The sequence below is a fragment of the Paraburkholderia sp. USG1 genome, from assembly GCF_031570135.1.
Classification (GTDB): domain Bacteria; phylum Pseudomonadota; class Gammaproteobacteria; order Burkholderiales; family Burkholderiaceae; genus Paraburkholderia; species Paraburkholderia dioscoreae.
The window spans coordinates 57,672-113,918 of record NZ_JAMWXW010000001.1; the positions used below are offsets into that span (position 1 = coordinate 57,672).

The 56,247-nt window shown below is 61.4% G+C and carries 52 protein-coding genes, 4 pseudogenes and 18 riboswitches (2 of these 74 running past the window's edge); of the genes and pseudogenes, 17 read left to right on the top strand and 39 right to left on the bottom strand.

What is annotated here, in order from left to right; translation table 11 throughout:
- The 12 genes from cyoA to NE850_RS00325 form a co-directional block, all read right to left on the bottom strand.
- On the bottom strand, positions 1-44 hold the beginning of the coding sequence (gene cyoA / locus NE850_RS00270; RefSeq protein WP_310698188.1) for a ubiquinol oxidase subunit II. 853 nt of this gene lie to the left of the window's left edge; only the first 44 of its 897 coding nucleotides appear in the window; its start codon is at positions 42-44; its stop codon lies off the left edge, out of view.
- A 635-nt stretch (positions 45-679) separates the two neighbouring features.
- A riboswitch (Fluoride riboswitch) is annotated at positions 680-746 on the bottom strand.
- Positions 747-842: 96 nt separating this feature from the next.
- Positions 843-1,460 carry a histidine phosphatase family protein gene (locus NE850_RS00275; protein WP_310698189.1) on the bottom strand — a complete coding sequence of 206 codons (618 nt, stop codon included), beginning with the start codon at positions 1,458-1,460 and terminating at the stop codon, positions 843-845.
- Between the two features lie 50 nt (positions 1,461-1,510).
- A complete protein-coding gene (locus NE850_RS00280; RefSeq protein WP_310698190.1) occupies positions 1,511-2,338 on the bottom strand; it encodes a 1-acyl-sn-glycerol-3-phosphate acyltransferase in 828 nt (275 codons plus the stop codon).
- A gap of 7 nt (positions 2,339-2,345) precedes the next feature.
- Positions 2,346-3,113: a 2,3-bisphosphoglycerate-dependent phosphoglycerate mutase gene (locus NE850_RS00285; protein WP_310698191.1), complete on the bottom strand. Its 768-nt coding sequence runs from the start codon at positions 3,111-3,113 to the stop codon at positions 2,346-2,348.
- A gap of 292 nt (positions 3,114-3,405) precedes the next feature.
- Positions 3,406-3,472, bottom strand: a riboswitch (Fluoride riboswitch).
- Between the two features lie 71 nt (positions 3,473-3,543).
- Positions 3,544-4,923, bottom strand: coding sequence for a class II fumarate hydratase (gene fumC, locus NE850_RS00290; RefSeq protein ID WP_310698397.1), 1,380 nt, complete (start codon positions 4,921-4,923; stop codon positions 3,544-3,546).
- Between the two features lie 56 nt (positions 4,924-4,979).
- The gene (locus NE850_RS00295) at positions 4,980-5,423 is read right to left on the bottom strand and encodes a DUF3331 domain-containing protein (protein WP_310698192.1); all 444 of its coding nucleotides are present in this window, start codon (positions 5,421-5,423) and stop codon (positions 4,980-4,982) included.
- Positions 5,424-5,456: 33 nt separating this feature from the next.
- Positions 5,457-6,761, bottom strand: a complete 1,305-nt coding sequence (gene gltA, locus NE850_RS00300; RefSeq protein WP_310698193.1) for a citrate synthase — start codon at positions 6,759-6,761, stop codon at positions 5,457-5,459.
- A 170-nt stretch (positions 6,762-6,931) separates the two neighbouring features.
- Positions 6,932-7,006: riboswitch (Fluoride riboswitch) on the bottom strand.
- A gap of 280 nt (positions 7,007-7,286) precedes the next feature.
- Positions 7,287-7,760 (bottom strand): hypothetical protein, encoded by a 474-nt coding sequence (locus NE850_RS00305; protein WP_310698194.1) that lies wholly within the window; start codon positions 7,758-7,760, stop codon positions 7,287-7,289.
- 338 nt (positions 7,761-8,098) lie between these two features.
- A riboswitch (Fluoride riboswitch) is annotated at positions 8,099-8,160 on the bottom strand.
- Positions 8,161-8,193: 33 nt separating this feature from the next.
- On the bottom strand, positions 8,194-9,078 hold the full coding sequence (locus NE850_RS00310; RefSeq protein WP_310698195.1) for a prenyltransferase/squalene oxidase repeat-containing protein: 885 nt from the start codon (positions 9,076-9,078) through the stop codon (positions 8,194-8,196).
- 67 nt (positions 9,079-9,145) lie between these two features.
- Positions 9,146-9,433: a DUF211 domain-containing protein gene (locus tag NE850_RS00315; protein WP_310698196.1), complete on the bottom strand. Its 288-nt coding sequence runs from the start codon at positions 9,431-9,433 to the stop codon at positions 9,146-9,148.
- Positions 9,434-9,441: 8 nt separating this feature from the next.
- On the bottom strand, positions 9,442-10,587 hold the full coding sequence (gene zapE / locus NE850_RS00320) for a cell division protein ZapE (RefSeq protein WP_310698197.1): 1,146 nt from the start codon (positions 10,585-10,587) through the stop codon (positions 9,442-9,444).
- A gap of 172 nt (positions 10,588-10,759) precedes the next feature.
- A riboswitch (Fluoride riboswitch) is annotated at positions 10,760-10,821 on the bottom strand.
- A 59-nt stretch (positions 10,822-10,880) separates the two neighbouring features.
- Positions 10,881-11,174, bottom strand: a complete 294-nt coding sequence (locus NE850_RS00325) for a hypothetical protein (RefSeq protein WP_310698198.1) — start codon at positions 11,172-11,174, stop codon at positions 10,881-10,883.
- 299 nt (positions 11,175-11,473) lie between these two features.
- A riboswitch (Fluoride riboswitch) is annotated at positions 11,474-11,538 on the bottom strand.
- Between the two features lie 270 nt (positions 11,539-11,808).
- Positions 11,809-11,871, top strand: a riboswitch (Fluoride riboswitch).
- A gap of 60 nt (positions 11,872-11,931) precedes the next feature.
- Here NE850_RS00325 and crcB point away from each other — a divergent pair.
- From crcB to cfa, 3 genes are all read left to right on the top strand, one after another.
- A complete protein-coding gene (crcB, locus tag NE850_RS00330; RefSeq protein ID WP_310698398.1) occupies positions 11,932-12,324 on the top strand; it encodes a fluoride efflux transporter CrcB in 393 nt (130 codons plus the stop codon).
- A 66-nt stretch (positions 12,325-12,390) separates the two neighbouring features.
- Positions 12,391-12,455: riboswitch (Fluoride riboswitch) on the top strand.
- A 176-nt stretch (positions 12,456-12,631) separates the two neighbouring features.
- Positions 12,632-14,248, top strand: coding sequence for a cytochrome c oxidase subunit I (gene ctaD, locus NE850_RS00335; protein WP_405044781.1), 1,617 nt, complete (start codon positions 12,632-12,634; stop codon positions 14,246-14,248).
- A 70-nt stretch (positions 14,249-14,318) separates the two neighbouring features.
- Positions 14,319-14,385, top strand: a riboswitch (Fluoride riboswitch).
- Positions 14,386-14,721: 336 nt separating this feature from the next.
- The gene (cfa, locus tag NE850_RS00340; protein WP_310698199.1) at positions 14,722-15,915 is read left to right on the top strand and encodes a cyclopropane fatty acyl phospholipid synthase; all 1,194 of its coding nucleotides are present in this window, start codon (positions 14,722-14,724) and stop codon (positions 15,913-15,915) included.
- A 22-nt stretch (positions 15,916-15,937) separates the two neighbouring features.
- On the opposite strand, the gene NE850_RS00345 is transcribed toward cfa, so the two are convergent.
- The 3 genes from NE850_RS00345 to NE850_RS00355 form a co-directional block, all read right to left on the bottom strand.
- The gene (locus NE850_RS00345; RefSeq protein ID WP_310698200.1) at positions 15,938-16,282 is read right to left on the bottom strand and encodes a hypothetical protein; all 345 of its coding nucleotides are present in this window, start codon (positions 16,280-16,282) and stop codon (positions 15,938-15,940) included.
- A 277-nt stretch (positions 16,283-16,559) separates the two neighbouring features.
- A riboswitch (Fluoride riboswitch) is annotated at positions 16,560-16,622 on the bottom strand.
- Between the two features lie 75 nt (positions 16,623-16,697).
- On the bottom strand, positions 16,698-18,371 hold the full coding sequence (locus NE850_RS00350; protein WP_310698201.1) for a dynamin family protein: 1,674 nt from the start codon (positions 18,369-18,371) through the stop codon (positions 16,698-16,700).
- A gap of 41 nt (positions 18,372-18,412) precedes the next feature.
- Positions 18,413-18,835, bottom strand: coding sequence for an amino acid-binding protein (locus NE850_RS00355; protein ID WP_310698202.1), 423 nt, complete (start codon positions 18,833-18,835; stop codon positions 18,413-18,415).
- 194 nt (positions 18,836-19,029) lie between these two features.
- Positions 19,030-19,097, bottom strand: a riboswitch (Fluoride riboswitch).
- Between the two features lie 121 nt (positions 19,098-19,218).
- Positions 19,219-19,288, top strand: a riboswitch (Fluoride riboswitch).
- A 229-nt stretch (positions 19,289-19,517) separates the two neighbouring features.
- Between NE850_RS00355 and NE850_RS00360 the strand changes: the two genes are divergently transcribed.
- Positions 19,518-20,624, top strand: coding sequence for a hypothetical protein (locus tag NE850_RS00360; RefSeq protein ID WP_310698203.1), 1,107 nt, complete (start codon positions 19,518-19,520; stop codon positions 20,622-20,624).
- 58 nt (positions 20,625-20,682) lie between these two features.
- On the opposite strand, the gene NE850_RS00365 is transcribed toward NE850_RS00360, so the two are convergent.
- From NE850_RS00365 to NE850_RS00430, 14 genes are all read right to left on the bottom strand, one after another.
- Positions 20,683-21,876, bottom strand: coding sequence for an MFS transporter (locus NE850_RS00365; protein ID WP_310698204.1), 1,194 nt, complete (start codon positions 21,874-21,876; stop codon positions 20,683-20,685).
- Between the two features lie 39 nt (positions 21,877-21,915).
- Complete coding sequence (locus NE850_RS00370) at positions 21,916-22,332, bottom strand: hypothetical protein (protein WP_310698205.1); 417 nt, start codon at positions 22,330-22,332, stop codon at positions 21,916-21,918.
- 254 nt (positions 22,333-22,586) lie between these two features.
- Positions 22,587-24,581 carry a proton-conducting transporter membrane subunit gene (locus tag NE850_RS00375; RefSeq protein ID WP_310698206.1) on the bottom strand — a complete coding sequence of 665 codons (1,995 nt, stop codon included), beginning with the start codon at positions 24,579-24,581 and terminating at the stop codon, positions 22,587-22,589.
- Complete coding sequence (gene nuoB, locus NE850_RS00380) at positions 24,571-25,383, bottom strand: NADH-quinone oxidoreductase subunit NuoB (protein WP_310698207.1); 813 nt, start codon at positions 25,381-25,383, stop codon at positions 24,571-24,573. The genes NE850_RS00375 and nuoB overlap by 11 nt, the downstream gene beginning before the upstream one ends.
- 33 nt (positions 25,384-25,416) lie before the next feature.
- Complete coding sequence (locus NE850_RS00385) at positions 25,417-26,904, bottom strand: NADH-quinone oxidoreductase subunit C (RefSeq protein ID WP_310698208.1); 1,488 nt, start codon at positions 26,902-26,904, stop codon at positions 25,417-25,419.
- Positions 26,901-28,379 (bottom strand): proton-conducting transporter membrane subunit, encoded by a 1,479-nt coding sequence (locus tag NE850_RS00390; protein WP_310698209.1) that lies wholly within the window; start codon positions 28,377-28,379, stop codon positions 26,901-26,903. Before NE850_RS00390 ends, NE850_RS00385 begins: the two co-directional genes overlap by 4 nt.
- Positions 28,380-28,381: 2 nt before the next feature.
- Positions 28,382-29,062: a hydrogenase gene (locus NE850_RS00395; RefSeq protein ID WP_310698211.1), complete on the bottom strand. Its 681-nt coding sequence runs from the start codon at positions 29,060-29,062 to the stop codon at positions 28,382-28,384.
- A gap of 4 nt (positions 29,063-29,066) precedes the next feature.
- Positions 29,067-30,014, bottom strand: coding sequence for an NADH-quinone oxidoreductase subunit H (locus tag NE850_RS00400; RefSeq protein WP_310698212.1), 948 nt, complete (start codon positions 30,012-30,014; stop codon positions 29,067-29,069).
- A 231-nt stretch (positions 30,015-30,245) separates the two neighbouring features.
- Positions 30,246-30,317: riboswitch (Fluoride riboswitch) on the bottom strand.
- Positions 30,318-30,367: 50 nt separating this feature from the next.
- Positions 30,368-30,736 (bottom strand): DUF190 domain-containing protein, encoded by a 369-nt coding sequence (locus tag NE850_RS00405; RefSeq protein ID WP_310698213.1) that lies wholly within the window; start codon positions 30,734-30,736, stop codon positions 30,368-30,370.
- A gap of 148 nt (positions 30,737-30,884) precedes the next feature.
- Positions 30,885-31,238, bottom strand: coding sequence for a hypothetical protein (locus NE850_RS00410; RefSeq protein ID WP_310698214.1), 354 nt, complete (start codon positions 31,236-31,238; stop codon positions 30,885-30,887).
- 59 nt (positions 31,239-31,297) lie between these two features.
- Positions 31,298-32,590 carry a phosphopyruvate hydratase gene (eno, locus tag NE850_RS00415; protein ID WP_310698215.1) on the bottom strand — a complete coding sequence of 431 codons (1,293 nt, stop codon included), beginning with the start codon at positions 32,588-32,590 and terminating at the stop codon, positions 31,298-31,300.
- A 32-nt stretch (positions 32,591-32,622) separates the two neighbouring features.
- A complete protein-coding gene (gene eno / locus NE850_RS00420) occupies positions 32,623-33,924 on the bottom strand; it encodes a phosphopyruvate hydratase (protein WP_310698216.1) in 1,302 nt (433 codons plus the stop codon).
- A gap of 25 nt (positions 33,925-33,949) precedes the next feature.
- Positions 33,950-34,486: an inorganic diphosphatase gene (gene ppa / locus NE850_RS00425; protein WP_310698217.1), complete on the bottom strand. Its 537-nt coding sequence runs from the start codon at positions 34,484-34,486 to the stop codon at positions 33,950-33,952.
- A complete protein-coding gene (locus NE850_RS00430) occupies positions 34,486-34,815 on the bottom strand; it encodes a DUF190 domain-containing protein (RefSeq protein WP_310698218.1) in 330 nt (109 codons plus the stop codon). The genes ppa and NE850_RS00430 overlap by 1 nt, the downstream gene beginning before the upstream one ends.
- A gap of 172 nt (positions 34,816-34,987) precedes the next feature.
- A riboswitch (Fluoride riboswitch) is annotated at positions 34,988-35,052 on the bottom strand.
- Positions 35,053-35,176: 124 nt separating this feature from the next.
- A riboswitch (Fluoride riboswitch) is annotated at positions 35,177-35,243 on the top strand.
- An 89-nt stretch (positions 35,244-35,332) separates the two neighbouring features.
- Here NE850_RS00430 and NE850_RS00435 point away from each other — a divergent pair.
- From NE850_RS00435 to NE850_RS00450, 4 genes are all read left to right on the top strand, one after another.
- Complete coding sequence (locus NE850_RS00435) at positions 35,333-35,803, top strand: hypothetical protein (protein WP_310698219.1); 471 nt, start codon at positions 35,333-35,335, stop codon at positions 35,801-35,803.
- A 13-nt stretch (positions 35,804-35,816) separates the two neighbouring features.
- On the top strand, positions 35,817-36,362 hold the full coding sequence (locus tag NE850_RS00440) for an inorganic diphosphatase (RefSeq protein ID WP_310698220.1): 546 nt from the start codon (positions 35,817-35,819) through the stop codon (positions 36,360-36,362).
- A gap of 80 nt (positions 36,363-36,442) precedes the next feature.
- Positions 36,443-36,513, top strand: a riboswitch (Fluoride riboswitch).
- A 64-nt stretch (positions 36,514-36,577) separates the two neighbouring features.
- The gene (locus NE850_RS00445; RefSeq protein WP_310698221.1) at positions 36,578-37,306 is read left to right on the top strand and encodes a hypothetical protein; all 729 of its coding nucleotides are present in this window, start codon (positions 36,578-36,580) and stop codon (positions 37,304-37,306) included.
- Between the two features lie 14 nt (positions 37,307-37,320).
- Complete coding sequence (locus tag NE850_RS00450) at positions 37,321-39,399, top strand: dynamin family protein (RefSeq protein ID WP_310698223.1); 2,079 nt, start codon at positions 37,321-37,323, stop codon at positions 39,397-39,399.
- Between the two features lie 93 nt (positions 39,400-39,492).
- On the opposite strand, the gene NE850_RS00455 is transcribed toward NE850_RS00450, so the two are convergent.
- The 3 genes from NE850_RS00455 to NE850_RS00465 all read right to left on the bottom strand — a co-directional run bounded on the left by NE850_RS00455 (position 39,493) and on the right by NE850_RS00465 (position 43,748).
- Positions 39,493-41,100, bottom strand: a complete 1,608-nt coding sequence (locus tag NE850_RS00455) for a MutS-related protein (protein ID WP_310698224.1) — start codon at positions 41,098-41,100, stop codon at positions 39,493-39,495.
- The gene (locus tag NE850_RS00460; protein WP_310698225.1) at positions 41,097-42,653 is read right to left on the bottom strand and encodes a MutS-related protein; all 1,557 of its coding nucleotides are present in this window, start codon (positions 42,651-42,653) and stop codon (positions 41,097-41,099) included. The genes NE850_RS00455 and NE850_RS00460 overlap by 4 nt, the downstream gene beginning before the upstream one ends.
- 147 nt (positions 42,654-42,800) lie before the next feature.
- A riboswitch (Fluoride riboswitch) is annotated at positions 42,801-42,863 on the bottom strand.
- Positions 42,864-42,968: 105 nt separating this feature from the next.
- Positions 42,969-43,748, bottom strand: a complete 780-nt coding sequence (locus tag NE850_RS00465; RefSeq protein WP_310698226.1) for a universal stress protein — start codon at positions 43,746-43,748, stop codon at positions 42,969-42,971.
- 200 nt (positions 43,749-43,948) lie between these two features.
- A riboswitch (Fluoride riboswitch) is annotated at positions 43,949-44,016 on the top strand.
- A gap of 263 nt (positions 44,017-44,279) precedes the next feature.
- Here NE850_RS00465 and NE850_RS00470 point away from each other — a divergent pair.
- The 7 genes and pseudogenes from NE850_RS00470 to NE850_RS00500 all read left to right on the top strand — a co-directional run.
- Positions 44,280-44,756, top strand: a pseudogene (locus NE850_RS00470) (RNA pyrophosphohydrolase); the annotation flags it as partial.
- A gap of 145 nt (positions 44,757-44,901) precedes the next feature.
- Positions 44,902-45,141 (top strand): hypothetical protein, encoded by a 240-nt coding sequence (locus NE850_RS00475; RefSeq protein ID WP_310698227.1) that lies wholly within the window; start codon positions 44,902-44,904, stop codon positions 45,139-45,141.
- 111 nt (positions 45,142-45,252) lie between these two features.
- Positions 45,253-45,597 (top strand): annotated as a pseudogene (locus NE850_RS00480) (cation transporter); the annotation flags it as partial.
- Positions 45,598-46,168: 571 nt separating this feature from the next.
- Complete coding sequence (locus tag NE850_RS00485; protein ID WP_310698228.1) at positions 46,169-47,002, top strand: DUF932 domain-containing protein; 834 nt, start codon at positions 46,169-46,171, stop codon at positions 47,000-47,002.
- Positions 47,003-47,127: 125 nt separating this feature from the next.
- Entirely contained in the window at positions 47,128-49,431 is a 2,304-nt protein-coding gene (locus NE850_RS00490) for a ParB/Srx family N-terminal domain-containing protein (protein WP_310698229.1), read from the top strand.
- 109 nt (positions 49,432-49,540) lie between these two features.
- On the top strand, positions 49,541-49,786 hold the full coding sequence (locus NE850_RS00495; protein WP_310698230.1) for a hypothetical protein: 246 nt from the start codon (positions 49,541-49,543) through the stop codon (positions 49,784-49,786).
- Between the two features lie 188 nt (positions 49,787-49,974).
- The gene (locus tag NE850_RS00500; RefSeq protein ID WP_405044782.1) at positions 49,975-50,172 is read left to right on the top strand and encodes a DUF6900 domain-containing protein; all 198 of its coding nucleotides are present in this window, start codon (positions 49,975-49,977) and stop codon (positions 50,170-50,172) included.
- A gap of 80 nt (positions 50,173-50,252) precedes the next feature.
- On the opposite strand, the gene NE850_RS00505 is transcribed toward NE850_RS00500, so the two are convergent.
- Genes NE850_RS00505 through NE850_RS00515 form a run of 3 tightly spaced genes read right to left on the bottom strand, consistent with a single transcriptional unit; the run spans position 50,253 to position 52,104 of the window.
- Positions 50,253-50,951: a hypothetical protein gene (locus NE850_RS00505; RefSeq protein WP_310698231.1), complete on the bottom strand. Its 699-nt coding sequence runs from the start codon at positions 50,949-50,951 to the stop codon at positions 50,253-50,255.
- Complete coding sequence (locus NE850_RS00510; protein WP_111484456.1) at positions 50,944-51,648, bottom strand: P-loop NTPase; 705 nt, start codon at positions 51,646-51,648, stop codon at positions 50,944-50,946. Before NE850_RS00510 ends, NE850_RS00505 begins: the two co-directional genes overlap by 8 nt.
- 9 nt (positions 51,649-51,657) lie before the next feature.
- Positions 51,658-52,104, bottom strand: coding sequence for a hypothetical protein (locus tag NE850_RS00515; RefSeq protein WP_310698233.1), 447 nt, complete (start codon positions 52,102-52,104; stop codon positions 51,658-51,660).
- 871 nt (positions 52,105-52,975) lie between these two features.
- On the opposite strand from NE850_RS00515, the gene NE850_RS00520 reads away from it, so the two are divergent.
- Positions 52,976-53,608 carry a class I SAM-dependent methyltransferase gene (locus NE850_RS00520; protein ID WP_310698234.1) on the top strand — a complete coding sequence of 211 codons (633 nt, stop codon included), beginning with the start codon at positions 52,976-52,978 and terminating at the stop codon, positions 53,606-53,608.
- Between the two features lie 161 nt (positions 53,609-53,769).
- On the opposite strand, the pseudogene NE850_RS00525 reads toward NE850_RS00520, so the two are convergent.
- Positions 53,770-53,985: pseudogene (locus NE850_RS00525) on the bottom strand (transposase); the annotation flags it as partial.
- Between NE850_RS00525 and NE850_RS00530 the strand changes: the two are divergent.
- Positions 53,977-54,306: pseudogene (locus tag NE850_RS00530) on the top strand (transposase); the annotation flags it as partial. The pseudogenes NE850_RS00525 and NE850_RS00530 sit on opposite strands and share 9 nt — an antisense overlap.
- Positions 54,307-54,526: 220 nt before the next feature.
- On the opposite strand, the gene NE850_RS00535 reads toward NE850_RS00530, so the two are convergent.
- From NE850_RS00535 to NE850_RS00545, 3 genes are all read right to left on the bottom strand, one after another.
- Entirely contained in the window at positions 54,527-55,468 is a 942-nt protein-coding gene (locus tag NE850_RS00535) for a CopD family protein (RefSeq protein WP_310698235.1), read from the bottom strand.
- On the bottom strand, positions 55,468-55,842 hold the full coding sequence (gene copC / locus NE850_RS00540) for a copper homeostasis periplasmic binding protein CopC (RefSeq protein ID WP_310698236.1): 375 nt from the start codon (positions 55,840-55,842) through the stop codon (positions 55,468-55,470). The genes NE850_RS00535 and copC overlap by 1 nt, the downstream gene beginning before the upstream one ends.
- Before the next feature lie 77 nt (positions 55,843-55,919).
- On the bottom strand, positions 55,920-56,247 hold the 3' portion of the coding sequence (locus NE850_RS00545; protein WP_310698400.1) for a copper-binding protein. 23 nt of this gene lie beyond the right edge of the window; 328 of the gene's 351 nt are visible here — the last part of the coding sequence; the start codon falls outside the window, past its right edge; its stop codon occupies positions 55,920-55,922.

Sequence of the window (56,247 nt, forward strand, 5' to 3'; positions counted from 1 at the left end):
GCTACACCGCAAGGCCACAACCTTTTCCACATACCTGTCTTCATCAACGCTTCCCCTCCTGTCAACGATTCATGCCCTTAACCGGCAACCGCAGAACGAACGAAGCCATGAACGTCGGTCTGACATCCATAATTCACCTTTGATCGAAACCGTTGTTGCACGACCGATATTTAGTTAGTTATACTTATTTCGTAGCGAAACACCCCCTCTTGCCATACGGTTTCGCTACACGGGGCTCGCGCGGCTGGCGCTTTGCGAGCCCCACCTTTTCCAGCCTCGCTTCATAGCGGCGCCCGACATCCTTCACGACAGCTGTGAGGTCGACGCCTTTATTCCCCGAGATTCGATCTACCTGTGACTGCGCCTCGTGCCGCCATCCGAGACAGCATGACAACGGCAATAATGCGCATCGTTGTGCGAAGGCTTCACTGATGCGCGAAGTCACCGGCCGCGCCGGAGACTTACGGTGTCGTTGCAGACACAGCTTGTATTCCCGTGCAACTGCCGCTTGTACAGGAAGCGATGTGAGCCGGTTCTGAATAAGCGCACGCAACGCCCAGGCGCTCTCGCGGGCGCCGGCAATAAGAGTTAGAACTTTCATTGATAACAGGTCTGAAGGACTCAAACCTGGGACGGCAGAATGCCGCAGGAAACAATGCCTGCATCTTCCCTTTCCCAGGAATTAGCAGGCATCATCAGCTGGCGTAGCCAGCGTTTATCGGAGGTATGCCATCTCCGTAGTAAAAGTCTAACCGAACGCAATGTGCGGCGCAACAAACTTTGCTTCTGAACAGGGAGAGCCGGTCGTCAATATGCTTTCCGTAAGGCGAGACGACCACCGGTCACCGCAGCCCATCGAGATGTGCGGTTTCGTTAATCTGACGGACACACACTCTCCCGTCTTTCGCAATATCAAGCACGTTGATGCAACACGGCGCCTGTTCCAGTCGCCAGTAGGCCGACAATGGCAGTTCAAGTGCCTGCGTGAGGATGACCCGGTTGACGCTGTCGTGCGCGACAAGCGCCACCGTCTCACCCGCATGCGATCCAAGCAGTTCCCTTATGACGTCGGCTGTGCGCAAGGCCAGCGCCTGCAACGATTCGCCGCCGGGAAATCGCATCCATTGCGGCGCGGACTTCCACAGCGCAAACTGGGCCGGAAACTGGGCACGCGCGACATCGTAGGTCTTCCATTGCCATTCGCCATAATCGAGGTCGTCAAGGCCGGGTTCTACGCGCGATTCGATCGAGCAGGCGGATGCTATCGTGTTACCCGTGTCCCGGCATCGCTGAAGCGGACTCGTGTAAATGATCGTCGGCGCATACCGCGCGCTAACCGCGCTGGCCAGGGCCTGCGCCTGGCGCTGGCCCAATGCTGTTAACGCCAGCTGGGCACGTCCGCGGAACCTCGGCGGATCAATTCCCTCTACCTGCCCATGTCGGGTCAAGATGATACGCATGAGTGTCCTCCCTGATTTACTCTTCGAAATGCAACGCGTTGCCGGTTGCTCTAGTCATGCGCGGCTTCATAAGGCACGTCCTGAAGCGCTGCGCCGGCGGTATCGATCGTCATCGCACCTTCCGCTGCGCCTTGCGTCGGACCACAATGGTATGCGGCTGCGTCAGCCACCGATATGGCGATGGGCGGCCACCACTGCGCACCGCACTTTGCAAACAGCCGGCTTTTCTCGGCACCCCGGATCTGTAATTGCACTACGGTCGCACCAGTACGCGCCCGCAGCCATGTCACGCCCGGACGGATGGTCGCGCCGGGCACGATGGTGCCAGTCGGAAAAATCATCACGGCGTGCTGCTGCCTGAGTGCCTGCAGAAGCCGTCTCAACCCAAATGGCGCATTCGCCCCAAGCGGCACAACCCGGCACAATCCCAGGCGCTCGCCCAGCGCAAGGCCCACCCTGCCGTACCAGGCATCCCGTGAATAGCTTGTGTCAATCGCATACGTCATCAGCACCGGGCTCGCCATTGCGACGATCAGTCCGTCGAGATGAGAAACGTGATTGGCACAAACGATGACGTTTCCGCTGCGGATCTGATCCCATGTCGCTGGATCGATGTGTACCGATACGCGAAACAGTCTGAGCACAATCACGCGCAACGCCCGCGCCAGTAGCAGCCTTACCTTCCGCATTTCGTCAGGCCGTAATCGGCGCACGCAGTCAACGCGCGGTGACAGGTCAACCGCATCGCCACGTTGGGTGTCCGAGCCACGTCCTGCGCTGATCGCTGCCGTCCTTGCCAACAGCAGACATTGCCTGTGTTTTTGCCACGCATCACTTTCACTCCCCACTCCCCGAATGCACGCAAAATCGGGCGACATGCTCGCGCTAGCAGGCCTGCCGGCGGCTGCCGGGAAGGTCTACATCGCCCGCACTGTCCACTTCCAGATAACATCGACAGGTCGGTTTCATGTCATGGTCAAACCAGTAGATGAGCGGTATGCCGTTGGGTACGTTCAACTGGGCCGCTTCATATTCGGATATGCCATCGAGGATCTTGATCAGGGCACGAATGACGCTTCCATGCGCGCAAACAATCACCCGCTGTCCGGAAACAGTCGCGGGCCGGACGACCTGTAGCCAGAACTCATTGACGCGGCTTACCACCGCACGTAGTGATTCGGTACGAGGCAGCCGCCAGGGCGACACATGCGCATAACGACGATCCAGAATGGCATCGCGCGCATCTCCGCCTGGTATCGCGGGAGGCTGCCCGCAATACGAGCGGCACCAGTGAAGCACCTCCTGATGACCATAGATCCTGGCGGCTTCCGTGCGCAGCTTGCCGGTCAGGTCACCGTAATGCCGGCCATTCAGGCGCCAATCGTGCTGCAGCGGTACCCAGCTTTGTTTCAGCTCCTCAAGCATCAACCATTGCGAGAGAATTGCGCGCCGGAGAAGGGAGGTATAAGCCATATCGAACGACCAGCCCTCGCGGGCCAGAACCTGTCCGGCCTTGCGTGCCTGCAGCGCGCCATGCTCAGTCAGGTCGATGTCTGTCCAACCCGTAAAACGATCCTGCCCGTTCCACTCGGTTTCGCCATGGCGGACAAGGACAAGTGAATAAGGCCCTGCGTTTTTTTGCTTGATGCTCATACATTCCTCGCAACGCCAGACTCCGCCTTCCAGGCGACTCCCCCAAAGGCAATCGCACGCGCCGGGCATACGATCGAGCTCGCCTTTTAATCGCTCGCTACCCAGCGGGCTGATCCCTTACCTGCCCCGAAGGTCCACGGAAACGACCGGCGTGCACGAGTGCTATCCGGACAGAGGCATGGATATAAGCGCCAGCGGTAATCAGGTGTCGATTTGCAGAAGAAGATAGGTTTGAAGAACTCAAACCTGGGCAGCAGAACGCCGCAGATATGCCTACGGGTTCCCTATCCAGGGCCCTGTAGGCATCATCAGCCGGTTGGACCGGCACTTATCGGAGGTATGCCATCTCCGTTGAAGGGAGCTTAATGGCTTTTGGTTGGTGGCGCAATAACCCCTCTCCCAGGTGAGCACAGAACAACGCGGACGATTGTCATCTGCTGGTTCCAACCATGTCGTGCGGTTTCACCCACTCGTCGAACTGTTGTTCGCTCACATGGCCGAGCGCCAACGCGGCGGATTTCAGGGTCGTGCCATCCTTGTGCGCCTTCTTTGCGATCTGCGCGGCCTTGTCGTAGCCGATGTGCGGATTGAGCGCCGTCACCAGCATCAGCGATTCGTTCAGCAGCGTGTCGATGCGCGAGCGGTTCGGCTCGATGCCAACCGCGCAGTGATCGTTGAAGCTCTGGGCGCCGTCTGCGAGCAGACGCACCGATTGCAGCACGTTGTGGGCGATCATCGGCCGAAATACGTTCAGTTCGAAGTTGCCGCTCGCGCCGCCGAAGTTCACCGCGACGTCGTTGCCGAATACCTGGCAACACAGCATCGTCACCGCTTCTGACTGCGTCGGGTTCACTTTGCCGGGCATGATCGAGCTGCCCGGCTCGTTCTCGGGAATCGACAGTTCGCCGAGCCCGCAGCGCGGGCCGCTCGCGAGCCAGCGCACGTCATTCGCGATCTTCATCAGGCTTGCTGCGACCGTCTTCAGCGCACCATGCGCGAACACCAGCGCATCGGCCGCGGCCATCACCTCGAACTTGTTCGGCGCCGATAGGAACGGCAGGCCCGTCAGCCGGCCGATCGCGGCCGCGACTTTGTCGGCGAACTGGTGATGCGCGTTCAGCCCGGTGCCGACCGCGGTGCCGCCAAGCGCGAGCTGATACAGATGCGGCAGCGCCGATTCGACGTGCTCGATCCCGTGATCGAGCTGCGCGACGTAGCCGGAGAATTCCTGACCGAGGGTCAGCGGCGTCGCGTCCTGCAGGTGCGTGCGGCCGATCTTGACGATCTCTGCAAACGCGTTCGCCTTGCGGTCGAGCGTCGTGCGCAGCGCCTGCAGTGCGGGCAGCAGATGCTCGACCAACGCGCGTGCGGCGGCCACGTGCATCGCGGTCGGAAACACGTCGTTCGACGACTGGCCACGGTTTACGTCGTCGTTCGGATGCACCTTGCGCGCTTCGCCGCGCTCGCCGCCGAGCAGCTCGCTCGCGCGGTTCGCGATCACCTCGTTCAGGTTCATGTTGGTCTGCGTGCCGGAGCCGGTCTGCCAGACCGCGAGCGGGAATTCGCCCGAATGCTTGCCGGCAACGATTTCGTCGGCCGCCGCGACGATCGCGCCGGCCTTCGTCCTGTCCAGCACGCCCAGTTCCAGATTGACCTCGGCGGCCGCGCGCTTGATCAGCGCGAGCGCGACAATCAGTTCAGGCGACTGCTTCTCGGTCGAGATGCAGAAATTCTGCAGCGAACGCTGCGTCTGCGCGCCCCATTGACGCGCGGCCGGGACGGCAATTTCACCGAACGTGTCGCTCTCCATGCGGACTTCCTTGAATGTCTCGGACAACCTCGTTCTCCTCAGATTGGGTTTGCCGCCTATAGGGACATCATCGCTGTTTCAGCGGCCGGCTCGAACGTAACGGGCACCAGGAGCTGACCGGGCATCGCACACTCGATGCAGTCAGGCAGGATCATTGCGCCTTCATGACGACGTCCGCAGCGCAATGCTGGTTGATAGACGCGATCGCGTCGTCGGACATGGATGCGCGTGACGACGCAGGGGCCCGCCCGTCTCGCAGCACCGATCTTCCATTTCTGCTCGCCGCAAAAGCCGGCCCGGGGATCGCTCCACGACAGCAGCACCGTCTCCGCATCGATGCGATCAATCAGCCGGATGGTCGGAAGACTACTACCGCCGATCACCGCTTCCGTAGCACGCCTGACCGGAGCGCCCGGTTTCCTGGTACGACCTATCGGTGAACTCGACAGATCGAGTAAAGCCAGTGTGCCAGCCCACTTCGGGTCCCGCCCGGTTCTCATCAGATCCTCCTGAATTAGCCTGAATCGCGCGGACTAACCACGCCTTGCCAGCGGCAACGCCTCTCGCAGGGCTTCGCCGATAAAGAGCTGACGCGGCCGCCCGATCTTTTGTTCGGGGTCCGCAATCATTTCGTTCCACTGCGCGATCCAGCCCACGGTGCGCGCCATCGCGAAGATGCAGGTGAACATCGACGTCGGAATGCCCAGCGCGCGCTGCACGATGCCCGAGTAGAAGTCCACGTTCGGGTACAGCTTGCGCGACACGAAGTAGTCGTCTTCCAGCGCGATCTTTTCGAGCGCCATCGCGAGCTTGAACAGCGGGTCGTCGTGCAGGCCCAGCTCTTCGAGCACTTCGTGGCACGTCTCGCGCATCAGCTTTGCACGCGGGTCGTAGTTCTTGTACACGCGGTGACCGAAGCCCATGAGCTTCACGCCCGAGCTCCTGTCCTTCACCTGCTGGATGAATTCGGGGATGTGGTCGACCGAGCCGATCTCCTCAAGCATGTTCAGCGCGGCTTCGTTCGCTCCGCCATGCGCCGGGCCCCACAGACACGCGATGCCGGCCGCAATGCAGGCGAACGGATTCGCGCCCGACGAACCGGCAAGACGCACCGTTGAAGTCGACGCGTTCTGCTCGTGGTCCGCGTGCAGGATCAGGATACGGTCGAGCGCGCGCACCAGCACGTCGTTGACCTTGTACTCCTCGCACGGATTCGAGAACATCATGCGCATGAAATTCGCGCTATATGACAGGTCATTCTCTGGATATACGAACGGCTGGCCTACGGTGTACTTGTAGGCCATCGCGACGAGCGTCGGCAGCTTCGCGATCAGACGGATCGCCGACACCTCGCGATGTCCGGGATCGTTGATATCCAGAGAATCGTGATAGAACGCCGACAACGCACCGACTGCGGCAACGAGGATGGCCATCGGGTGCGCGTCCCGGCGAAACCCGCGGAAGAAAAAATGCATCTGCTCGTGGACAAGGGTGTGCTTCGTCACTGCCTCGACAAATGCACGCTTCTCTCTGGTGTCGGGCAGTTCGCCCTTCAGGAGCAGATAACAGGTTTCAAGAAAGTCGGCGTTCTGCGCAAGGTTATCGATCGGATAGCCGCGATATAGCAGCTCCCCCTTGTCACCATCGATATAGGTGATGGCAGACTCGCATGCTGCCGTCGACATAAAACCTGGATCGTACGTAAACATGCCGGACTGTGCGTACAGCTTGCGGATGTCGATCACGGCAGGACCCATTACGCCGCGATAGACTGGCATTTCGATCGGGTCCTTCAAACCCGGGATGTGCAGCGATGCTGCGAGAGAATTTCTTTCCATGGAGATCAGAATTTTGACGCCTGCAAACCACGGAATCGTGCCCTTGTCTCACAGCGTGACTACGTGCCATTCAGCAGTGAGCGGGACAGTGAGAGAAGCGGGAGCCGTGGTTCAGTTAACGCAAACCCGGACGGCGGAATGAAGAGAAGCACCTACACCCCCGCCGTCGGGGACACGTAGGCATCATTAGCTGCATGACAGAACGTCGCAGCGATTATCGGAGGAATGCCATCTCCGTAGTGATCAGCTTAGCGCCAATTTTCGTGCAGCGCAACATTTTGTCGCTATGCGCTATGCTGCCCGTGAACCACTCGTTCGAGCCTGCGCCATGCTAAAGGGCCTCCTTACCCTCTTCATCTTCATCGTCCTCATCGTGGTCGGACTTCACTTTGTCCTGCGTTAGGTGGCTCGGACCTGCCACACCTCGATCGGACGCTGTCCGCGCCCGGAGAGGGAGACTAACGCGAACCACGAGTCACGGCCCGCGCTCGATCGCGGCGTCATCCGATGCGGACACCTCTACGGCTAACTGCCGCCCGCCTCAGCACCTGATTCGACGATGGCCTGCACGCTCGGCATCCTGCCCGAATCAATCACCTTGTCGAGGCGCCGCGCGGCCCGCCACATAACGTGCGCTGGGACTGTCGCAAGCAGGTCATCCTGCAGACTCAATACCGCCTTCAGCGCGTCGCACGCGGTTGCGTCGATGCTCCAGCTCCCATCTTCCGGTACACGTCTTATGCATCGATGAAGCCCTGCCTCCGCGACAAGAAAGACATCCGGTTCAACTTCACCGCAATCGCATGCAATCAGCCATGTCATGTACAGAGATCTGATCAGTTCACCCGCCTGATTGCCATTCCCTTGCCCCAGTCTCAGCGTTTCGAGCGCCATATGCGCCTGAATCGAACGTTGCTGGGCCTTCCTGGCCGGTATTGGGAGGAGGAGTTCGCGCGTCAGGCGCCTCCGCGTGCTCGCCTTTTTTCTTTTATGCGACATGCTGCATGGTCTCCCGTGTCGTGAAATCATCGGGTAACCAGCCATTCAATTCATGTGAATGGACCGACGCCGGAAAGCCTGGACTGCCTGTATCGGCGGCACGGGCTGCAGCTTGCGTATGCTCACACTGGTCGGAAACGGACAGCCACCTGAGTTTGAAACAGGCATCCGGCGCGGCCATACGGACATCGGTCGCATGCGCGTAGAGACGCGGTACCGACCGGACCATACAACGGGGATCGACAAAAAAACAGGAACTCGCGGGCACAGCCGGCACGCGGTACGGGATCATCTCAGCTCTCACAATTCCCACCACACGATACAGCGAAAAAGAAACGTCAGCAGTAGGAGTCATCAGCCTGGATGGCAGTTATGGGGGAACCCCATCCCCAGGGCGGCACGATAGGAAATACGCGCGCTCACGTCAAGCCATTTACCCGGCTTCGTCAGATGCAGTTTCGGGCCACAATCGAACAAGCACACGGATTGCGCGTTCGGTCAGCTCGAGATTCGGCACCGCACCAGGCGAAGCCGCAAACCCACCGTGTCCTGCCTGACAGGCAAGGACGAACCGGAGGATTTCCCTTCGATACTTCAATGGAATGTGCAGCAGGTCGCAGCACTGCACGCCCGCAAACACGGTGTTCAGGTTAAGTACCTGACTATCGATGCATAAAGTAAATCCAGAAGGTCTGCATTGAAGTCTGTCAACGAATTCCCGAATCGTTTCCGGAATCGAAACGTCACCGCACACCAAGAGCGTGTCGATAGCGAGCCACGTATCCCATAGGTTTGGGGTTCTGCCAAATCCATCGGCCAGCAGCATCTCTCCGATATGTGCCGCAATGCACGCGACACTCCGGAGATCGCCCACCACACGCTTTAGATGGGCAAGAAAACGGGTGCGCTCGAACCAGCCCGTCTGCTGATATTCCGGGCCTGGTGCGGGCGAGAGAGACAGTCCGTGAATCATCTTTGACACGGGAATAGCGATGTCATCGCAGCCAATAGCACGCTGCACGGTGACCAGGTTAAACAGATACTCAGGCTGGGGCTGCAGTGCCAGAGCAGCGACGAACGATCCTACCTTCGCGGCGCAAGGCACAGGTATATCAAGCAACCTGAACGACCGGACGGCACTGGCAGTATCAGCCAGGTTCGGATGATCGGCATATGCCGATCGATAGAAGCAGAAACCGCCATTGGTGGATTGCCGGCTCACGAGATACTTGCGAACCCGTGCCCGCACGGTTATCAGCAGCTCCTGCAGCTCGCGGGAACTGTTGATCGCGCCAAGCCCGGTGTTTGTATCGATCATGTGAACGTTACTCAGCAAGAGCCGATCAAGGCGGCCGGCCGCAATCGCGGCAATTTCCCTGCGTGCCTTACCGGGCACGCGCAATACGTTCGACGGACCGCTCGCCGCATGCGATATGCCCAACACGCAGGACCACGGCTCCACGTTCCTCCACTGCTTTCACCAGTTCACCATAGTCAAGGAACTGGCCTTCGATCGTGACGTCCATACCCACGGTCCCGACGTCCATGCTGGTAATTGTGATGTTGACTGCTTCAACGCCACTACAGGCAGTGATCGTCTCTGCCATTTCGACCAGTGCAGCCTGCCGGCCGCGCTGGTCGACATCGAGCGCGAGGCGCCTGATATTCAGCATTGGAACCATCAGGCCTGTCTCTCGTGATGGCTATGCTCACGATCCACGCCGGGTATTCCAGCCGTTGGCCCCGCAGATACCAGACGCTTCGCGCGGCGCAGATATGAAACACTGCGCATTTCGTCTATGCGCGAAACGGTCCGCTCGAACTCCGCTGCAAGCGGTCCCTGCACGTACAGTTTCTCGGGCGGAACATCCGCCGACATGATCAGCTTGATATGGTGGTCGTACAGGATATCCACGAGCCAGGTAAATCGTCTGGCCGCAGATTCCTGGTCCGGCGTCATCTGGGGGACGCCGGAAAGAATGACGGTGTGGAACCGTGCAGCAAGAGCCAGGTAATCGTTCTGCGAGCGCGGACCACCACACAGTGTCGCGAAGTCAAACCACACAACACCGTCCCCCCGCTTGCGCGCCCGCAGCTCGCGCTGCTCGATTTGCAGCACCGGCGTTTGCTCGGTAGCAGCGGCGAGTCTCGCAAACGACTCGCCGAGTTCTGCTTCCGCATCGGCATTCGCCGGGAAAACGTAGGTCCGAACCCGGGCCATCGAACGCTCTCGATAGTCCGTGCCGCCATCGACATTCACGATATCGAGTCTGCTTTTCAACAGATCTATCGCCGGAAGAAACCTTTCCCTGTTCAGCCCGTCCGGATACAGCTGGTCCGGATGGAAGTTTGATGTTGCAACGAGCGCGACATGACTGTCGAAAAGCACCGGCAGCAAACGCGACAGAACCATAGCGTCAGCGATATCCGACACATGGAATTCGTCCAGGCAGATAAGTTCCTGCGCCGACGATAGCTGGCGCGCGAGCGCATCGAGCGGGTCAACCTGTCCTCGCAGTTCCTCCAAAGATCGGTGCACGTCATGCATGAACTCGTGAAAATGCAGGCGACACTTCTTTTTTGCCGGAACGACGGCGTAGAAGCAATCCATCAACAGCGTCTTGCCGCGTCCCACTCCGCCCCAGAGATAAAGCCCTTTAGGCGGCGCCGGATGCACAAGGAAACGGGTCACCGGATTACGGTGCACCTCATACGCCTGCCATCCTTCGTAGCAACGCTGCAGGCGACCGAGCGCCTCAAGTTGGGAGTGATCGGGCTCGAGACCTCGCGCCCTCGTGATTCTTCTGAAATTCTCGATTACATCCATAACCAGCGACGATCCAACGTATTGTGTACCATTGCCCGCAACCCCGGCCACTTCGAAAACATGCAGGTAGCCCGCTACCCAGCAACAGTCAACGCGCGAGGCCCTGGTGCCCTGTCCGTACAAAACATGGGACTGGCCACCACACGCTCAGGCGGCCCCATGTTTACTTCCGGAACCTGTAGGCATCATCAGCCCGGTCGGGCGGTTGCGGAGGATGCCATCTCCGTGTGCCGGTTGCATACGCCATCCGGTGGTACCAACTTATTCTGCAGTGCCAACTTCTTACCGGCGTTTCAGGTCGCGCAGTTCATGTCTTCTGGAGATATCGCCTCGAATCCCTGCCACTGCAACATCTTCTGCAGCGCCGAGACGAGCGAATAATCGCGCACACGCTCCCCGTTCCGGCCGATCAGCATGAATTCTCCGGACGCAAAGGCAAAAACGGTGAGATGACCAAGCTTGCGCAACGAGGCTTCCAGTCCGGCAAGGTCGCCGACGGGCGAAGCCGGCCCGAATGCGGGCGCCGCAGTTCCTCCGTGTCCCGGGCGAACTGCGCACACCGCATCATCACTGAGTGCGATCTGCATTTTTAAAATCCTTTCCTGAGTGCGGCCCTGGAGCGGGCCGCCGATTAACCGGGGTGTCGACTGCGGCCGTACCGGTTATTCACGGTACGCTGCCTGCCGCCGGCTGCGCTGGAGCGTCGTCTGGCTCTCGAGCCGGACGGGCACCATGACCACAGACGGCCACGGCCGCAATACGATTCGCGGTTGTAAGGGAAGGAATAGACGTGCTGCCCGACGCCGGAGACTGGACAGTGGGAATGTGGGAAATGCAACCATGATTCACCTGTTGTTTGCTGGTTGGGAAAAGTATTCGCATCCGCGAAACAGCAGGCATCATCAGCCGGCGCGCCCGGCGGTTTAGGAGAATGCCATCTCCACTCACAAGCATACCGCTGCATATGCAGACCTGCAAGCATGGTTCGAGCCATCGGGCGACACTTTCGGCGCTTGCGGAATCCGTGAATATTCGTCATGTGGCGGGACTGGCAATGCCATCCCGGTTGTCTGCCTGTGCCGTTCCGCGTTCCCTTCCCAGCAACTGCAATGCCCGGCTCCTGGTGAGCACACCACCGCGTCCGCCACTGCTATCCTGGCTCCGCGCGTCCTGGCGCATTGCAGTCGGGTCCGCTTGACGTTGCTACGACTGATGATAGAATTTCCCGCTGGAGATGGCATTCTCCCTAACCGCTCGCCGTGAGCCGATGATGCCTACAAACCCGCCAGACAAGCGCCCGCACATGTGGCGTTTGTCGATGTTAAATCGAACAGGGTATTAGACATGTATCAATCGGTTCTCGCTGTCGCGATCGGCGGCGCAATTGGATCGCTCTTTCGCTGGTTCCTGGGCCTCCGCCTTAACGGGCTCTTTCCTGACCTTCCACTCGGCACACTTGCCGCCAACGTCATCGCCGGCTACATCATCGGTGTCGCGATTGCATGTTTTGTCCGCATGCCACAGATTCCGCCCGAATGGCGGCTGTTCGTCACGACCGGGCTGATGGGGGGGCTTTCCACGTTCTCCACCTTTTCCGCGGAAGTCGTCGGCGACCTTCAGCAGGGCCGGTATGGCTGGGCTGCGGGAGAGATCGTGATCCATCTTTCCGGCTCGCTGATCATGACCATTCTCGGCTTTGCGACGGTCAGCCTGCTCTCGAGAGCGGCCATCGCATGAGGCGCGTCAGGGGCAATCCCTACATTGCGTAGATTGCCATCCCCTGCAGGAGTTCCTAGACTGTTGGGGCAGTGGGGAGATGGCATACCTCCTTACAACCGCCTGTCACGGCTGATGATGCCTACGATCCCCCGGACGGGGTCGCAGGATATTGGCCTTCCGCCCGGATTTTTTGACGGATCCGGCGCGCGAAACTGAACATCTCCCGAGCGTTTGTCCGGCCCGGCCGGCCTTGAAGCCGGGCCACGCGACCGCTCGTCGATCGACGCCTTCCGTCCAGCATCTACCTTCTCGTCCAGGAGAAAGTATGAGCTCGATCGACATCCACGGTACCCACGAGGCTGCAGGACACCCGATTCCGCATGGCTGGCGCCGATGGCTGCTCGCCACCAATCACAAGGACATCGGAACGCTCTACCTGATCTTTTCCTTCACGATGTTCCTGGTCGGCGGCGTATTCGCCCTGCTCATACGCGCAGAACTGTTTGAGCCCGGACTGCAGTTGATGCGCCCGGAGTTCTTCAACCAGCTGACATCCGAACATGGTCTTGTCATGATCTTTGGCGCGATCATGCCAGCGTTCGTCGGGTTCGCTAACTGGATGATTCCGCTGCAGGTCGGAGCGTCAGATATGGCGTTCGCCCGCATGAACAATTTCAGTTTCTGGCTGTTACCCGCAGCCGGCGTACTGCTGCTGGGTTCGTTCTTTGCCCCTGGAGGCGGCCAGGCTGCGGGATGGACGATGTATGCGCCGCTCTCAGAACAGATGGGACCGGGAATGGATCTCACCATCTTCGCGGTGCACATCATGGGCGCGTCTTCGATCATGGGCGCGATCAACATCATCGTGACCATTCTCAACCTGCGGGCACCGGGTATGTCGTTGATGCAGATGCCGATGTTCTGCTGGACCTGGCTCATCACTGCCTTCCTGCTGATCGCCGTGATGCCGGTACTGGCCGGAGCAATCACGATGTTGCTGTTCGACCGGCATTTCGGCACGTCGTTCTTCAACGCAGCGGGCGGCGGCGATCCAATCATGTACCAGCATATCTTCTGGTTCTTCGGGCACCCCGAGGTCTACATCATGATCCTGCCGGCATTCGGTATTGTCTCGCAGGTCATTCCAGCATTTTCACGCAAGCCGCTATTCGGATATGCCTCGATGGTGTACGCCACGGCATCGATCGCCATCCTCTCTTTTCTCGTCTGGGCTCACCACATGTTCGTGACTGGTATGAACGTCATGGGACAGCTGTTCTTCATGTACTCGACGATGTTGATCGCCGTGCCGACGGGCGTCAAGGTATTCAACTGGGTCGCGACGATGTGGAGAGGTTCCCTCAGCTTCGAGGCGCCCATGCTGTTTGCGCTCGGCTTCCTCTTCGTATTCACGATTGGCGGCTTTACCGGACTGATCCTGGCCATGGCGCCCATTGATATCCAGTTGCACGGCACCTATTACGTCGTCGCACATTTTCACTACGTGCTCGTGGCCGGTTCGTTGTTCGGCCTCTTTTCCGGCTGGTATTACTGGGCGCCCAAATGGACGGGCTGGATGTATAGCGAGACACGCGGCAAGATCCACTTCTGGGGGTCGATTATTTTCTTCAACATTGCATTCTTCCCAATGCACTTTCTCGGACTCGCTGGCATGCCCCGACGCTACGCCGACTATCCGGCGCAGTTCACGAACTGGAACCAGGTTGCCACGATCGGCGCATTCGGTTTTGGACTCTCGCAGGTCTATTTTCTCCTCGCCGTCGCGCTGCCCGTTTATCGCGGCGCACGCGGATTGCAGAAAGCGCCCGCAAAGCCATGGGACGGCGCGACCGGCCTAGAATGGACGGTGCCCAGCCCGGCGCCGTTCCATACGTTTGAAGAACCACCCGTTATCGACGGTGGTGTCGCGCAGCGGCCCTGACGCCGGCTTCAGCGCTCGGGTACCACAGACATACCTGCTCGTTGCAGCGCTGACACGTTCTGCCTAAAATAGCCGCGCTGGAGATGGCATTCCTCCATACAACCGCCGACATTCCGGCTGACGATGCCTACCGATTTCCTGGAAGCAGGAGGTTGGAGGCCACCCGCCGGTCCCCTGCCGTCCAGGATTAACGCTACTTCAATGCATTTCCTGGAAAAGCATGCAATACGTCACCCCCAACAACGTCTGCCCAATCGCAGCAGCGCCGGGACAACACATCCGGCCGACCCGACGTTCCCCCTACTCCGCTCCCGGTGTTTTTCGGCTCGACGCAAATCCAGCCTCGGCACGAATCCGTCAACCGGCGCGAGCTTTACCGCCCCGCGTTACTGACTCGTTGTGCGCCGATCGCCGGCGCACAACGATCAACGGCCGCGCCACGATGAACCGCACCGAAACAATGGAGAAGACGAATGTCTGTGTCAGTCCAGCAGGAAAATAACCGTGACGGACGCGCCGCGAGCTCAGCCCACAGGTTCGTTGGAGAACTCCTCGCACGCGCCGACGTCAAGCTGGAAGGAGTCCGTGCATGGGATATCCGCCTGAACGACGACGATGTCCCCGGGGACATTCTTGCACGCGGCAGCCTCGCACTCGGCGAGGCGTACATGGATGGCCGGTGGGAATGCGACCACATCGATCAGTTCTTCGACAGAATTCTGCGCGCAAGGCTGGACGAGCAGGTCCGTCCCGCACGTCTCGTACTGCACGCGTTACGCGCAAAAATAACCAATCGCCAGACTGCGCGCCGGTCCTGGCAGGTCGGGCAGCAACATTACGATATCGGGAATGATCTTTATGCAGCGATGCTCGATCGTCGCATGACCTATACCTGCGCCTTCTGGTCCGGTGGTGCACAGACGCTCGACAGCGCCCAGGAAGACAAACTCGATCTCATTTGCCGCAAGCTGCAATTGCGCCCCGGGATGCGGCTGCTCGACATCGGCTGTGGCTGGGGAAGCCTGATGGGATTTGCCGCCGAATACTACGGCGTAAGCTGCGTCGGTGTCACGATCTCGAAGGAACAGGCTCAGTGGGCCGCGCAACGCTACCGGGGATTTCCACTCGAGTTCCGGCTGCAGGACTATCGGAGCGTCAACGAACCCTTTGACCGCATAGCGAGCGTCGGAATGTTCGAGCATGTGGGCGCCCGTAACTATCGGGCCTTCATGGAGGTCGCGCATCGGTGCCTGGTCGATGACGGACTTTTCCTGCTGCATACGATCGGAAAAAACCGGCGCAATACGTCACCCGATCCGTGGATCGATCGTTATATCTTTCCCAACGGCGAGCTTCCAGCACTCGGCCAGATCGCCGATGCGTCCGGTGGCCTCTTCGTCACTGAGGACATTCACAACTTCGGCGCAAACTACGACCGGACGCTGATGGCCTGGCACGAGAACTTCGAAGCCGCCTGGCCGCGCTTCCAGTCACAGCTCGGAGAACGCTTCCATCGGATGTGGCGATATTACCTGCTATCGTGCGCCGGACTCTTTCGCGCTCGAGAAACGCAACTGTGGCAATGGGTCTTCTCGAAGAGCGGTATCCCCGGTGGCTATCATCGCCCCCCGGCAGGTGACAGCCTGCAATTCAAACCCAGAGAGTAACGCATGTCCGGGACTCGCCTGATCACGCGAGTCCCATCAACTCAGGATGCAGTTGCAGGTGAAGTGCCACAAGCCAGGGCTTCGGACAGTTCTGGCGCACCGCGGTCACGCGGGACGTATCCTCATCCCGGACGAGAAACCCATGCCGATCCGCCCACTTGAACGCCTGCTCGGCGTCAAGTCGCACCCATCCTCCCACCAGAATCGTTGTAACCGCACCGAAGGCTCCAAAGAGAACGGGGGAGACAGGATAGGAAATCGCATGGAGAATCGCCGATATGATGAAGGCCTCGATCTCCGTAACGGCTAGCGCCACACCCACCACCGTAAACCGGCCCGTCAGGCGCATCCGGTCGGCGGGTTTCATCGAATGCAGCCCCCGGCACCATGAATTGGCCGCCGCACCATGGGACTGCCCGCCCCGTCCTGCAGGAATTCGCTCGTCCCGCCCGATTCAATCCGATTGCCTTCCAGCATGATGATCAGCTACCCACTCAACGCGGCTGGATGCTGGCCCCGGCGTTTCCTTTCTGCGGGACGTACATGCTGCCGCCTGGTTTGTCGCGCCGGCAATCAGGCATGCGCACGGTACCGTAGAACCCGTATCGCACATCAACGGTGCGTCGCCCGCAACCCTGGTTGCCAGACCTGCAGGCATCATCAGCCCTGAAGGGCGGTTGTCGGAGAATGCCATCTCCGGGTACTTCCTCGTTCCGGCTCACGCCGCCCGTGCGAATCGCACAGCACGAGCGTGGACGCGGCGCCTACAGCCGGGTTGCCACCTAGCCACTGGCATCCGGAACATGCACGTTGACAAGACCGGCAATCATCTGGAGTGTGCGGTCGGCTGCCTCTGTTTCTTCCGCGCTTGCCAGTTGCCTGCGTATCGCGTCATGCTTGGTCGCATACCGCCTCAGATCGTCTGCCAGACGAGACAGTATGGAAGATTCGCGGCCGAGAAGACGTTCAACGACGTCCGTGTCGTCGAGCGCCGCCACGAGCTCGGGCAGATGCAGCATGCAGATACCAGACAGGGATTCCATGCCTCGGGCGTCCTCGTGCTGCAGGCGTGCCGCGATTGCCACGACTGCCTCCTTCAGGGTCTCGACGCATAACCGGCACAGCGCGCACTCACCCGGCGCGGGCAGTACATCGCCGCGGACGAGTACATCATGTACGCCTACGGAAGCGGCGTTCGCCGCTTTGGCCAGCGTTGCAGACAGGGCATCGAGCAGGGCCGGATAACCCACAGCAACGCCACGCGGTGCCGCGAGCGCCGCAAGCTGCCGCGTATGGCTCACGCAGAGTCCCTTCGCGTGCGCGTGACGGTCCTGCGACGCCTGGCTGACACTCAGTTCGTACTGGTAGCGGCATAGAAAGTCGAAACTGACCGACTGGATCCGCTGGCAGATCTCACACGGCTCCAGTTCATGCAACGAACCGACGTCGACCGCCTGTATGGACCGGCGCCCGTGATCCAAAGGCACGAGTTCATTATCCGGTTTGAGTTGCCGCTGAAAATCATGGATCTGCAGTGCCACATCGGCAAAGGTACTGTCGGTTGCATCCAGATGCGTTACATCGAGCAGCCGCTCGCAAAAGCTGGACAGGAACGCCTGCTGTTTTTCTTCGACAAGAAAGCGGACCAACGCTTCCTCAAGCGCGACTATTCCGCTTGCAGCAAGCACATCGGCATCCCCCGCCAGCTTCGCTGCCAGACCGTCCCGCGCGGAGACGGAAAAGGCTTCCGATGCGCGCGGTCCGAGAACGCGCCTCAACTGGTCGTTCACATACTCCAGTCCTTCCCTGCGCTGGGGCTCCGTCACGGTATCGTGCTTGTTAAGCACCATGAACACGTGCCGGTCGTATCTAGCGGCAAGACGCAGGACGGCGAACTCTTCTTCCGAGAGTGGACTGTCATAGCTCGTCACCACCAGCATCGCATCCGCCTCCGGCAGGAAGGATTCAGTAGTGCGCGTATTCTCCGCAATCGCGGAGCCGAGACCGGGTGTATCGATGAAGTGAAATCCCCGCCTCAGGATCTCCGCAGGAAGCTGCACTTCCGCTGTCCGGACATGCCGTACATTGCCGGGATTCGCCTGCTGTGTAATGAACTCGGGCAATTGATCCAGTTCGACCTCAGTTGCGAGATGACGCCCTTCGTAATGGATGATCGCCTTCTCGGTACTGCCGTATACCACCGTGGTGATAACCGAGGTCAGCGGCAGGATACCGGTGGGCAGCCGGTCGATGCCGATAACCGCGTTCATCAGCGAACTCTTTCCACGCCCGAACCGGCCAATCACCGCAAGGTTGAAGCGGTCTTCCGCGAGCCGCACAAAAAGCTCCCGGATCTGCCCGGTGAGCGAGTCGCCCTTGTCTTTTGCAGCCTCGGCGAGTACACGCAAAATACCGGCGAGCTCGAACTTCGCGTTCTCGTAGTCACGCAGATTCATCGGCCGTCCTCCGTTCCTTTCCCTCTGCCCGATACCCACCATCAGAGCTGGCGCATCGCGTGCACGACGCGGTCCGCGTCACTTTCGGAATCAGTCGCGATATAGGCAACGAACGCCTGGCCGACTATCGATGCCGTGAATCCACGCAGGTTGATGCCCAGCCGTGCGATCATGCCTGGCAAGCCAGCCACAAGCCCAGCCCGGTTCCGCCCGGAGATTTTCACCATGTGGATGTCCTCCGGTACATGGAACCCGGTATGTGCGGCCACCGCGACCTCATGCTCGCCGCGGAACGGCGTGAGCAACACGCGACCCCGCCCTGAGTCCGGCGCGCCGCGCAGCGCGAGGAAGAACTCAATGCCAATGCCGGCATCCTCAAGTGCATCCAGCACGTGCGCGAGCCCGCCGGGCTGGTCAACAATGTTCGCCTCCCATACCTCGATGTGCTGTGCGTCAAGTTCCATTCGTGTTGCCTCACTGAGCGTTGGCAACCATCGCAGCAGCCGGACCATGAAGGCCCTACCGCAGCATGATGGCGCCGCGCCACCGATCTGGCCGTCAGGCCCCGGCTTGAGTGGGATACCGCAGATCGGGCCGCATGTGACAGACACAATCTGGCCGAAAGGAACTGGTGGTCGTGCCAGTGCCGCCTTCGTCCAGGCCAGCAGGCATCATCAGCCCGTCGGGAAACGGGCGGTCAGGGAGAATGCCATCTCCACCAGTGTTCATCGATTCTATCGCCGCACTCACGGCACCGCAACGTGTCCGGAACGACCCCGCGTCGTGCCCTGGCTACGCCACACCGTCGGGTCGTCTGCATTGTGGCAAGCCGCAGCAGTGCGCTAAACTCAGGACTGGAGATGGCATCCTCCGACGAACCGCCCGTTCCCCGACGGGCTGATGATGCCTACGGACCCTGGAAGGGACGTAGGCAGACATACTCAGCCACCTCCAGGTCGCGTAACCCGCCCCGACGTGACCGCGATGCCCACGACGCAAGACTTTCGTCCTCACCCTGTCCCGTCCCGCGCGCCGGACGCTGGCGCTTTACCGTCTGGCTCGGTGCCCGTTCCCGCCCCAACCGTGCACGAAAGCGGCAACGCCTACCCTGGATGCGGGTGTGTCATATGCGAGCAGCTCGCCGGCGTGGACGACCGGTATTTCGGCAAGCTGCTGCGCGACAGCCGCTCACGGCAGACGCTTGCGCAGACGATAGCAACAAGCATGGGTTTCTGCGCCAGGCACACGGCGCTCGCGACATCGTCCGGCACGGCGAAAGCACGCGCGATGCAGACAGCCGTCGACGACGCAGGCCGTCACCTCGCGTCGCTGCTTGATCGATCCGACCTGCAGGACGAACTGATCCAGGACATCCTTTTCGGGGCTCGCAGTCGCTGCCCCGCATGCGGCTACCTGCATCGGGCGGAAGGTCGGGCGATCGCGCGTGTCTTACGCGCTGCCGGGCACGCGAAGCGCGCAACGCTCCCTGATCTTTGCTTCGTACACACCCAGATGCTGGTGCAGCGTACCGAGCCCCCCCTGCGAGGACGGCTGATGCGACAGCTACGCATAAAGGCAAAAGCGGCGCTGGCCACGCTCACAGCAGAACCAGAAGCAAGAGGCGGCAGTTTCTCCGTTCGAACGGTACTGTATCCGCTCGGCGGGGAAGACAGGCCTCCAGTGGCCAGTCAGTGCCCCGTGTGCCAAGCGATTGCAGCCTCTGGACGGCAATGGCTTGAAGCCGCGGCCGAGAACGTCCGTCTGGAACAGCCCGGCTGGATCACCTTGCCAACCTGTACCGGGCACCTGCTGCAATGTCTTGCGCTGCCCGACCCTGCGCTGCGCCGCGCGGCGCTCAATCGCTATCTGGAGGTCGCCCTGCCCGGCAGGACAACGCCTGCGCCTGCACCCGCCGACGGCGAGGCTCCGAAGCGCCGCAGGCGCAGCCGGACGCGATGGTTCGATTCGGCGGCGGAAAAAGGCACGATGGCTGCCGGGACGGCGTTACGAGAACCATGCCCCGGCTGCGACGCACAGGAGATTGCCGGCCGACGGGCCGTTGCCTCTCTCATTCGCAAGGCAGCCCGCGCTGGAAACGACGATGCCGTTGCGGCCCTGACCGATGGCGTATGCCTGAAACACTTTGCGGAAGCGCTCATCTACGCATCGAACCCAAAGATCGAGCAGCGGTTGAGCCGCGCACTGTGCGGAACGCTTCGTACCGATCCCCGAAAGGAACCGATGGCCAGCTAACGGCTTGCATCACGCCCCCCGTGCGGGGACATTGAATCGCCAGGCGCGGGCAACCATGCTATGGCGCGGCGCGACGACGCCAGCTGACCCACAGGAACGCGGGAAGCCCAAGGACCTGTGCCACTATGCAGAACAGTACGGTTGCATTTACGGAATGGTCGTATATCCAGCCGATCAGCGAGCTTCCCAGGAACCAGCACACGCCATAGACAGCCGTGAACATGCCGAATGCCGACGCCCGCTTCGAACGGCCAATCATCGGAGCGACCGCCGCAGGAATGATGGACTCATGCACGCCCATACCCATCCCCCACAGCGCAGCGCCGAGCACTGACATCTCGATACTACCGCCGAGAAACACCAGAGGAGCAAACGCGGTACAGATCACCGTCAGTCCGATCAACACCGGAAAGCCGAGCCGGTCGAACAGCCGCCCGAACATCAGCGATGCACCGCCACTGACAGCCATGGCGACCGCATAAAGAAGCGGCACCTGGTCCCGCGTCAAGATGTGACGAACCGTCCAGTGGTAGGCGATAAGCGGATAGTCTGCAAATCCGGCCGCCACGAGCCCCGCTCCGGCGAGGTAGACCCAGTACGTTACCGGATAGCGCTCGACGCCGGCCACCTCCGGCTGAGCCTCCTCCAGATCCTGCGGACGCGGAAATGATACCCGCGCAAGGACAACAAAGGACAGATTGACCACGGCCGGAAGGGCGAGGATCGCAAAAGCAAACCGATAGTCGCTGCGCACCAGCATGATTCCGGCAATGACCAATGGCCCGACCATCGCGCCGAACTGGTCGAAGGCTTCGTGAATTCCAAATGCCCAGCCGTAGCCGCCGATGCGTTTTGCTGCACTCGCCAGCATCACATCGCGGGGTGGATTGCGGATTGCCTTGCCAACCCGCTCAAGGATGACGAGAAACGCCGCGCTCTGCCAGGTGTGTGTCAGGGCCAGCAACGGAACAGCGCTCATCTGCACCACATAGCCAACTATCGTGATCGGCCAGAAATGACGTGTCGCGTCTGCCAGACGCCCCGAGATCACACGCAAGCCGTATCCCAGCAGCTCGCCGAACCCCGTGACTATCCCGATGACCGTGGCCGTCGCACCCATCGTTGCGAGCCACGGCCCCAGCACGCTGCGTGCGCTCTCGTAGGTGAAGTCCGCAAAAAAGCTGAGGACGCCCACCAGCAGCACGAAATGCATTGCGCGACGCGCAGCAACCGTGGCGGTACCCATCTGCATGACCGCTCTCCTGGTTCAGGCCGGCGTTCGCAGGCTACGCTAGTCTTCCCGCCAGCGCAGTTCCGGATGCATCTGGATATGCAACAGCACGAGCCACCGGCTAGGGCAGTCATTAGCGATCGAGATGACGCGTGGCGGAACCCCTTCGAAGCCGAGAAACCGTTGCGAGGCAGCCCGTTTATAGGCCTTCTCCGCGTCGCCCTCTATCCACTCCATCGCGAAGGGGATCATCACGGCACCGAAGACCAGCAGCCACCATCGGGGCAGTCCCGGATAGACGCTGCCCAGCATGAAGGACAATGCCCACGCCAAAATCTCATTGGCAATCAGGGCATAACCCGCGAGCATCAGTCGCCCCTTCAGGCGTTCCCTTGCCGGGTCCCAGGTCATGACGTCTGTGCGTCGCAAGAGGGCCAGCGGGTGACCGCCAGCGGTTTTCCGGATTTTTCGTTGCATTTCAGATCTTCCATGTTTTCTTGTCCCAGCCTGGTCAGCTGTGGAAAGCTCTACAGCCACACGACATTCCAGTCGGCAACGTGCAGACATCGCCCGTCGCGAGAGCGACCGTTGCAGCAACGGAGACACGCCGTTTCGGTGTCTGCCCAGCGCGCGCAATGAACCTCGACCAGCAAGCCGATTCCCACGAATGACCCGGATTGGTGCTTGGCCCGCGAGAGTTGTACGATGGCGCCACACGGGAAACGCCGCTTCTACGCGAACGTGAGACAGAGAATGGCCACCAGCAGTCCACCGATAAGCGCCAGGTAGAAATTCAGGTTGCCGGACTGCAGCGCGCGCAGTTTTTCCGCCCACAGGTTCGCGACCCGCACAGCGGGATCGAACAGATGCCGTTGAAACAGATCGGTCACCGCCGTAGAGAACACTAGCCGCTTGATGAAGTATTCCCGTTGCTCGTGCTCCCGCTTCGTATCGATCGTCGGCTGATACACAAAGCTGTAAAACGTTCTCATCGCGTTGGAAAACGTCAACGGCGTGGTCGTCGCATCCTGTCCATTCGTCGTCATCCCACCAAACCATACCGGTGCCCGACGAACCGCGCGCCGCTTCGTCAGCCATAGCAATGCGATGGGGAGAAGGGCCAGCAGTGGCATCACGATGATCAGCTTCGATGGCGAAATAAACGCAAACTTGTCCGTGAGCGGAACGAGCAGCCATCCGGCGACCATCGCATGCGGGCTGTTTGCGCTAAACAGCGTCTGCGCACCATCCGCCAGCGCGTTCAGCCATAGCGGCGCCCCGACGGCAACGGCGAGTACGCATAGCCCGAGGACTCCCACAGCGATGGCATTGCCACGCGGCACAGTTGGCATAGCATCGACATCGGCGAACCCGAGCAGGCCCAGACCGAACAGCTTGACGAACGTCGCAAGCGCAACCGCCGCCGCCAGCGCAAGTCCGGCACCCGCCAGCACGAGAACCAGCCGGCCAATGAAGGATGAAAGGTGAAAGCCCTGAAACACAGACTGGAACACGTACCACTCACTGACGAAGCCGGCCTGCGGCGGCACCGACGCAAGGCTCATTACTGCGAACACGGCGCCGAGTCCCAGCAGGAAGCCACTGCGCCTCAGCCAGCCGCGCGGCACGATATCGTATGCGCCGCACGCGCGGAAAACACCGTCCGCCGTAAGGAACAACGCGCCTTTCGCCAGTGCATGTCCAGCCAGATGAAGCAGCGCGACCGTCCATGCAAGGCCCGCCAGATCACCAAGCTGGTCTGCGCGGAAAAGCTGCGTCGCGCCCAGCATCACCACCGCAATCGAGGCGTTTTCTGCTGAGGAGTAGCTGAGCAACGCACGCCAGTCGTCCTGCTGGAATGCGAAGAACACGGCAAGAATGGCGCTGACGACGCCGAGCGCAATGGCGATTACACCGAGGCCGAATGCTGTCTGTGCATGCTGCGACACGTCGAGCCAGCTGTTCCAGCCCCGACTCAATGCGAAATATCCGGCGTTGAGCACAACACCGGAAAAGATCGCGCCTGTCGCACCGCTACCGCTGCAATACGCACGAGGAAACCACTCATAGAACGGCACGAGGCCGAGCTTCGCGCCGAAGCCGATCAGCAACGCAAGACCCGCGAACCATGACACGAGGTCGCCTGACATTGCCGCATGCCCGACAAAATCGCTGAAGGCGATCCCTCCCGCCGAATGTGCAAGAAGGATGACCGCGAAGACGAGTGCGATCGCGCCCACCTCAAGAAGCGAGAGCATCAACAGAACCGGTCTGCCCTCCTCCGTCTGCGCGTACTCGCCGGCCAGCATCAACGCGCCACCGAGGCTCATGGTTTCCCAGGCCACCAGTAGCGAAATGCCGTCCTGCAGACTCACCACGCCGAGTGCGCCGAGCAGGCTGAAGGCTGCGCCTGCGTACCAGCGCCCGGAGCGCCCGGCGAGCGGCGAACCCAGCCAGCAGGCAAACATCGCCGGAACGAGACCGAAACCGAACAGCCACAACCCCGACGGTTCAACTGCGAACGAAACCGGCTCAGAAGCAAGTGCGACGTGCAACGACACCTGCGCAGTGCCAACTGGCAGTGCGACCAGGCACGCCACGATGCCAAGTGCACAACCGGCACCAAGCCCCACGCGAGCCGCTCCATGCGCAGCACGCCAGGGGGAGAAAAGCGCCGCCAGCACCCACAGGGCGGCAGAAAGTCCGAACAGCAGGTTAGCGCTCAATCAGGCCTCCGCGCATCTGTTGTCGACTGCGCCCAACGATCATCAGCAATGCGTGTATCAGGGCAGCCGGGTTCGGCGGACAACCGGGCAGATAAATGTCGACCGGCAATACGCCGTCGAGTCCAGTGCCACTGGCGTAGTTACCGCCAGTGATGCCGCCCGAGACCGCACAGGTGCCGGTCGCAATCACCCAGCGCGGCACCGGCATCGCCTCCCAGGTCTCGAGCAGCGGTGCATGCATGGCCTTCGTCACCGGTCCCGTCACAAGCAGGACGTCGGCAAAACGCGGCGACGGCGTGAAGAAGATCCCGAGGCGATGCAGGTTGTAATACGGATTGTTCAACGCCTGGAGTTCGGACTCGCAGCCATTGCACGAGCCAGCATCCACGTGCCGTACGTGCAGGCTGCGCCTGAACGGTCGGCGGGTGCGCTCCGACACTTCGCGCACGGTACGCTCGCTCATCTGCCTGTCCCACTTCAGGTCTGCACGCTCATGCACCCCGAGCGCCCAGTCGTCCGATGCGGTGAAGGCCCCGGTCGGGCACACCTCGGTGCAGCGCTGGCAGACGATGCAACGGCCCCAGTCCACTTCGGGCTTCGCGACGACATCCCCGTCGGTGGAAGAGAATGCGATGGCGTGCGTGATGCATGCGCGGGCACACGCGTCGCATCCAGGTTCACACTTTGCCGGCTCGTAGCGGGGCATGCCGAGCACGTCCTGCTGGCCATCCTCGCTGCCTTTTAACGGCCAGGCCGTGCTTGCACTACCTTCTTTCAGTCCGAACCAGGTCCATAGCGACATGGTCTGTATGTCCTCGCTACTCGTTGGGGGGCGCTAGCGCGCGCACCCCGAAATCGTGAGGCCAAAGCTGGCCTCGTTGATCGCGTAGTCCATCATGTTGCTGTCGTGGACCGTCGACGGAAAAACGCGCCAGTTCGAGAACGATGGCGACTTGATCTTGACCCGTGCGAGCCGGGCTTCGCCGTCGAGATGAACCGCATACAGCACCGTGCCGCGCGACGACTCCGCCCAGCCCAGTCCTTCCGTCTGCGCAGCCGGTGCACACGACGCAAGCAGAGGACCGTTGGGCACACCATGGGCGATCGCCTTCTCTATCAGTTCAATACTCGCCCTCAGCTCGGCAATACGCACCCTCATGCGCGCGAACGCATCGCCCTCCTGCGCCAGAGCCACGGTCGGCTGTAGTGTCCGGTACGCCGCATAGGCATGGTCGCGCCGTAGATCACGGTCGATTCCCGATGCGCGCTCGATCGGGCCGGTCGCGCCCTGGTCGAACGCGAGTTGCTGGCTCAGCGGCGCCGTGGAGATCAGCCGGTCGAGATGACTGGTGGTCCGCTCGATGAGCGCAATGTACTGCTCCACCTGTGGCTTCAGCGCGGCGAGTCCTTCGGCAATGGCATAGACGTCCAGTTCACGCCGCACGCCCCCCGGCCAGATCAGACTTCTGAGGAAGCGGCTCCCGCTCGCGCGGGCGTTGATCTGTTTGGCCCGCTCTTCCAGCAGTTTCCCCTGCGCCTCGCCGACCTTGAGCGTCGTGGTATGGCACAGGTGGCCGAGATAATGGAGATGGTTGTAGATCCGCTCGAGCTCAGCTGCGACCAGCCGGAACCACGCAGCCCGCCCGGGCACTTCGCAGTCCGCGGCATCCTCGACCGCCTGTGCATAGGCTAACGAATGCGCCACCGTGTCGATACCGACCACCCGTTCCGCTACCAGCGCGCCCAACGCCGGCTCCATGCCCTCGAACTGCTTTTCCATGCCGCGATGCTTGAGAAACAGGTTCGGGTGGTAGTGAAGAATGCCCTCGCCGAGATACAGGAAGATGAACTGGGCCGACTCCAGCACGTCGGCGCGCACCGGCCCGAACGGCAGAAGCTGGACATGCTTGCCCGACACCGCCGGCAACGACGGCGCTGGCAGACCGGCTGCCGCGCTCTCCCGCGTGGCGCCCTCCGGTTCAAGCGGGCCGCGTTCGCCGGGTGGCAGGAATGCCGTCACGAGCCGTTCGGGCTCCGGATGTCCCGAAAAGGCCACGCCACTCATCTCCATAATCTCGCGCTCATGCCAGCCTAGCAACGGACATACCGCTGCGAGGCTCGGAATCGTGGCGCTACCGACGTCAACCGACCATCCGACAAATCGCGCCTGCCCCGGCAGGGTCGCCACATATCGAAGCTGGGGATGCGACGCAGACGGATACCATGCGTACAGCCCCTGCATCCGGCCGCCATCAGCCAGCAGCCGCTCGGTGCGAGCCTTCAGGTCCGCGACCTCCACCTTCTGGTACTCGCAGTTTTTCATCGGGCACCTCCGCCGAGATCGGTCGCGACAGCCTCGAAAAAATGCCACAGCGGTTGCGGCCACCAGATTCCGAGCACGAACACCGGAACGAGCGCAAGCCACATCGGCACTGTCATCCACGCGCTCAGCCTCGCGTCGTGGCCGGCCGCAAGCGGCGACTGGGGTGGCGTGCGCGCATCGAAGTACATCGCCCGGAAATGGTTCAGGAAGCCGATAAAAATCACGATCAGCAGAATCAGCATCGCGATGACCGCCCACGCGTTGGCGGTCTCGAATCCCGCGCGCATGAGCGTGAGCTCGCTGAGGAACAGACCGAAGGGCGGCGCCCCCGTGATAGCAACGGCCCCCGCCAGCCACAGCGCGCCGGTCACCGGAAATCGCGTCCACACGCCCCGTATCGCGTCGATCTCCTTGGTGCCATAAATTCTCATCGCGTTGCCGGCGCCGAAAAACATCAGCGACTTGTTCAGCGAATGGTTCAGCATGTGGTAGAGCACAGCGGCAATCGCGAGCGGTCCGCCGAAACCCAGACCGAGCGCCAGCACGCCCATGTGCTCGACGCTCGAATAGGCCATCAGCCGCTTGATGCCCTGCTGGCGCACGATGAAAAGCGCCGCGACGAAGAGCGAAAACGCGCCGAACGCCACGAGTACCGTCCGCGGGACAAGGGATCCATTCACTGCATCGGTGACGGTCAGAAACCGGGCGACGCCGAGCATCGCTGTATTCAGCAGCGCACCCGACAGCATGGCCGACACCGGCGCCGGCCCTTCGCTGTGTGCGTCGGGCAGCCACGTGTGCATCGGGGCGAGCCCTGCCTTCGTCCCGTAGCCCACCAGCACCAGCAGAAATGCAGTCTGCGTGAGGACCGGATTCATGCGCGGCGCCGCGTGCCGCAACGTGTCCCAGGTCATGTCGTAGGTGGGACCCAGCACGAGACTGCCGGCCCAGTAGAACAGCACGGTCCCAAGCAGGGCCAGACTGATGCCGGCTGACACGACGATGATGTACTTCCAGGCCGCCTCGATCGACTCCTTTCCACGCTCGAATCCGACCAGAAATGTGCTGACGAGTGTCGTCAACTCGATCGCAATCCAGTAGACGCCGACGTTGTTCATCAGCGGTCCGCAGATCATCGTGGCGGCGAAAAGCGCAAAGAGTGCGTAGAAACCCGGAAGGCGGGCCTGCTCTTCCTTGAGCAGGCGCATGTAGCCGATCGCATAGATGGAAGCCAGCGCGTAGACGATGCATGTGCAGACCAGCGTCCACGCGCCAAGCGGGTCAAAAAGCACGTAGCGATCCACGAAAGTCAGCGTACCGTTGATGTGTGCGACCAGCCAGAGCGCAACGGCCACGCACACGAGCGACGCAATAAGGTTCGCGAATTCCGCTACCCGTGCATGCTGGCTCACGACAGAAACAACAGCGGCAAGCAACGGCGCCAATATGATGAGGGCGAGCAGGGCTTCGGTCATGGTCACCCCACCAGTCGCCTGAGTTCGCGGCTGCTCGTGCTGCCCACGTGTGCAACGAGATACCTGACGAGCACACCGAAGCTGACCACGATCACCAGCAGGTCGAACAGCAGAACCAGCTCGATCAGCAGCGGCATGCCGGGCACCAGAATCTGGGACCCCAGAAAGATGCCGTTCTCAAGCACCAGCAGCCCGAGCACCTGACTGATCGCCTCCTGGCGCACGGCCAGCATCAGAAAACCGATGAGCTTCATGGACAGCATGACCGTCAGCGCGAGTACCACCACCGTGCCGCCCAGACCGAGCGCGTTGCCCAGATGGTTCGAGACGACGAACGCGAAGAGCACCAGCAGCGCACCGAGTACGAGACACGAACTGGGCTGCAACGAGACGTGCAGTTCCCGTTCGACCGCCAGCCGCGAAATGATCCTCCAGATCAGCCATGGCAAGACCAGCCCGCGGAAGAAAGCCGTCAATATGGCCACGAGATACAGCTCGTGATAGTTGCCGTAATAGCCGACGGCACCGGACAATGCGGCTATCAGCCATGATTCTCCTGTAAAGGCGAGCAGATAATCCTTCAGCCAGCGTGAGCCGAGCATCACGAAGGCGAACAGCAGGCTGCCGATCGCGAGCAGGCTGAAAAGCGACGCGGCAAGCGGGCTCAGATGGGCGAGGAGCATCGTGTCACCGTAGCTGGTTGGCGGCAATGGCAAGCACCGCGAGCATGAATGAAGCGGCAAGCGGCTCCTGATAACGAAAAAAGCGCAACCGCGACTGTGCGGTTTCCACCAGCACGACGACGAGCGCGACGATGAGCATCCGCAGGAACAGTCCCGCGGCCGCGCCCAGCACGCCGAGCGGCGTACCGTGCTGTGAGAGCCCCCAGGGCAGCGTCAGCACGTTGCAGAAGATTGTGTAGAGAATGAACTGCTTCATCATCGACGCCCATCTGAGCAGCGCAAGCAATGGCCCCGAATACTCGAGAATGCGCGCCTCCTCGATCATGTAGACCTCGATATGCGTGCTTGAATGAATCGGCAGGCGATCGGTCTCGACCAGCAACAGTACGAAGAATGCGAACACGAGAAAGAGGTGCGCCGGGCTCCAGTAAACCGATGGCTGCTGGACCAGCAGATGGTTGACCACGAACGGCAACATCGACTTCGCGAGCAAAGTGATCCCGACGAGTACGAGAATCAGCGTAGGCTCGGCAAGGATGCCAAGCATGACCGAGCGGCTCGAACCGATGCCGCCGTACGCACTGCCCGAGTCGAGGCCCGCCAGCACGATTGCAAACGAGCCGAGTGTCAGGATGAGACCGCCCCCGAGAATGTCGCCCATATCGGAAAGCGGCAAAGGAAAGTCGGTCAGTACCGGGATCAGGATCGGCACCGTCATCATGCAGGTGAACGCAACCACGGGCGCGCACCAGTAGATCCAGGAAGCGGTGTCCGGAACAACGATCTGCTTGCAGAACAGCTTGCGCAGGTCACGGTATGGCTGAAAGATCCCCGGACCGCGGCCGCGCTGCACGCGCTCCTCCCACTGAAGGATCACGCCCTGCAGGAGCGGGGAGAGCGCCAGCACAGTGATGACCTGGGCGATCTGCAGCACGATGTCTCGCACGGTCATAGCCACGCTCCCGCCTGACCGGTATCCATCGGTCCGGGCCTGCGCGCCCACAGGCCTCTTCCCGACAGAACGCACCTGCGTCGCGGAGGTTTCGGGTGATCGGGGCTATCGGGGTCGGGCTGTCGCGACTCGCCACTGCATCCCATGTTGTTCGCTTTTTTCTGGCAGTAACATGCCCGGGATGCTCATCAATACGAGCCGACAAAATGCCTGCCGGCCCCGGCTTCCTGGGGACTGACAGGCATCATCAGCCGTACGGAATACATACGGCGGTTAAGGGAGAATGCCATCTCCGCTTGCGTCAACAGTGAGTATACAAAACCCGCCGCAACGCGCAAGGCCGAAAAATCAGCCTAATGGGTACGCCGGCCGAGGAGTGAAAAATGCTTCCCCGGCTCTTTTGCCATGTCATCTCCGAGCAAGCCGAACTCGATCGGCGAACGGGTGAAAAAAACGTGAATATGCTCCGCCTTCACGGCCTCCAGCATCCTGTCCGCCTCATCTTCGCTGACGGCGAGAATGACCTGGACAGGCTGCTCCGCCAGACTGAGCATGTGGGCTGCGTGGTGCGCACCGGCATGCCCGGTTCCCTCCGCACAGTTGATCACGGTTGCCCCGTGAATGCCCAGCTGTTTTGCCTCCCGGAGGAGCCATTCGATGATCGTATGGTGACCGTGGTGCCTGCTCTGCTCGGTGTAGAACGTAAGCTGATAGCCATTCATGTTTGCCTCCTCTCGCGACGCCAGGACGTCGTCGTACAGACGACAGGCCCTCAGGCTGACGCGTCTCGTATCTGAATATTAGTCGGTTCGCGGTCCCGTGGTTGACGCACAGCAGCAAACTTCATACCCGAACTTCTCGATCGCACCCTCAGCTATCCGGATCAATTTCCCTGACGAAGCGAGCCGCCTCGATGAACACCGGAACCATCTCGTCGACGCGCTCGGGCGGCACGTGGATTTCGACCCACTCCTGCATGACCGAACGCCCGTACGGCTGGAACGGAAACGCCCGACCACTCTGAATGAGGTCTGCAGCATAGTGTGGCGGCAAACGGATTCCAATGCCCCTCCCGTAAACGCAAAGGACAATACGGCGTCCGAGGAACACGGCCGGGTAGCCAAACAGATTCGCTTCCCGCGCGTCGCCATCCAGCGCCTTCAGACAGAGCAGTACGGCATCAAACAGGCTCCGGTCATGAATCGGCTTCGATTGCTTGTCCATCTGCTTCTCCTGCCAGGAGCGGCACACCGCATCGCGCTGAAGTTTTTCCGGCCCGCTGCCTATCGTCGCCGATCGAACGCGGCGCGCCCGGCATACTCCGCCGCTTCGCCAAGCGCGCCCTCGATGGTGAGCAGGCGGTTGTATTTTGCAACCCGCTCTCCCCGCGCCGGTGCACCCGCCTTGATCTGTCCGCAGTTCAATGCAACGGCGAGATCGGCGATGCTGGTGTCCTCCGTCTCTCCCGAACGGTGCGCCACCATGCACGAATAGCCGGAAGAAAGCGCCATGCGTGCAGTGTTCAGCGTTTCCGTGACGGTCCCCACCTGGTTGGGCTTGATGATCACGCAGTTACAGCACCGCCGCGCAATGCCACGCACCAGAAATGCGCGGTTACTGACAAAGAGGTCGTCCCCTGCTATCTGGATCTGTTCGCCGAGCTCGCCTGTCAGTTGTGCGTAGCCATCCCAGTCCGTATCCACGAGCGGATCTTCGATTGAAACGATCGGATAGCGCATCGACCACTCCCGACACAACTCCATCATCTCCGCAGCGTCCAGGCTACGGTCTTCCAGTTCGAGGCGGTACCGGCCATCCTGCCAGAGGCCGGAGGCGGCAAGGTCCAGCGCGAGCGCAATGTCTTCGTCCGGACGGTAGCCGGCACGCTCGATGGCCTGCATCAGCAGATCGAGCGCCGCCGCGTTGGACGGCAACTGCGGCACGAAGCCGCCTTCGTCGCCGAGGTTCGTTGCCGCGTGGCGCTCCACGAGCAGTTCTTCGAGCGCATGATACGTCTCGACGCCGTACCGGATGGCTTCCCGGAACGTCGGTGCGCCGAGCGGCACGAGCATGAACTCCTGAATGTCAGGACCGCCGTTCCCATGGCTACCACCGTTGAGCACATTCAGCATCGGCACGGGTAGCACGTGTGCCTCATCGCCGCCAAGGTACCGGAACAACGGAAGACGGCACACCTGTGCCGCCACCCGGGCACAGGCAACCGATACGCCTAGCGTGGCATTGGCCCCGAGGCGGCTCTTGAAGTCCGTGCTGTCTAGTTCGATCAGGGTCGCGTCGATGCGCCACTGATCGTCGGCGGGTAGCCCGACCAGTGCAGATGCGATCACCTCATTGACGTGCCGGACGGCCCGCAGGACGCCCTTTCCTCCGTATCGGGCGGGATCGCCATCCCGCAGCTCCAGGGCCTCCGACTTCCCGGTCGACGCACCTGAAGGCACGGCCGCACTGGCGAGCGACCCGTCGTTCAGGACCACGGTAACCTGAACGGTCGGATTGCCCCGTGAGTCCAGTACCTCTTCACCCGTCACACTCGTGATCGACGCGGATTTGGACATCGCCCCATTCTCCTTCTGACAGGCGTCAACGTTCAGGCCTGCTGGGGGAGCTGCCGGAACGCGCTGCGGCCGGCGAAGCGGGCATCGTCTCCCAGCATGCGCTCGATCGCGAGCAGCCGGTTGTACTTCGCGACACGTTCGCCACGCGCCGGTGCCCCCGACTTGATCTGGCCACAGCCCAACGCGACGGCGAGATCCGCAATGCTGGTGTCTTCCGTTTCTCCGGAACGGTGTGAAACAAGGCAGGTATAGCCGGCCGAAAACGCGAGCTGGGCCGTATCGAGTGTCTCGGTCACGGTGCCGATCTGGTTAAGCTTGATGAGGATGCTGTTGCAGCAGTGCTCATCAATACCGCGTTGCAGGAATTTGCGGTTAGTCACAAAAAGATCGTCGCCCACCACCTGCACCCGGCCCCCAAGCGACTTCGTCAACGCCGCAAATCCATGCCAGTCGTTATCGGCCAGCGGATCTTCAAGCGACACCAGCGGATAGCGGTTCACCCAGTCAGACCAGTACGCAATCATCTGCTCCGACGTAAGCGTCTTGCCATCGCGGGCCAGGATGTAGTGCCCTTCTTTGTAGAAGGAACTGGCAGCGGGATCGAGACCGATCGAGATATCCTCGCCGGGCCGATACCCTGCCCGCTCGATCGCTTTCAGGATGAGGTCCATGGCTGCGGCGTTAGATGGCAGCTGGGGTACGTAACCGCCCTCGTCGCCCACGTTGGTCGACGCGCCAGCCTCTGCCAGTACCGTTCCGAGCGCGTGATACGTCTCGGCACCATAGCGCAGAGCTTCCCGAAACGTCGGCGCGCCGAGCGGCACCAGCTTGAACTCCTGCACGTCCGGACCATCGTCGCCGTGCTTTCCCCCGTTAAGCACGTTGAACATCGGTACCGGCAGCACGTGCGCATTGGCTCCGCCGAGATAGCGAAACAGTGGCTCCCCGGTCTCGAGCGCCGCCGCCTTCGCGCATGCGAGCGACGCACCCAGGATCGCATTGGCACCCAGCACCCCCTTCGAGTCCGAGCCGTCCGTCTCGATCAGCTTCTCGTCGATACGGCGCTGGTCGTTCACCAGCATCCCGTTCAGCGCCCATGCGATCTCGCCGTTGACATGCTTGACGGCCTTCAGCACACCTTTACCGCCGTACCGCGCCCGGTCGCCGTCGCGAAGTTCGACTGCCTCGAACTCGCCCGTCGACGCTCCCGAAGGTACGGAGGCACTAGCCGTCACGCCGTTGCTCAACGTGACAGTGACGTCGACCGTAGGGTTACCTCGCGAGTCAAGGATTTCGTCGGCCGAGATGGCCTGTATTACCGCGTGTTTGCTCATTGCAACTCCGGGAATGGATTTCAATTCAGGGATGGGCATCATGAAAGGCAGCCACGGCGCTGCGAATGGCTTCGTATGCCGCGTCAATATCAGCCCAGCCGTCGAACTGCACCCATTTCCCCGGTTCGAGCTTCTTGTAATTCTCGAAGAAGAACTGGATCTGATTCAGCGTATATTCGCCGACGTCTGCAAGCTCCTTGATATTGCGCGTCGCGGGACAGACGCTGTCGACCGGCACGGCGATCACCTTCTCGTCCGGCCCCGCCTGGTCTGTCATGTTCATCAGACCGACTGGCCGGCAGGCAATCAGCGACAGGCGTTCCAACGGAAACGGTGCGATCACGATGATGTCGATCGGATCCCCGTCACGCGCGAGCGTGCGTGGAATAAAGCCATAGCTGGCCGGATAACGCATACCTGCGCTCATGATCCGGTCAACCTTAAGGATTCCGAACTGCTTGTCGGCCTCATACTTCACCGGTTCGCTCTGCGCAGGAATCTCGATGATTGCATTGACTTCGAGCGGCAGGTTTTCGCCCGCAGGAATGGCGTTGAAATCCATCACTGGCCTCCCTCTGCGCCGAGCGTGTCGTACTCGATGGGTGCGCGAGTATAGAAAAGACGGATACCGGCGTCGCGCAGCTTTGCCAGTAGCGCGTCGATCTTCGCATCGTCAGCAATCACCATCACCGCGACCGGCTGGTCCGTCAGTTCGAAGAATCGGGCTGCGTGAAATTTACCTTTGGCGTCCACTCCTTCGGCAACTTCAACGACAGTGGCACCCACTATGCCCATCTGCTTTGCCTCATCCAGCAGCCATTCGACTACTGTCATGTGCTCGACGCGATGACTCTGATTCGCCGCGTAAACGGTAAGCTGACTGCCTTTCATACGTACCTCCGCATCCGCGACCGGCGCGTCCAGACAGATGAAGACATGCGTGCACGCACGTCAGGCATTGCCCGACGGGGAAATAAAACTGATCGCATTGGAAAACCAGATTCGTGAATTTACAAACCTGGGCGGCGGAACGCCTTGACATGCCTACGCCGTCCTGACCCAGGAACCGGTAGGCATCATCAGCCCGCAATGGGGCAGTTAAAGGAGAATGCCATCTCCTTTTTCTATCTTAGCACGCTGCATAGGCGGCGACTACTGCCGCAGGCGCACCAGAACTTGCTGCCGCGGGGGTTTGATCACACGCAAAAACCGCGTTGCGAATTACCGGTAGTTTGGCTACAGTGAAAGCAGTTTGATCTACGGAGATGGCATTCTCCGCCAACCGCCGGCGACGCCCGGCTGATGATGCCTGCAGCTGTCCGGCACCCGGGTCGCTGTGGGGCGCGTTCTCTCCCCCGTTCGACCCGTGCCGGCGCATTTTTCTGTGTGCCGCTGACAGGAGAGACGAATGATCTCAATCGAGATTCCCGGTTACCACACGCTGAACCTGCGGCATCTTGTGCTCGACTACAACGGTACGCTGGCGGTCGACGGCCGGCTGCTCGACGGCGTCGAAGCACAGCTCATAGCCCTCATCCGAACAGTTGACCTCCACATCGTGACGGGAAACACATACGGCGATGCCCGCGAGCATCTGCGCGGGTGCCCGGCCGAGGTAGTCTGTCTGCCAGCCAGCGGACAGGCACAGGCTAAACGCGAGTACGTGCTGCGACTCGGCGCGCAACAGGTTGTGGCTGTCGGAAATGGGCGCAATGATGCCCTGATGCTCGGGCAGGCAGCGCTCGGTATCGCCGTAGTGGGTACCGAGGGTCTGGCCGGCGACGCGCTGCAGGCGGCCGATGTCGTCGTCCATCACGCGGTGGACGCTCTCGGACTGCTGCTGCATCCCAAACGACTCATCGCGACGTTGCGTAGCTGACGGGAGCTTCCAGATGGACTACGACGGTATCGGCGCGGGCAGCAATGTTCCGGCTTCGTTTAACGTGATCATCGAAATGTCGGCGTTCGGTGAACCAGTCAAGTACGAGGCCGACCCAAGATCCGGCCGCCTGCGGGTAGAGACGTTCATGATGACAAGCATGCGGTATCCGGCGAACTACGGCTTTATTCCGGACACCCTTGCGCCGGACGGACGGCCGCTCGACGCGCTGGTTGTTGCACCGTTCCCAATCGTTCCCGGCGCGGTGGTCGAGGCGCGCGCGCTCGGCACCATGCATCTGACCGACGAGCGCGGGCCGGACACCAAGGTGATCGCCGTACCCGTGGATCGCGTGTGCACGTCCACCACAAGAAGCCGCTCGCTCGACGATCTGCCAGAACCACTGCTGCACGAGTTTCGCCATTTCTTCGTGAATTACAAGGTGCTCGAACCCGGCCGCTGGTCCCGTTTCGAGCACTGGGGATCCGTCGAGGATGCAAACGGCGAACTGCTGCAGTCGATTGCGAAATGGCGCGAAGCATCTGCTTCATCAGAGTAATCACATAAACGCAATTCTTCGTTCGCTATCAGGATACCGGACGCGTTGCCGACGCCCGCCACGGTCGTTAGAATGAAGTCGTCACCTCGGGAGATGGCATACCTCCCTGAACCGCCGCATATCACATGCGGCTGATGATGCCTACAGTTCCTGGAGGGAGCTGCGGGTCATGCCGTTGCCTGTCCAGGCTTGTGTCTTTCCAGTACCCGACGACAGTGCAACGCGCCAGCCACGATGATCCTGCGCCCGGACCACACGCCGCACTGATGCTCTCAGACGGCGAGGTCGATTTTCTCTGGTGGTTCATCCAGGGCAGCATCATGGACGCCGACGTTCGGGCACGTCTTTACGACCATTGGGGAATGTGCCCTCGACATGCGCTGGCATTTTTTGTCGTCGAAGCGGCATTTCGTCCGCATCTCATCCACGGCAGCACGATCCTGTACACCGAACTGTTGCGCCGCGCCGCGCGGGTGCTGGGCGGAGATGGCCTGTACAGGCTCGTTCCAGCAGCGCTTGCGCGACACAGGCTGCGTTCATCAGGTCCATGCCACATGTGCGGGCTCGGCTATGGGCCGGACTCGGCAGGAAACGCCCCACCCGAACGGCTGGCAAAGGGCCGCGACCTTGCCAACGCGCGAGCCTTCGCGACCGACAATCGCGACGGATGGCTGCCGCATGTCTGCGGACAATGCGCCGACACCGATAGTCCCGTACGTTGCCGGCCACATCTCTTTCATGAGCTGGAACACGACGGATCAATTCCGATGCAATTTCATCGGGATACCGTCGAAAGCATCTGCACACACCTCGCGAAATTTGAACACGCCTTTCGCTGGGACAGCCGCGGCACCGATGCGGACACCGACCGGGGCGCGCTCGTGGCAGCAATCGGCTGGTGCAGCGGCTGGCGCGAAATACTCGCAACCTTCGATGGCGGCTAGACAACGAGACATCCATGCTACGCGACCACAAGCATTCCGCCTTCCCGTCCGACTATGCCAGGCGGATCGGTGAGGCATTCGTCCGCATCGACACCTGCCTCACCGATGCATTGCATTATCTCGATCCTGTTGCGCACCGCTCCCCATTTCCGTCTCGAGTCGCTGACGGCGTTCCGGTCCAGCATCAGATGATGCTGGATGGACTGAATCAGGTACGCGCAGCCATGTGTACGATTGTCGAGCGTCACGGCATCACGCTCCCCGCTCCGGAAACCGGTGCCATCAACGCCTGCCGGCTGCGTATCAGCGAAGCGATACTCTCGGTGTCTGAACTCGACCCTCGCATCGGCAGTCTTTCTCCCACCCTCACTGCCCATGGCCTCCCCGATGAGTTCGAAGAGGAAGCTAACCGCCTCGTGGCTCACCTGATGGCGCTCCTCGAAAGCGTACAGGCGTCGCTTGCGGGGGACGTCGCCGGTGCATCATCGGCCCCGACTGGCGGCGTGCCAGCCATGTCGCAGCAACCGGTCGACGCAGCAGCGTCCGTCCCGGCTCTCGTGATGGAGCTGGAGCGCATTACAGCCACACACGGTTTGGGTGAACTCCACCGGCGCACGATCGATTTCTCGCATCACCAGGCATCCGAAGACATCGTCGTCGGCTTCTTCGGCGCGGTCAGTGCCGGCAAATCGTCGCTGATAAACAGCCTGTTGGGCAGCGCGTTGCTACCGGTGGCCGCATTGCCGACAACCACGATACCAGTTGAAGTCCGTCGCGGTCGCACAGCGAAAGGCACAGTGGAATTTGTCGCGGCAAAACCAGAACCCATCGAACCGGGCCGTATAGCCGAGTTCGTCGACGACCACTACAACAATTCAAACGCGCGCCATGTCACGCGCATCGTGCTTGAAGCGCCTGCCGAACTGCTGGCCAGTGGAATCACGCTCATCGATACGCCCGGGGTAGACTGGGACGTATGGGACTCAACGCCGGGCGGCCCGACGACGGCCCCCTGGTGCGACCTGGCCGTCGTGCTCATATCGGCGACCGCCCCGCTGACATTGCGCGAAGCCGCACTGGTACGTCAGCTCAGCAATCGCGGCGCGCGCGTTGCCGTGCTGGTAACAAAGATTGATCTCGTCGAAGCCGACGACCGGTGGCGTATCTATGACCACGTCGTACGTGGTCTCTGGAAGAGCACTCACCTCGACGTCCCCGTATACCTGATCAGTACATGTGAAGACGACCCGCCCTGGCGGCGCGCCTGGATGGACGGCCCGTTCGCTGACACGCTCGCGCAATGCCGCGAGCAGCGTCTTGCCATGCGCAGTCGACAGCTTGCCGCGTTGCGAAGTAATGTCCTCGACGCACTGCAGATACGGCTCCTGTGGCGCTCGCCAGTCACACACGACTGCGAACAGGTAGACGAAATCATCGGCGCATTGAGCGCGATTCGTGCCGCGATCCAGGCGGCGGATCCTTCGCCCAGACATTCCGCCATGTTGCTCGACCGGACGATGGCCGGCCTCGCAAACGAGATTGCGCACAACGCTGCCGCCCTATGGTCTGAAACGCATGAAATGCTGTTCGATGCGACGCGCCTGGTCGAACTGGCAACCAATGCACGGGCGCTCGCGCTGGCAGGCACAGCGACCCGAACGCTCGAATCACTCCACGCGCGGGCGAACATTGCGTTGCATCACGCGGCGGATACGCTCGGGGCAGCACGGCTTCTACCGGGACTGCCACCGGGTGCCTACGTCGCGCCAGCCTTTGTATTCGACCGCCCGTTGCCGACCACGCTGTTGCCCCGCTCGCTCGGCTGGGTGATCGGTCGCTGGGGTTTCTATCTGAGTGCGCGCAACAGCCTGCTTCACAACGCTTCGACCGAGGTCATCCGGCGATCACTGTCGTCCTATCTTGATCTGCTCGACACATGGATGCGACGCTCGCTTGCCGGCCTTACCAAGGCACTTGACGAACATATCGTCCGCATTCAGGCCGCACGGAAGCGGGACGACCCCGAGACACTCCGGGCTGCCACCCAGCTGCATCGCGACATCGCCAGGCTGCTTTCAGCCGAGTTCAACTGACGTACCGTGCAGCCCAGCCAACGACGAATCGCCCGCTGTCAGGAGGCGCGTGCAGTCGTCCGCCCGGCTGGACGGCAGCGATCGGACCGGACGCTACCGACGCCCGTCGACACTTTGCTCTTCGCCAGGCACGGCGGGCGCGTCCTCCGGCACGCCAGCGCCTGGCGAACCTGGGACGGGGGCAATAGCACCCGGTTCGGGCGCGGCGTCCTCTCCAAATATCTGCAGGTAGAGATCCTGACCGAAACTCGTCTGCAGCGGCTCCGCCTCAATCAACCGGAAAGTGCGGACTCCGTCGTCCCGGCGTTCCGCCCTAAGGAACATCGATGGAAATTTTTCGTGTTCGTGCAGCTCATGGGCCAGCGAATACAGGTGCGTGACGAAGAAGATTTTCACGTGATGCTCAAGTAACGCATCCAGAATCTGCCTCCCGATGTCCGAACCTTCCCGCTCATTCGTCGACGCGAAAGATTCATTCGAAAGAAAAAGCGCATTCGCGACCATGTGGTCCACGATCTCGGTCATGCGCCGGAGTTCCTCGTCGAACTTCCCTCCACGCATCGACGAATCCTCTTCCCGCTTGTAGTGGGTAAAGATGGCCTGCGCGGCGTTGGCTTCGAATTCTCCGGCGCCCACAAACACGCCTGCCTGCAGCAGGATCTGCGCGATCCCGATGCTACGCAGGAAGGTCGACTTTCCGCCCTGGTTTGCGCCGGTCACAACAACAAGATCCTTGCCATTGGCGTCCGCATCGTTGCCAACCGGTGCCTGTTCCATTCTCAGCGCGAGGTTAACGTCGTAGAGCCCATGGTATCGATGCCTGCGCTCGCCCACTGTATGAGGAACCGGAAAGCAGACAGGCATGCCGCGACGTACCAGTTCATTGCGCAGATTCAGGCAGCCCAGGTAGAAACCCAGTTCCAGGGACAGCATCGAGAAGAAGCTCTTGATGTGGTCCGCGGACTGCGCGAGCGCGTTCGCGACGTGGTTTATGCCTCGCGCCTCAAGCTCGCCCAGTGCGCGTGCGCCATTCTCGTCCCGGTCCGCAATCCGGAACGTCCTGGACGGCGGCCGTTTTGCAAACATCCTCCTGAAAAGGTTCGGATCCTTTTCGTGCGGCTTGCGCAGCACATAATGTTCACCCTTGTTCCCCCGTCCGGGTCGCGCGCTGATCAGCACGCCGCCACTGAATCTGATCTCCTTCAGGCATCGCGTGATGGTGATGAAGTAATCGTCCGTCAGTTCCTCCCGCAGCATGGCGAAAAACCGTCTGAAGCCCGGGGACTCAAAGCGGCCCACGTTATCGTCAGCCAGCCTGCGAAGCCGTTCCAGGATCCCCGAAAACGTCTGCACAAGATCTCGGGCACCATGCAGGATGCCACTCGGCGAGGATGTCACCCCCCAATAGAAGCTCTTTCGTTCGGCTGCAATTGCTTCCACCGCGATCGCATAGATCTGCCTTGCAACGTCCTCATGTGCGATGCAGTCACCGAGCACTGCCTGCCGGTAAAGAATCTCGTCCACGTCGGACAGACTAAGTGGCAGCACCTTCTTCGCGATATCGAAAAGATACTCGTCGCCAGCAGCCATGACCTTATAGAGCGTATTCAGTTCCAGATCCTGGACCAGTGTGCGTTCGTTCCAGAACTCTTCCCTGCGCCAGTCGAAGTCTTTCCCCTCATGCAGCAGATAGGCTTTCATGATGCGAGGCGCTCCTTCAGGCGATCGTAGGTGAGTCCATATTGCTCAGCAACTGAAATGGCATAGGCGCGCCCATCCGCCAGGCGCCGTCTTACTCGAAAGGTCCGCGCTGACGGATTGTCGGGATTGATCTCACTCACCATGCTGACTGTCTGCGGGCCGAGCGTCGCCAGTTCCTCGATGAAAGTCACACAGACGCACAACGCGTCAAGCCTGACGATTTCGCCAATGATGCGGCGGCACAGGAACAATGCGTCGGCCAGCGTTGTCGAGCTGAAGATTTCGTTCATCAGGATGATGCTGCCGGACGTAGCGCGCTGCAGGATCCCATGCATGCGCATCAGGTCGTCCTGAAGCTTGCCACGCAGGTCTAGCGTGTTTTCTTCACGCTCGAAATGGGCAAAAAGCCTGTCATAGAGGTACAGACGGGAATTCCGGCCCGGCACCGGACAGCCCAGTTTTGCCAGGTAATGCAGCTGGCCAAACGTGCGAGCAAAGGTTGTCTTGCCTCCGTTGTTCGGTCCGGATACCACAAAAATCCGCTCGGCACCGTCCAAGCGCATGTCGTTGCAGACCACCGCGACCTTGTCGGCACAAAGCTTGTGAGCCAGGACAACATCGAACGTGTTTTCGCATTGCACCGCCTTGGTCGACGATGAAACCGTCGGATAGCTGAATGGCAGGCCGGCATCACGACATGGCTGGATATAGCTACGGTACGCAAGATAGAACTGGATCTCACGGTCGAAGGCCGAGATCGTCGGATCGAGATACCCGGCATACCGGCTGCGAAAGCCTTCAAGTAGCGCGAATGACTGGGGATGAAGTTCGGCAACGAAGTCGAGTATCTGCGCCTCGACGTGATTCATCTCCGGGTAGTCCTTCTGCGCGACGCTGCGGTCCTTGACCTCGCCCTGCTTGAACCGTTCAAAAATGCCCAGCACGTACGCACTGTAGTCCGACTCGCCGTCGTAATTCAGGACCGTGATGGCATTACCATTGATGTGTATGCAGTAGCGCACGCCGGCAAGCGCCGTACGTACCTCTTCGAGATCACGTTCGAGTCCGGTGAACACCTCCGAGCCAATGTATGACTGAAGCCAGGCATCGAACGCATGCAGGCCCCTTGATGCGGGACGCCCGTCGCGCAAGCCGGCAGAGAATGCCCTGACAGCCTGGCTGTACTGCGTCGCCGCCTCATGGAACCACCACTCCTTCTGTCGCCGGTAGTACAGCTTTTCGGCCTGTTCAAGGCTTGCCCTCATCTTGCGCATGGCAAGAGCAAATGCCTGAATCGATAGGAACACGTTGGTGTTGTCAAGGTCCCGCATGACCTCGTGCCGAAAGATAATCGCGTCTTCGCGCGTGAGCTCCGTGCGGAAGAACGGCACCAGCTTGTACTCGTCGTAGCCCCGCGTGGCCTCGTGCACAAACTGGTCCAGATTCAGGTCACCAAAAAATTCCGGCTGATCGACCTCGCCGGACGGAGGACCATCCTCTGGCGTCTCGAAGAGAATGCTGTGGAATGCCACTGTCTTTCCCCCTGCGCTCATCGCGCACGCCATAGCGCACGCAGCCAGCCGGGCCCTTTTTACAGGAAGCCAGGCTGGGCGAACAGAGAACCGGGAACACCGCGGACGCGGCGCAGGCACACGAAGGGGAAACGCGATTTTTCGCGCACACCTACAGCACCCGTTCCCAGGCCTGTAGGCATCATTAGCCCCGAAGGGCGGTTTTGGAGGAATGCCATCTCCAGCTGTGCAGACAGTTTACGCTGACGGACTCCGGCTTACAACAAGACAGGAGCGACGTCGCAAACTCTACACGCAACACGAGCGGCCGGAAACGTTCACCGGCATTTGCGCGCTTCAATGAGACATCAGTACAGGTATCGACCAGTTGTGCAGCAGATCCTGGCTCACACTGCCGAAGAAGCGTTCGGCAAACGACGAATGGCCGAAAGCGCCGGCGACAACCAGGTCCGCCCGCTGCCGGTCAATACACGTGAAGAGGGTGTCGGTGACGTTCGCGTCGTCGACATCCGGCCACGTGAAAATCTCCGAACCTATTCCGTGCCGGTCTAGCCACTGCTGAACGCGTTGCGGCGCAGAGTCGATATGATCAGATGGCGGTGCGTATTCGAATACCGTTACCTGAGTGGCGTGAAGAAGCATCGGGAGGGCATCGTGCAACGCGCGCGTGGACTCCCTGCTGGAGTTCCATGCGATAACCACGCTCTGTCCGACCGGGACCGGCGTCCAGTTGACCGGCAGTACCAGCACGGGCACACCCGCGTTCGCAACAATTTCGTCGGGGATAGCACTTACAGTCGTATCCGCAGCGTTCGTTCCGCGCTGCGACGCGACGACAAGATCCGCGTAATGCGCGTAGAAGTCCTTCCAGCTTGTTGTCCGCTTTTCAGCGACGCGGTATTCGCCTGCCAAGGATGCTGAATGCAGCTTCTCTTCGAACACCTCCTGAAGGCGCAAGGCGCGCTCTGCAAATTCGTTACTGAATGCCTCCTGTGCCGACACGTCAACGCCGATCAGGCGTGCGTCAAACCGGCGACAAAGCGTGGCCGCCAGCTCGAGGCGATGATCCGTGTCCCGACCCGGATCGAGAAATACCAGAATGTCCTTGTAACCCATGGCTCCCTCCTGCAGGAAAGTGTCAAACATCTGCGCTTGATCAGTGCTGGAGCAAAAAGCTGGCCGGTGCGATGCGTGTCCTCGGGAAACAACCGCCCACCTTATGACCGCGCGCCGTATCGCCCCGCCAATCGCCTGGAAACCCCGTTCTTTCGCCTTTCCGGACAACTTGCCGCACGCGACCTCCTTGATCTAAACTAGCGTGTCTGGGAGATGGCATGCCTCCGATAACTGCTGACGCAAGTCAGCTGATGATGCCTGTGGGTCCTTGCGGGAAGAAGGACGGAAGGCATTGCGTGCTGCGTTTTTCCTCCCTCAAGGTTTGAGTTCTTCAGGCCAGAGTTCCAACTCTTTCGAGCGCACGAATCTTCATTGCATGGCACGTGCCTAGCCAGGCCGATGACTGGCTTTTATACACGCGCCCCAATCTTCGGCACACACGCTGCGTGCCGCGGTTGTGTTCGCCCGGACGATAATCGTTGCGGTGACGAAATTTCGTGTCTCACGGCCTGCCGTGATACCGGTGATCCTATGGTTGACCGTGAGGGCTTTCGCCCAAACGTGGGCATTGTGCTCGTCAACGCCCGCAACGACGTCTTCCTCGGGCGGCGGGTGCGCGACCACAAGTGGCAATTCCCGCAAGGTGGCATAGACCGAGGAGAGACACCCGTCGAAGCCATGTACAGGGAGCTTTATGAAGAGATTGGCCTTCTTCCCACTCACGTCAAGATAATTGGCCGAACGCGGGACTGGCTACGCTATGAAGTCCCTGAGTCGTTCCTCCGGCGCGGCGACCGTGGCAATTTTCGTGGCCAGAAACAGATCTGGTTTCTGCTGCGTATGGTCGGCAGTGATGGCGACATCTGTCTACGGAATACCGATCACGCCGAGTTCGACGGATGGAGCTGGAGAAAATACTGGTCGCCTGTGGACTGCGTCGTCGAGTTCAAGAGGGGAGTGTACATGGCTGCTCTGACTGAACTATCGCGCTTTCTGCGCCGTCCATCGACGTTTCATCGACGCGCAATCACTGCCGTCTGACAAGGGCAAACGCTGGCCGTTTCCATAATGCGGGTGCCGTCTGCCACCTCGCGACGAGCAGGCCTCAGTCACCGATTGCCTCCAGAATGCGAATACCCAGCAGGTGGAACTAATGAGAATTGAATCAATCCTTTCCGGAGGGAAACTATTGCGCCCGTCGGTCGAGCGCGACGGTGATGGACATTATCTTTGGGTCGTCTCGGTGTCCTCTCCCAATCCATCAAAACCCGGCTCTGATACCGTCGTCTACAAAGGCAGTTGCGACGCCGCCCCCGCCGACGAAGCACTCGACATCGCCGCCGATATGGCCAGTCAAATCGCGAAACAGTTAGCCGACGTCGACGATGAATAAAGTCGATGCCTCGAGCGGGATCGCTTAGCCTGATACGCAATCTTTAATTGCAGCTTCGACCGGTGCAACGGCGGGTTCTACGCCCGGCTCGCACCGTTCAAAATAGTGTCTATGAACACCCGCCTCTCTACTTCACCTTGCAAACGCAACGGTTCATTCCCAGGTAGCGCCCATGACGAAAACGCGCGACGAACTCAATCAGTCGTCGCGCTTACGTTCATCATGATGGTTGGAGAGATCGTTGCCGGTTACCTGACGGGCTCGATGGCGCTGCTTGCCGATGGTTTCCACATGGCAACGCATGCGGGCGCGCTCGGGACTGCCGCAGGAGCTTACGCCTACGCCAGGCGGCACTCGGCCGAGCGTGCTTTCAGCTTTGGCACGGGCAAGGTAGGCGAGCTCGCCGGCTTCGCTTCCGCCCTCATCCTGGCCCTCGTATCGATAGCGATAGCGATCGCCGTCGAGTCACCCGGTCCCGCCGGAAGTCACGTGCCCGGTATCTGCTGAAGCAACGCTGCACATTACCGGCCCCGCAGCATCGGACGTCTCCCTCCACTCACGTTGCGGGCCGGGCTTTCGCGCTGCGCGTCGAGCCGCGTACCGCGTCTCGCCCCTGACGGGCATCAATCCCTGACGCAACCCCTTGACCCCTGAACAGCCGGGTCAGGTGGAGGCCGCACACGCGGCCCCCACGATCGCGCTCGCCGCGCGGCGGCTCATCCCGGTCAAACCCGGAGCTTCGCAGCCGCCTGCCCCCTGAGTTCCCGCCCGACACCCGCGACCGTAGCCGATGGCCGCCCGGCGTCAAGGGGCGAGGGACCGTGTTGCCCGCACCCCTCCCTCGCCTTTTTCCTTGACGCCGGGCGGCCATCGGCTCCTTGAGTCGCACGGGCGCGAACTCAGGGGACTGGCGGCAGCACTGCCAACCCCGGGTTCCACCGGGACGAGCCCAACCCCTACGAGGCGGGCGGAATCTTGGGGCCCGGTCAGCGCAACACCCCTCAACCTTTTTTCTGTGGAGAGTGTCATGCAACTCGCTTCCTCCTTCCGTTACGGTTCCCCGATGCTCCGCTCCGACGCGCCGCTGTCGGACGACCAGATCCGCCGCGTCGCGCCGTCGATCTTCGCGGACGGCAAGCACGAAAGCCGCTCCGAGCGCTACACCTACATCCCGACCATCGACGTGCTGCGCGGCCTGCGCAACGAAGGCTTCCAGCCTTTCATGGTCTGCCAGACGCGCGTGCGTCACGACGACCGCCGCGAATTCACCAAGCACATGCTGCGTCTTCGCCCTGGCAGCGAAATCACCGGCGAGGACGTCAACGAAATCATCCTGCTCAACTCACACGACGGCACGAGCAGCTACCAGATGATGGCTGGTGCATTCCGCTTTGTCTGCCACAACGGCATGGTCGTTGGCGACAACGTGCGCGATATCCGCGTCCCGCACAAGGGCAACATCGTCCAGAACGTCATCAACGGCGCGTTCGACGTGCTCGACGGTTTCGAACTGATCCGCGAGCAGAAGGACGGCATGCGTGCAGTCACGCTCGACCGCGACGAACAGCATGCCTTTGCCCGCTCCGCGCTCACGCTGCGCTACGACCCGACCGACGCCGAGGCACCCGCCCCTGTCACGGAAAGTCAGTTGCTCGCGCCGCGCCGCTTCGAGGACCGCCGCGACGACCTCTGGACGGTGTTCAACCGGGTCCAGGAAAACATGACCAAAGGCGGTCTGCACGGCCGTTCGCGCAGTGGCCGCGCCATGTCCACGCGTCCGGTCACCGGCATCGACCAGAACGTGAAGCTCAACCGCGCGCTGTGGATGCTCGCTGAATCCATGCGCCAGTTGAAGGCGTAAGCCGCACCGGGCGGCGAGAACCGCCGCCCACCGTTTCCCTTGTTCAGGACTCCTCTCCGGGTCAAGCCCTGAACATTTCCGCCACCCGGACCCGGCAATTTCTTTTCAACCTTCTGGAGTCAGTCATGCAAGCGAAAGTGCAAACCACCACGGCAGACACCGGCGCCGCCGCCTCGCCGCTCGAAACCAGTTTCGGCAACGAACAGCCGGTCGTCACCGTGCCGTATTCTGCGCTGCGCCCCTCGCCGCTCAATGTCCGCACGAAACCCCTCGCGGGTATCGAGGCGCTCGCCACGAGCATCCACGCCAAGGGGCTGCTGCAAAACCTCATCGTCCACGAAATGAAGGGCTCGCGCGGCAAGCGGCCGAGCTACGGCGTCTGCGCGGGCCGTCGGCGCGAGGCGGCGCTCGACCTGCTGTTCGGGCAGAAAGACATCGCCGCCGATTACCCGGTGCCGGTGCGCATCGTCAGCGAAGGCGAAGCCCTCGCGATTTCGCTGATCGAGAACAGCGAACGCGAAGGACTCGACCCGTTCGACGTGCTGCGCGCGTACCGGATGCTGGCCGAGGAAGGGCGCAGCGTCGATTACATCGCGGCACTTTTCTCGGCCTCCCCGCTCACGGTCAGGCGGCGCATGAAACTCGCGAACGTGTCACCGAAGCTGCTCGCGCTGCTGCGGGAGGACGCCATCACGCTTGATCAGCTTGCCGCCCTCGCGCTCGCAGACGACCATGAGACGCAGGAACACATCTGGTTCGACTCGAACGACTGGCAGCGCCAGCCCAACTATCTGCGCCAGGCGATTACGCGCGCCGAAATCGACGCGAGCCGCAGCCGCCTGGTACGTTTTGTCGGCCTCGCGGCCTATGAAGCGGCGGGCGGGTATGTGAGGCGCGACCTGTTCAGCGACGACGAAAATGCCGGGTACATTGCCGACGCGGAACTGTTGCAGAAGCTCGTCGCGCAGAAGCTCAACGCCGCCGCCGGGGAAGTGCGTGCGGAAGGCTGGGGCTGGGTCGAGACGCGCGCCGAGCGCGACTATCTGGAACTGAACCGCTACGGCAGGCTGCGCCCGGTGCAGCGCCCATACACCGACGACGAACAGCAGCAGATGGACGCCCTCACCGCGCAGCAGGACGAACTCGCGGAAAAGCTCGAAGCCCTCCCGGAGGACGACGAAAACGCCTACGAGGAAGCCGACCGGCTCAACGAGGAAATCGAACGCGTCAATGCAGCGCTCATCGCGCTCGAAAGCGTTGCACTCGTATGGGACGACCAGCAGATGGCCGAAGCGGGCGCATTCGTGATCGTCGGCCAGCAGGGCGAACTCGTCATCGAGCGCGGCCTTGTGCGCCGGGAAAACGCCAGCACGCTGGAAGCGGCGGGCGCGGAAGTCTCCGGCACCCCCGAGGCGGAAGCGGACGAAACGGTGTCGGCAAAAGCGCCGAAAATCCGCCCGGTTCACAGCGCGAAACTCTGCCAGCGCCTCACCGCCCACCGTACGGCCGCCGTGCAGGCCGAACTCGTCGCGCAGCCCTCTGTGGCACTCGCCGCCCTGCTGCATCAACTGGTGCCGAAGGCATTCCCCGACCACTTCGGTCACACGGCTGCACCTGACTTCCTCGCACTGACCGGCACGAACAATCAGGACAGTCTGCTGCGCGCCGCAGACGACCTCGGCACCAGTGCCGCGTGGAGTGCGATCGAGTCGCAACGCGAACGGTGGCTCGCGGCACTGCCCGCGAAACGTGCCGACCTGCTGCCGTGGCTCGTTCAGCAGGACCCCGGCACGACGCTGCTCGACCTGCTCGCCTTCTGTACCGGCACCCTGCTGGACGGCATCGCGGGAGAGGAAAAGCCCCATGCGATCAACGCCCTCGCCGGTGCGTTGAACCTCGACATGACGCGGTACTGGAAGCCGACCCGCGCCACGTACTTCGATCATGTGAGCAAGACCCGCATCGCCGAAGTCGTCGCCGCCGCCGTCTCGCCGAAAGCCGCCACCGACCTGGAAAAGATGAAAAAGGCCGACGCGGCAGCCGCTGCCGAACTGCGGCTCGCGAAAGTCGCCTGGGTGCCGGAAGTCTTCACCGACCGGGAAGTTCCCGCCGCCCGCTCATGGGGCGGACGGTACAGCGACGATGCGGACGAAGAAGGGGACGACGCTGCGCACGCCGAGGGTGACGACGACAGCGATCACGGCGATCCCGCAGGCAGCACTCAAGCGTCGGAAGGTGACGATGCCGATGGCGAACCCGTCGCGGATGCCGACGTGAGCAACGGCAACGGACTGGAACACGTCAACGATACGCCGCCCGATGCGCAGGACACGCCTGCCGCCGCCAGCACGCCGTCACCGTGGCCCTTCCCGACCGCTGACAGCGTAGGTGCCGCGAGCACGGAACAGTCCGGTCCGCTCGCCGCCTGACGGCAGCCCATCGGACCACCACCGTTCCGCCACAGGGCCGCGCAGACGAAAGGGCATCCGCATCACGCCCCGCCGTCTGCGCGTCTCCACCCGAACCGGAGAATCCATCATGTTCAGGCGTATCCGCATGGTCGTGGTCGCGGCCAACGCATCAGGCTCACCCGACCTCTTTCTTACCGCCGTCGAGGCAACCGACACGCAGTATCAGCACGGTCGCCACTACGACATGGCATTGCTGCGCGCCCGCGAGGAAGGGTACGGCAGCCCGATGGTCGCCTTCGACCAGTTCGACGCCGCAGCCGGCATGCTCCGCAACGCCGCTGCGTTCATCGAAGGCGATGCTCCCGTCGCCTGACCCGTCAGCCAGACGGTGGCGAACGGGGGGCCGCCGTCTGCCTGCCACAGCAGCAGCCGCAACCGCAGCCAGTCCGGCCAGGCGCTGCCGATCCGTGCGAAAGCCGCGCACAAAACACTTGCTGTTCCCGTGAAACCGCGCGTGAATGGTGCGCATGATATGTCCCGACGACCTGACCGGAGACGCCCGTGAACCCGTCCACCCTGCCCGCCGCTGCAAACCAGCAGCTAGCCGAAATCGCCGCGACGACCCTCGGTCTCGAAACCCTTGAAACCCGGTACGCCGACCGCCTCGACTTCCATGACACCGCAGTCTGGTGCATCAGGGAAGCACTCGAAGCCGCATGGCTTGCGGGTGCCGCATATGCAGAAAAGCACACCCGCTAGGATGGTCCCCACGCGATACAGGGAACCGGGCCGTCCACGGCACGACGATAGCGAGGGTAAAGCCGACGCCGTTGCGTGCTTCACCGCCGCTGTGTCGGCGACGATACTGGCGTCGGGTAAGCCGCCCGCGCCCAGTGCATGCCTGCCCACCACCCTGCCGCGCCGCCCGCGCCCGCCGCCATCAGCGTCATGACCAGGGCACCTGCCGCCAGCGCGTAGCCCACGCGCACCAGCCGCCGCATCGCGATGCCCTCGAATGCGCCGAGCGCCGCGTCGATCCGCTGACGCTGCTCGCGGGCCGCGATCACCGTCGCGCCCACCAGCCGGTTTCCCGCCGCCTGCGCAATCCGGTCCGCCGCGTGCGCCGTGAGCGCCGCCAGGGCATCGCGATTCAGTGCCGCAAGCGCCGCGCGATGGCGCGCCTGATGCTCGACGGTCATCGCCTCCGCAATGGCGATCGTTTCCTTGCAGCGCTCGAGCGCCTCACGATGCTGCGCCATGAGCGCCTGCGTCGCTGCGTGCGCTTCGGCACGCGCGACATCGACACCGCCCGCACCCGCCTGGCGGATGCGCTCCGGTATCGCTTCGTAGAGCCGCACGTAGTATTCGAGCACCGCCAGGACCGACCACAGCGCATCGTTGTCGCGCAGGTTCAGCGCGGCCGACACGCGACGCATACGCAGCAGGCTCCCGTCGTCGGGCAGCGCGCCACTGATTTCGAGAAAAAGCCGCGCGAGCGGATCGGCGGGCCGCGTGCGCCGCGAACGCCGCTCACGCATGGCCCGTCACCTGCGCGAACATCGCGTCATAGCACGCCCGCCAGCGCAGCAGTTCCGCCCGCTGCCCGATGGGCAGCGTCTCTACCGCCTTGCGCACCGAGAGCCGCTGACTGCGCAGGTCATCCGCCACCCGGTCCGCCAGTTCCGGAAAATCCAGTGACCGGCCCTTCGCCTCAATGGCCTTGCGCAACTTCGAGTCGTGGTACAGCACGAAGCGTTCGGGCGCACCGTACAGGCCATTGCGCACGACATGCACCGTCGCATCCGGGAACGTTTCGCTGAACTGGCGCAGCAGTTCCAGACTGTCGCGCTGCCGGTTGATGACCCACAGCACGACGAGCCGCCGCCCGAGTTCACCGAGCGTACTGCCCAGCGTCGCGCCGTAGCGGCTGACCCCGTCCTGGTTACGCGCCGCCGTACTGACCACCACGGCGGCATCGCGATGCGCATCGCAGTAGTTCACCACGTCGATCCAGCCGCCCGCCGTATCCAGATCGAACGACGCACACCCGATCTCGTCGTGGACGGCGCGCATCACGTCCGGGTTCGACGTGTCGTTTTCCACCAGCACCACGTTCACACCCCTGCGTTGCAGGTGATCGACCAGGGCGAGCGCAACCACGCTCTTGCCGACGCCGCCCTTGCCGCCGCCAACGAGGTAGATCGGATTGACTGCCGTGTCCGCTGTCGTGTTCATCGCGACTCCCTACAGGTCGTCGGTGTCGGGCCGGATCGCAAATCCGAGTGTGCCCTGTACCGGCATGGATTGTTTCGTTACGGTCTTTCCCCCATCCCGGCGAACCGGATTTGTGCGCGCCGGATTGTCAGGCGCACGTGTCGCTGATGTCGCGGCCGGCCCTGACGCTCTCGTGCCCGATGGTGCGCGTGCGCCGCTCGCACCGCCCTTCGCGGCCGCGCGCAGCCCATAGCGCAGCGCGCCTGCCGTGATCTCGATGCCGTGCGATTTCGCCGCCTCCGCGATCTGCTCCAGCGTATAGCCCTTCGCCTGTGCCGCGCGCACGCGCGCGCGCATCTCCTTCATCGCGTCGCGAACCGTCACTCCGCGTTCGGTATCCGGTTTTTCCGGAAGCGCATCGAGTGCGCGCCCGAACGCCTCCCACTGCGACTTTGCATAGACCTTCGCGACAGGCATGGTCACCCTCCTGCGCACACGCTGACATCTGCCTTCGCACCAGCCGCTTCGCAACCGTTGCTGCGCACGGCGTTCTCACCATCCTGCGCATTGCACGCGCACGCGTCAACGGCCTTTTTCCACGTGACAAACGCACACGGGAACGCCTGGGATGCGATGGGACGTCATGGGAACAACGCACTTTTTTACGCCTGTCGTGCGCACGCGACACACCCACCGACACACCACCCCCACACACCACCGTTACGCACCCCACTACGCACGCCGTACGCCTCGCGTTCGCACCGCCTTGCACGCGTGTTACGCACGGACATCGTCCGCCGGTTTGCCGTGCGCGACACCCGACTGCACACTATCAACGCACGTCGCTGCCCCTTACATTGACCATCCATCACGACTGCCGCGCGCATCGTCTGCTGCGTGACAACGCCTAGCGTCCGTCTGACGTTGTGCGCTGCATTCACCTGTCAGTGCGAGCGCATACGTGCAGCAGTACGCATCCGGTGCGCACAGGATGCAACACTGCATGGGACGACCCTTCGCACCGCTTTGCACGCCGTTCGCGCATCGCTCGCGTAGTCGTTCACGCACCGCCATACGCATCTGCTTCGCGCCGCGAGTGACACGTCTGCGCACCCCGGTACGTACGTCCTGCTCACGTCGTTCGCACGCGATGCTTCAGGGCCTGAACAGAAGGTTTACGCCGTGGCGGAAACCCCTGCGCAAAACGTTTACGCCGGGCGACAAAAAGCGCACGGAAAACACGGTATTGCAGGATAGGCTAGCGCCGGTTTTGGGCACCCGACCACAACCGATGACACCGGAGGTACGACGTAGTCGTACGGGAAATGTCCCGAGATATACTTCCTCCATGAAGCTCGCCCCCCACGACCTCGATACAATCAGTGCCGTCACGTTGCAGCACTACGACGCGCACGCGGAAGATTTCCGCGACGGCACGTCCTACCACGACGTCACGCAGAACATCGCGGCGCTGCTGCGCCATATCGAAGTCAAGCCTCCTCTTACGATCCTGGATTTCGGCTGCGGGCCGGGGCGCGATCTCAAGGCCTTCACTACACTCGGCCATTGCGCGGTCGGCCTCGATGGCGCAGGGCGCTTCGCTGCAATGGCGCGTGACGCGACTGGCTTCGACGTCTGGCAGCAGGACTTCCTGCATCTCGATTTGCCGGCCTCGCACTTTGACGGCATTTTCGCCAACGCCACGCTGTTCCATGTCCCGAGTCAGGCATTACCGCGCGTGTTACGACAATTGCACACGACACTGAAGCCCGGCGGCGTGCTTTTCAGCTCCAACCCGCGCGGCACGAATCAAGAAGGGTGGAGCCACGACCGCTACGGCGTATTCCATGATCTCGAAGCATGGCGCCGATATATGGCGGGCGCGGGATTCGTCGAAATCGAGCACTATTACCGGCCCGCCGGCTTGCCGCGTGAGCGGCAGCCGTGGCTGGCCAGCGTGTGGCGCAAACCGGTTGCCTGAAACGACAGAGGCTGTCCCGTATGTACGTCCGGCCGGCCATCATGCCCTTCCTCTCCGAAGTAGCTCCTTATGATTTCCGTCCGTAATGTCACGCTGCGCCGTGGCGTCAATGTCGTACTCGAGGTAATCCCTCCACTTTTGACGCGGTTCAGAAGTAGAGGCTATGCGGCGGCCATCAGCCGCTGTTTAGGTGTTACCCCGCCAAGGCCCATGTTGGGGCGCTCGTGATTGTATTGCCACATCCATTCCGTTGCGAACTGCTGGACGTGCGCCAGGTCATCCCGGTAGTACTGCGACAGCCATTCATAACGTACCGTGCGGTTGAAGCGTTTCACGTAGGCGTTCTGCTGCGGCTTGCCCGGCTGGATATAGTTCAGGCGCGCGGCTTCGTGTATCTGACCGCCGTGGTGGACTGGGCCAGCCGGAAGGTACTGGCCCACCGCGTAGCGATCACGATGGAGGCGATGCACGCTGTCGAGGCGTTGGAAGAGGCGTTCGCGAAGTACGGGCAACCTGAGATCGTCAATACCGGCCAGGGCAGCCAGTTCACCGCGACAGTGTTCACCGAGGCCGTGCTCAGCCGGGGCATCCGCTTATCCATGGACGGTAAAGGTGCCTGGCGAGACAACGTGTTCGTCGAGCGCATGTGGCGAAGCGTGAAATATGAAGAGGTGTATCTGAAAGCCTATGAATCGGTCGGCCACCCGAATGACACAATCGAAGCTATCCACGTTGAATCCCGCTTGGGAAGCGAGAACGCGAATTATGCTAATCGAGCACAAAAAAAGACCTGACGCGCTGACAGGTCCTGTAAAAGATGACCTTTGCCTGAAGTGAATCTGGCGGGATGCCGCCTTGAATCCCCCCCTCGGCGGTGACCATCTGCGTGGGCGTGAGAAACAGACGGTGGACAACGGACTACAACGTGCCGGGCAGTGGACTGGAGACAAGCACCGCAGCGGCGACCAGCACCCCTGCCAGTACTACCGATTCGACATGCAGTACTGCGGCAAAGCGCTTTAGAGGCTTCAGGGGGGACGTCGGGGAGGCGTTCTTCAACGATGCGAGCAGCTTGGGCATCTCGAAGAAGCGGTTGTGTCCTCCGAGGACTGCAGCCACGAACACCAGCGCGAGTTTCAACAACAGAATCTGTCCGTAGTCCGATTCCAGAAGGTCGCCTGGCGACCTGACACCGCGCCAGCCGCTATAGGCGCCTGTGGCAAAAAGTATAACCAGCGCAAGCGTTGCTGCATCCGATAGGGACTGGATATACGCTGCGCTATTTACGCGCTCGCTACCCGGAGCGTTGAGAAAACGTGGCGCAACAACGTACGTGGTAACCAGCACGAGGCCCACCCACGCACTGATGGCGAGCAGATGTACCCAGTCCGCCCATACGGGCAGGCTGAACAGGCCGGCATCGACCGGATGTCCTCCATTGCTGCGCGCTAAGGCGACACCACCCAGAGCCAACCAGATAACCACAGAAAACCGGATTGATTTCCCGGCCTGGATAAAGGAAAGAATGACCACGCATAGCATCAATCCGGCGCCAATCAGCCAGGCGTGACCAAAGCTGGTCTCCGCCAGCATCGAGCCGATCGCAGGTCCTGCCCCCAGAAGCGTGGACTCGCTCATCAACGCACAATGAATCCAGAAGGCAAATGTGCTCGACAGCAGTGCGCCGACAGATGCAATACGGAGGGTGCTAACAAGCCGTCTGCTAACGCTCGCCTGCCAGGACGACGACCGCCGCGCGAGCCAGCGGTCACTGAGCAGTACACCTACGGCCACCGCAAAGCCAAGGTTTTGCAGGGCAACGAATGCAAGCCGGAGGATGCCAAGGAGACCGTCATTCATCACTTCACCTGGAAAGTGTATGTGCCCCTGGTCCTGTGTGCATCATGTGTCATCACAGCCCATTGCACAGAGTAAGAGCCCGACGAGAGCTTCGGAAGCGCAATTATCAGCACGCGTGAATTCGAAGCGTCGACCTGGGCCTTTTCTGTGGTTACGGCAGCACCGGTCGAATCAGAGACTTTCACCGTGCTGAAAGTTGACTCCAGGTCTTCGTTGAAAGTAAGCCTTAGCGCGTTGGGTGCCACGTCAACGGTGCTGCCAGAAGCCGGGATGGCACCTTCGAGCTTGCCGTGCGCGAACGCAGCAGCCGGCACGAATGCGATGACGGCAGCCGTAGTCAGCCCCGTCAGTTGCCTGCGAGTGAATGTTTTCATGTTCTTGCGCATCCTGAATAGTCAAAGTGGGTGTTGCGTGCGTTCGGTCACGTACGGTCACAACACCCCGAGGATTCTTACTTCTTCTGCAGCTTCGTCACCGTCAGTGCACCGTCGACCTCCTCAGCGACGAAATCAATCTTGTCGCCGACCTTGACCTGCGAAATCATTGCGGGGTCCTTGACCTTGAACACCATCGTCATGGCGTCCATGCCCAGGTTTTCCAGCGGGCCGTGCTTGATCGTCAACTTTCCGGCCGCCGCGTCGATTTTCCTGATTTCCCCATGCGACATGCCGCTCTTTGCCTCGCCAGCCTGCTGTGCGCCGCTACCACCCATGTCCATGTTGCCCATTTCGCCAGCGGCATGGGCCGATGCTGAAACCGCCAATGCGCAACCGATTGCA

Coding starts and splice junctions, on each gene's coding strand:
- NE850_RS00485 (WP_310698228.1), top strand. CDS start 46,169: ATGCAACTCGCTTCCTCCTTCCGTTACGGTTCCCCGATGCTCCGCTCC.
- NE850_RS00350 (WP_310698201.1), bottom strand. CDS start 18,371: ATGAATCTGCGTGACTACGAGAACGCGAAGTTCGAGCTCGCCGGTATT.
- fumC (WP_310698397.1), bottom strand. CDS start 4,923: ATGGAGAGCGACACGTTCGGTGAAATTGCCGTCCCGGCCGCGCGTCAA.
- NE850_RS00460 (WP_310698225.1), bottom strand. CDS start 42,653: ATGAGCGCAGGGGGAAAGACAGTGGCATTCCACAGCATTCTCTTCGAG.
- gltA (WP_310698193.1), bottom strand. CDS start 6,761: ATGGAAAGAAATTCTCTCGCAGCATCGCTGCACATCCCGGGTTTGAAG.
- NE850_RS00315 (WP_310698196.1), bottom strand. CDS start 9,433: ATGCTGAATATCAGGCGCCTCGCGCTCGATGTCGACCAGCGCGGCCGG.
- eno (WP_310698215.1), bottom strand. CDS start 32,590: ATGTCCAAATCCGCGTCGATCACGAGTGTGACGGGTGAAGAGGTACTG.
- NE850_RS00345 (WP_310698200.1), bottom strand. CDS start 16,282: ATGAAACCCGCCGACCGGATGCGCCTGACGGGCCGGTTTACGGTGGTG.
- NE850_RS00275 (WP_310698189.1), bottom strand. CDS start 1,460: ATGCGTATCATCTTGACCCGACATGGGCAGGTAGAGGGAATTGATCCG.
- eno (WP_310698216.1), bottom strand. CDS start 33,924: ATGAGCAAACACGCGGTAATACAGGCCATCTCGGCCGACGAAATCCTT.
- NE850_RS00365 (WP_310698204.1), bottom strand. CDS start 21,876: ATGCAGATGGGTACCGCCACGGTTGCTGCGCGTCGCGCAATGCATTTC.
- nuoB (WP_310698207.1), bottom strand. CDS start 25,383: ATGTCGCTATGGACCTGGTTCGGACTGAAAGAAGGTAGTGCAAGCACG.
- NE850_RS00400 (WP_310698212.1), bottom strand. CDS start 30,014: ATGACCGTGCGAGACATCGTGCTGCAGATCGCCCAGGTCATCACTGTG.
- NE850_RS00390 (WP_310698209.1), bottom strand. CDS start 28,379: ATGACCGAAGCCCTGCTCGCCCTCATCATATTGGCGCCGTTGCTTGCC.
- NE850_RS00505 (WP_310698231.1), bottom strand. CDS start 50,951: ATGCGTGAGCGGCGTTCGCGGCGCACGCGGCCCGCCGATCCGCTCGCG.
- NE850_RS00515 (WP_310698233.1), bottom strand. CDS start 52,104: ATGCCTGTCGCGAAGGTCTATGCAAAGTCGCAGTGGGAGGCGTTCGGG.
- zapE (WP_310698197.1), bottom strand. CDS start 10,587: ATGGATGTAATCGAGAATTTCAGAAGAATCACGAGGGCGCGAGGTCTC.
- ppa (WP_310698217.1), bottom strand. CDS start 34,486: ATGGATTTCAACGCCATTCCTGCGGGCGAAAACCTGCCGCTCGAAGTC.
- NE850_RS00475 (WP_310698227.1), top strand. CDS start 44,902: ATGAGAATTGAATCAATCCTTTCCGGAGGGAAACTATTGCGCCCGTCG.
- NE850_RS00520 (WP_310698234.1), top strand. CDS start 52,976: ATGAAGCTCGCCCCCCACGACCTCGATACAATCAGTGCCGTCACGTTG.
- NE850_RS00495 (WP_310698230.1), top strand. CDS start 49,541: ATGTTCAGGCGTATCCGCATGGTCGTGGTCGCGGCCAACGCATCAGGC.
- NE850_RS00295 (WP_310698192.1), bottom strand. CDS start 5,423: ATGAGAACCGGGCGGGACCCGAAGTGGGCTGGCACACTGGCTTTACTC.
- NE850_RS00305 (WP_310698194.1), bottom strand. CDS start 7,760: ATGTCGCATAAAAGAAAAAAGGCGAGCACGCGGAGGCGCCTGACGCGC.
- NE850_RS00535 (WP_310698235.1), bottom strand. CDS start 55,468: ATGAATGACGGTCTCCTTGGCATCCTCCGGCTTGCATTCGTTGCCCTG.
- NE850_RS00355 (WP_310698202.1), bottom strand. CDS start 18,835: ATGGAACTTGACGCACAGCACATCGAGGTATGGGAGGCGAACATTGTT.
- NE850_RS00440 (WP_310698220.1), top strand. CDS start 35,817: ATGGACTACGACGGTATCGGCGCGGGCAGCAATGTTCCGGCTTCGTTT.
- NE850_RS00510 (WP_111484456.1), bottom strand. CDS start 51,648: ATGAACACGACAGCGGACACGGCAGTCAATCCGATCTACCTCGTTGGC.
- copC (WP_310698236.1), bottom strand. CDS start 55,842: ATGAAAACATTCACTCGCAGGCAACTGACGGGGCTGACTACGGCTGCC.
- NE850_RS00410 (WP_310698214.1), bottom strand. CDS start 31,238: ATGGACAAGCAATCGAAGCCGATTCATGACCGGAGCCTGTTTGATGCC.
- NE850_RS00285 (WP_310698191.1), bottom strand. CDS start 3,113: ATGAGCATCAAGCAAAAAAACGCAGGGCCTTATTCACTTGTCCTTGTC.
- NE850_RS00405 (WP_310698213.1), bottom strand. CDS start 30,736: ATGAATGGCTATCAGCTTACGTTCTACACCGAGCAGAGCAGGCACCAC.
- NE850_RS00490 (WP_310698229.1), top strand. CDS start 47,128: ATGCAAGCGAAAGTGCAAACCACCACGGCAGACACCGGCGCCGCCGCC.
- NE850_RS00370 (WP_310698205.1), bottom strand. CDS start 22,332: ATGCAACGAAAAATCCGGAAAACCGCTGGCGGTCACCCGCTGGCCCTC.
- NE850_RS00395 (WP_310698211.1), bottom strand. CDS start 29,062: ATGCTCCTCGCCCATCTGAGCCCGCTTGCCGCGTCGCTTTTCAGCCTG.
- NE850_RS00310 (WP_310698195.1), bottom strand. CDS start 9,078: ATGATCGATACAAACACCGGGCTTGGCGCGATCAACAGTTCCCGCGAG.
- NE850_RS00435 (WP_310698219.1), top strand. CDS start 35,333: ATGATCTCAATCGAGATTCCCGGTTACCACACGCTGAACCTGCGGCAT.
- NE850_RS00430 (WP_310698218.1), bottom strand. CDS start 34,815: ATGAAAGGCAGTCAGCTTACCGTTTACGCGGCGAATCAGAGTCATCGC.
- crcB (WP_310698398.1), top strand. CDS start 11,932: ATGTATCAATCGGTTCTCGCTGTCGCGATCGGCGGCGCAATTGGATCG.
- NE850_RS00465 (WP_310698226.1), bottom strand. CDS start 43,748: ATGGGTTACAAGGACATTCTGGTATTTCTCGATCCGGGTCGGGACACG.
- NE850_RS00455 (WP_310698224.1), bottom strand. CDS start 41,100: ATGAAAGCCTATCTGCTGCATGAGGGGAAAGACTTCGACTGGCGCAGG.
- ctaD (WP_405044781.1), top strand. CDS start 12,632: ATGAGCTCGATCGACATCCACGGTACCCACGAGGCTGCAGGACACCCG.
- NE850_RS00280 (WP_310698190.1), bottom strand. CDS start 2,338: ATGTCGCCCGATTTTGCGTGCATTCGGGGAGTGGGGAGTGAAAGTGAT.
- NE850_RS00325 (WP_310698198.1), bottom strand. CDS start 11,174: ATGCAGATCGCACTCAGTGATGATGCGGTGTGCGCAGTTCGCCCGGGA.
- NE850_RS00450 (WP_310698223.1), top strand. CDS start 37,321: ATGCTACGCGACCACAAGCATTCCGCCTTCCCGTCCGACTATGCCAGG.
- NE850_RS00385 (WP_310698208.1), bottom strand. CDS start 26,904: ATGAAAAACTGCGAGTACCAGAAGGTGGAGGTCGCGGACCTGAAGGCT.
- cfa (WP_310698199.1), top strand. CDS start 14,722: ATGTCTGTGTCAGTCCAGCAGGAAAATAACCGTGACGGACGCGCCGCG.